The sequence below is a fragment of the Halomonas salinarum genome (assembly GCF_012062845.1).
Lineage (GTDB): Bacteria > Pseudomonadota > Gammaproteobacteria > Pseudomonadales > Halomonadaceae > Onishia > Onishia salinarum.
Map to the genome: position 1 here is coordinate 1 of NZ_WWNB01000021.1, position 57671 is coordinate 57671.

At 60.8% G+C, this 57671-nt stretch carries 49 protein-coding genes (1 of these 49 running past the window's edge); 17 read left to right on the forward strand and 32 right to left on the reverse strand.

Annotated elements, in window-relative coordinates; genetic code table 11:
- Positions 1 to 701: 701 nt before the first annotated feature.
- From prpD to HF027_RS13235, 6 genes are all read right to left on the reverse strand, one after another.
- Positions 702 to 2186, reverse strand: coding sequence for a 2-methylcitrate dehydratase (gene prpD / locus HF027_RS13210; protein WP_168016432.1), 1485 nt, complete (start codon positions 2184 to 2186; stop codon positions 702 to 704).
- A gap of 108 nt (positions 2187 to 2294) precedes the next feature.
- A complete protein-coding gene (gene prpF, locus HF027_RS13215) occupies positions 2295 to 3485 on the reverse strand; it encodes a 2-methylaconitate cis-trans isomerase PrpF (protein WP_168016434.1) in 1191 nt (396 codons plus the stop codon).
- A 9-nt stretch (positions 3486 to 3494) separates the two neighbouring features.
- A complete protein-coding gene (gene acnD, locus HF027_RS13220) occupies positions 3495 to 6107 on the reverse strand; it encodes a Fe/S-dependent 2-methylisocitrate dehydratase AcnD (RefSeq protein ID WP_168016436.1) in 2613 nt (870 codons plus the stop codon).
- 179 nt (positions 6108 to 6286) lie between these two features.
- Positions 6287 to 7414: a bifunctional 2-methylcitrate synthase/citrate synthase gene (gene prpC / locus HF027_RS13225; protein WP_168016439.1), complete on the reverse strand. Its 1128-nt coding sequence runs from the start codon at positions 7412 to 7414 to the stop codon at positions 6287 to 6289.
- Between the two features lie 75 nt (positions 7415 to 7489).
- A complete protein-coding gene (gene prpB, locus HF027_RS13230; protein ID WP_168016441.1) occupies positions 7490 to 8377 on the reverse strand; it encodes a methylisocitrate lyase in 888 nt (295 codons plus the stop codon).
- A gap of 40 nt (positions 8378 to 8417) precedes the next feature.
- The gene (locus HF027_RS13235) at positions 8418 to 9128 is read right to left on the reverse strand and encodes a GntR family transcriptional regulator (protein WP_168016443.1); all 711 of its coding nucleotides are present in this window, start codon (positions 9126 to 9128) and stop codon (positions 8418 to 8420) included.
- A 258-nt stretch (positions 9129 to 9386) separates the two neighbouring features.
- On the opposite strand from HF027_RS13235, the gene pabB reads away from it, so the two are divergent.
- Together pabB and HF027_RS13245 are read left to right on the forward strand one after the other, a co-directional pair.
- A complete protein-coding gene (gene pabB / locus HF027_RS13240; RefSeq protein WP_168016445.1) occupies positions 9387 to 10745 on the forward strand; it encodes an aminodeoxychorismate synthase component I in 1359 nt (452 codons plus the stop codon).
- A gap of 173 nt (positions 10746 to 10918) precedes the next feature.
- On the forward strand, positions 10919 to 11539 hold the full coding sequence (locus tag HF027_RS13245; protein ID WP_168016447.1) for a phosphoadenosine phosphosulfate reductase domain-containing protein: 621 nt from the start codon (positions 10919 to 10921) through the stop codon (positions 11537 to 11539).
- A gap of 106 nt (positions 11540 to 11645) precedes the next feature.
- On the opposite strand, the gene cysB is transcribed toward HF027_RS13245, so the two are convergent.
- Entirely contained in the window at positions 11646 to 12617 is a 972-nt protein-coding gene (gene cysB / locus HF027_RS13250; protein ID WP_168016450.1) for an HTH-type transcriptional regulator CysB, read from the reverse strand.
- A 275-nt stretch (positions 12618 to 12892) separates the two neighbouring features.
- Between cysB and trxA the strand changes: the two genes are divergently transcribed.
- On the forward strand, positions 12893 to 13216 hold the full coding sequence (trxA, locus tag HF027_RS13255; RefSeq protein WP_136252959.1) for a thioredoxin: 324 nt from the start codon (positions 12893 to 12895) through the stop codon (positions 13214 to 13216).
- Between the two features lie 160 nt (positions 13217 to 13376).
- On the opposite strand, the gene HF027_RS13260 is transcribed toward trxA, so the two are convergent.
- Complete coding sequence (locus HF027_RS13260) at positions 13377 to 14474, reverse strand: AI-2E family transporter (protein WP_168016451.1); 1098 nt, start codon at positions 14472 to 14474, stop codon at positions 13377 to 13379.
- A 110-nt stretch (positions 14475 to 14584) separates the two neighbouring features.
- On the opposite strand from HF027_RS13260, the gene HF027_RS13265 reads away from it, so the two are divergent.
- Positions 14585 to 15439 (forward strand): SIMPL domain-containing protein, encoded by an 855-nt coding sequence (locus HF027_RS13265; protein WP_245184800.1) that lies wholly within the window; start codon positions 14585 to 14587, stop codon positions 15437 to 15439.
- A 134-nt stretch (positions 15440 to 15573) separates the two neighbouring features.
- Here HF027_RS13265 and serS read toward each other — a convergent pair whose 3' ends face one another.
- Entirely contained in the window at positions 15574 to 16851 is a 1278-nt protein-coding gene (gene serS / locus HF027_RS13270) for a serine--tRNA ligase (protein ID WP_168016453.1), read from the reverse strand.
- Between the two features lie 211 nt (positions 16852 to 17062).
- On the opposite strand from serS, the gene HF027_RS13275 reads away from it, so the two are divergent.
- Positions 17063 to 20332: an FAD-binding and (Fe-S)-binding domain-containing protein gene (locus HF027_RS13275; protein WP_168016455.1), complete on the forward strand. Its 3270-nt coding sequence runs from the start codon at positions 17063 to 17065 to the stop codon at positions 20330 to 20332.
- A gap of 310 nt (positions 20333 to 20642) precedes the next feature.
- Positions 20643 to 22496 (forward strand): cation:proton antiporter, encoded by a 1854-nt coding sequence (locus HF027_RS13280; protein ID WP_168016457.1) that lies wholly within the window; start codon positions 20643 to 20645, stop codon positions 22494 to 22496.
- A 193-nt stretch (positions 22497 to 22689) separates the two neighbouring features.
- Here HF027_RS13280 and trpC read toward each other — a convergent pair whose 3' ends face one another.
- The 5 genes from trpC to HF027_RS13305 all read right to left on the reverse strand — a co-directional run bounded on the left by trpC (position 22690) and on the right by HF027_RS13305 (position 27824).
- Entirely contained in the window at positions 22690 to 23544 is an 855-nt protein-coding gene (gene trpC / locus HF027_RS13285) for an indole-3-glycerol phosphate synthase TrpC (RefSeq protein ID WP_168016459.1), read from the reverse strand.
- 63 nt (positions 23545 to 23607) lie between these two features.
- Positions 23608 to 24627: an anthranilate phosphoribosyltransferase gene (gene trpD / locus HF027_RS13290; RefSeq protein ID WP_168016461.1), complete on the reverse strand. Its 1020-nt coding sequence runs from the start codon at positions 24625 to 24627 to the stop codon at positions 23608 to 23610.
- Positions 24628 to 24670: 43 nt separating this feature from the next.
- Positions 24671 to 25255, reverse strand: a complete 585-nt coding sequence (locus tag HF027_RS13295; RefSeq protein WP_168016464.1) for an anthranilate synthase component II — start codon at positions 25253 to 25255, stop codon at positions 24671 to 24673.
- 149 nt (positions 25256 to 25404) lie between these two features.
- The gene (trpE, locus tag HF027_RS13300; RefSeq protein WP_168016513.1) at positions 25405 to 26892 is read right to left on the reverse strand and encodes an anthranilate synthase component I; all 1488 of its coding nucleotides are present in this window, start codon (positions 26890 to 26892) and stop codon (positions 25405 to 25407) included.
- Between the two features lie 266 nt (positions 26893 to 27158).
- Positions 27159 to 27824: a phosphoglycolate phosphatase gene (locus HF027_RS13305; protein ID WP_168016466.1), complete on the reverse strand. Its 666-nt coding sequence runs from the start codon at positions 27822 to 27824 to the stop codon at positions 27159 to 27161.
- A gap of 277 nt (positions 27825 to 28101) precedes the next feature.
- Here HF027_RS13305 and HF027_RS13310 point away from each other — a divergent pair, with 277 nt between their 5' ends.
- Complete coding sequence (locus HF027_RS13310; RefSeq protein WP_168016468.1) at positions 28102 to 29403, forward strand: NAD(P)/FAD-dependent oxidoreductase; 1302 nt, start codon at positions 28102 to 28104, stop codon at positions 29401 to 29403.
- 101 nt (positions 29404 to 29504) lie between these two features.
- Here HF027_RS13310 and HF027_RS13315 read toward each other — a convergent pair whose 3' ends face one another.
- From HF027_RS13315 to rpe, 3 genes are all read right to left on the reverse strand, one after another.
- The gene (locus HF027_RS13315) at positions 29505 to 30347 is read right to left on the reverse strand and encodes a mechanosensitive ion channel family protein (protein WP_168016470.1); all 843 of its coding nucleotides are present in this window, start codon (positions 30345 to 30347) and stop codon (positions 29505 to 29507) included.
- A gap of 133 nt (positions 30348 to 30480) precedes the next feature.
- Positions 30481 to 30780, reverse strand: a complete 300-nt coding sequence (locus tag HF027_RS13320; protein ID WP_168016473.1) for a GIY-YIG nuclease family protein — start codon at positions 30778 to 30780, stop codon at positions 30481 to 30483.
- Between the two features lie 5 nt (positions 30781 to 30785).
- Positions 30786 to 31484: a ribulose-phosphate 3-epimerase gene (rpe, locus tag HF027_RS13325; protein ID WP_168016475.1), complete on the reverse strand. Its 699-nt coding sequence runs from the start codon at positions 31482 to 31484 to the stop codon at positions 30786 to 30788.
- Positions 31485 to 31671: 187 nt separating this feature from the next.
- On the opposite strand from rpe, the gene ggt reads away from it, so the two are divergent.
- The 3 genes from ggt to HF027_RS13340 all read left to right on the forward strand — a co-directional run bounded on the left by ggt (position 31672) and on the right by HF027_RS13340 (position 35311).
- Complete coding sequence (gene ggt, locus HF027_RS13330) at positions 31672 to 33399, forward strand: gamma-glutamyltransferase (RefSeq protein ID WP_168016477.1); 1728 nt, start codon at positions 31672 to 31674, stop codon at positions 33397 to 33399.
- Positions 33400 to 33476: 77 nt separating this feature from the next.
- Positions 33477 to 34658, forward strand: a complete 1182-nt coding sequence (locus tag HF027_RS13335) for an MFS transporter (RefSeq protein WP_168016479.1) — start codon at positions 33477 to 33479, stop codon at positions 34656 to 34658.
- Positions 34659 to 34681: 23 nt separating this feature from the next.
- On the forward strand, positions 34682 to 35311 hold the full coding sequence (locus HF027_RS13340; protein WP_342448742.1) for a YajG family lipoprotein: 630 nt from the start codon (positions 34682 to 34684) through the stop codon (positions 35309 to 35311).
- A 175-nt stretch (positions 35312 to 35486) separates the two neighbouring features.
- Here the strand turns inward: HF027_RS13340 and HF027_RS13345 are convergent, their stop codons facing one another.
- Positions 35487 to 36128 carry a thiopurine S-methyltransferase gene (locus HF027_RS13345; RefSeq protein ID WP_168016481.1) on the reverse strand — a complete coding sequence of 214 codons (642 nt, stop codon included), beginning with the start codon at positions 36126 to 36128 and terminating at the stop codon, positions 35487 to 35489.
- A gap of 150 nt (positions 36129 to 36278) precedes the next feature.
- Positions 36279 to 36902, reverse strand: a complete 624-nt coding sequence (locus HF027_RS13350) for a TIGR04211 family SH3 domain-containing protein (protein ID WP_168016483.1) — start codon at positions 36900 to 36902, stop codon at positions 36279 to 36281.
- A gap of 408 nt (positions 36903 to 37310) precedes the next feature.
- On the opposite strand from HF027_RS13350, the gene miaB reads away from it, so the two are divergent.
- The 5 genes from miaB (at position 37311) to lnt (ending at position 42811) form a co-directional block, all read left to right on the forward strand.
- Complete coding sequence (gene miaB / locus HF027_RS13355; protein WP_168016484.1) at positions 37311 to 38660, forward strand: tRNA (N6-isopentenyl adenosine(37)-C2)-methylthiotransferase MiaB; 1350 nt, start codon at positions 37311 to 37313, stop codon at positions 38658 to 38660.
- 121 nt (positions 38661 to 38781) lie between these two features.
- Positions 38782 to 39879 (forward strand): PhoH family protein, encoded by a 1098-nt coding sequence (locus HF027_RS13360; protein ID WP_168016485.1) that lies wholly within the window; start codon positions 38782 to 38784, stop codon positions 39877 to 39879.
- Positions 39876 to 40403, forward strand: a complete 528-nt coding sequence (gene ybeY, locus HF027_RS13365) for an rRNA maturation RNase YbeY (protein ID WP_168016486.1) — start codon at positions 39876 to 39878, stop codon at positions 40401 to 40403. Before HF027_RS13360 ends, ybeY begins: the two co-directional genes overlap by 4 nt.
- Entirely contained in the window at positions 40400 to 41281 is an 882-nt protein-coding gene (locus HF027_RS13370; protein ID WP_168016487.1) for a CorC family transporter, read from the forward strand. Before ybeY ends, HF027_RS13370 begins: the two co-directional genes overlap by 4 nt.
- Positions 41282 to 41338: 57 nt before the next feature.
- Positions 41339 to 42811: an apolipoprotein N-acyltransferase gene (gene lnt, locus HF027_RS13375; protein WP_168016488.1), complete on the forward strand. Its 1473-nt coding sequence runs from the start codon at positions 41339 to 41341 to the stop codon at positions 42809 to 42811.
- A 159-nt stretch (positions 42812 to 42970) separates the two neighbouring features.
- Here the strand turns inward: lnt and phaC are convergent, their stop codons facing one another.
- From phaC to prmB, 5 genes are all read right to left on the reverse strand, one after another.
- Positions 42971 to 44812 (reverse strand): class I poly(R)-hydroxyalkanoic acid synthase, encoded by a 1842-nt coding sequence (gene phaC, locus HF027_RS13380; RefSeq protein WP_168016489.1) that lies wholly within the window; start codon positions 44810 to 44812, stop codon positions 42971 to 42973.
- A gap of 410 nt (positions 44813 to 45222) precedes the next feature.
- Positions 45223 to 45846: a phasin family protein gene (locus tag HF027_RS15815; RefSeq protein ID WP_168016490.1), complete on the reverse strand. Its 624-nt coding sequence runs from the start codon at positions 45844 to 45846 to the stop codon at positions 45223 to 45225.
- A gap of 97 nt (positions 45847 to 45943) precedes the next feature.
- Positions 45944 to 46342: a hypothetical protein gene (locus HF027_RS13390; protein WP_168016491.1), complete on the reverse strand. Its 399-nt coding sequence runs from the start codon at positions 46340 to 46342 to the stop codon at positions 45944 to 45946.
- Positions 46343 to 46413: 71 nt separating this feature from the next.
- The gene (aroC, locus tag HF027_RS13395; protein ID WP_168016492.1) at positions 46414 to 47499 is read right to left on the reverse strand and encodes a chorismate synthase; all 1086 of its coding nucleotides are present in this window, start codon (positions 47497 to 47499) and stop codon (positions 46414 to 46416) included.
- Positions 47500 to 47530: 31 nt separating this feature from the next.
- Positions 47531 to 48484: a 50S ribosomal protein L3 N(5)-glutamine methyltransferase gene (gene prmB / locus HF027_RS13400; RefSeq protein WP_168016493.1), complete on the reverse strand. Its 954-nt coding sequence runs from the start codon at positions 48482 to 48484 to the stop codon at positions 47531 to 47533.
- Positions 48485 to 48618: 134 nt separating this feature from the next.
- Here prmB and HF027_RS13405 point away from each other — a divergent pair, with 134 nt between their 5' ends.
- Complete coding sequence (locus HF027_RS13405; protein ID WP_168016494.1) at positions 48619 to 49203, forward strand: Smr/MutS family protein; 585 nt, start codon at positions 48619 to 48621, stop codon at positions 49201 to 49203.
- 32 nt (positions 49204 to 49235) lie between these two features.
- Here the strand turns inward: HF027_RS13405 and HF027_RS13410 are convergent, their stop codons facing one another.
- The 5 genes from HF027_RS13410 to HF027_RS13425 form a co-directional block, all read right to left on the reverse strand.
- Positions 49236 to 50327, reverse strand: a complete 1092-nt coding sequence (locus HF027_RS13410; RefSeq protein ID WP_168016495.1) for a patatin-like phospholipase family protein — start codon at positions 50325 to 50327, stop codon at positions 49236 to 49238.
- Between the two features lie 37 nt (positions 50328 to 50364).
- Positions 50365 to 51249, reverse strand: coding sequence for an alpha/beta fold hydrolase (locus HF027_RS13415; RefSeq protein WP_168016496.1), 885 nt, complete (start codon positions 51247 to 51249; stop codon positions 50365 to 50367).
- Complete coding sequence (locus HF027_RS15820; protein WP_342448743.1) at positions 51246 to 51623, reverse strand: hypothetical protein; 378 nt, start codon at positions 51621 to 51623, stop codon at positions 51246 to 51248. Before HF027_RS15820 ends, HF027_RS13415 begins: the two co-directional genes overlap by 4 nt.
- 61 nt (positions 51624 to 51684) lie before the next feature.
- On the reverse strand, positions 51685 to 52098 hold the full coding sequence (locus tag HF027_RS15825; RefSeq protein WP_342448744.1) for an alpha/beta fold hydrolase: 414 nt from the start codon (positions 52096 to 52098) through the stop codon (positions 51685 to 51687).
- 282 nt (positions 52099 to 52380) lie between these two features.
- Positions 52381 to 53115 (reverse strand): FadR/GntR family transcriptional regulator, encoded by a 735-nt coding sequence (locus HF027_RS13425; RefSeq protein WP_168016497.1) that lies wholly within the window; start codon positions 53113 to 53115, stop codon positions 52381 to 52383.
- A 299-nt stretch (positions 53116 to 53414) separates the two neighbouring features.
- Here HF027_RS13425 and HF027_RS13430 point away from each other — a divergent pair, with 299 nt between their 5' ends.
- Complete coding sequence (locus HF027_RS13430) at positions 53415 to 54356, forward strand: AEC family transporter (RefSeq protein WP_168016498.1); 942 nt, start codon at positions 53415 to 53417, stop codon at positions 54354 to 54356.
- A 211-nt stretch (positions 54357 to 54567) separates the two neighbouring features.
- Here the strand turns inward: HF027_RS13430 and HF027_RS13435 are convergent, their stop codons facing one another.
- The 3 genes from HF027_RS13435 to garD all read right to left on the reverse strand — a co-directional run.
- The gene (locus HF027_RS13435; RefSeq protein WP_168016499.1) at positions 54568 to 56145 is read right to left on the reverse strand and encodes an aldehyde dehydrogenase (NADP(+)); all 1578 of its coding nucleotides are present in this window, start codon (positions 56143 to 56145) and stop codon (positions 54568 to 54570) included.
- A 110-nt stretch (positions 56146 to 56255) separates the two neighbouring features.
- Complete coding sequence (locus tag HF027_RS13440) at positions 56256 to 57581, reverse strand: enolase C-terminal domain-like protein (protein WP_168016500.1); 1326 nt, start codon at positions 57579 to 57581, stop codon at positions 56256 to 56258.
- A 35-nt stretch (positions 57582 to 57616) separates the two neighbouring features.
- Positions 57617 to 57671: the 3' portion of a galactarate dehydratase gene (gene garD / locus HF027_RS13445; RefSeq protein WP_168016501.1), read on the reverse strand. 1511 nt of this gene lie beyond the right edge of the window; the window shows 55 of its 1566 coding nt (coding positions 1512-1566); its start codon lies off the right edge, out of view; its stop codon occupies positions 57617 to 57619.

Consider the following 57671-nt stretch of genomic DNA (forward strand, 5'->3'; position numbering starts at 1 on the left):
AAGAGCAGCTCCGGGCTCTATAAAGAGTGGAGCATCCCGCATCTGCCTGGCCGTTCGGCCGGCGCCCTGCGAGGAAGGCGTATTCTACTGAATCGGCAGTAAATGTCAACCCTTGCTGTTAGCGCTTGCCGTAGATGACCGGGCAAACCAGCGGCGAGTTGAACGCCGATCGAGTGGAGGGGCATTTTACCGTTTCCGGCTGTCTTGTCAATGCCGATCGATTCAAGCGAACCGAAAAACCTTAACGAAAACAAGTGCTTCCAACACCCTACACCGCTTCCGACGTTTGCTCGTCGGCGGCAGCGGATGCGTACTCTACGGACTATCGCGGAGCTACGCAAGGACTTTTCTACACCTCTATTCAGAGTCACCGAGCATCACGATGATCCACGTAACGCTGCTTCGGCCCCTAAGGGTAGCCAGAGCAAAAGACTCGTACCAGATGGATTATCTGCTAAGACATCAAGGTGACATTCTAATGCCTGTACACCGTACAACACCCAACCGATCGCGAAGATGGCGTTTTCCAGAAGGTCTCGGCCAGCGCTCGAGAGCATGAGGTTCGGCTAGCACCTGCGGCGTTCTTTACTACCGCCGGCGACGATAGGCCCTTGGCAAGCCATCAAGGTCGATCACTTCTCCTTCGCGATTCGCCTCGAATACCTGTAACAGGAGCTGAAAGCGCTGATCAATCAGCAGGCTTAGATCATGAATAGGTCGATGAAGCGATGAACCGGCGTGGCCTCCAGGCGTGCCTGTTCCTTGCACAGACGAAAGATGTCGTCGCAGCGACGCGGCGCGAATCGGGTCGCCAGGTTGGCTTTGAACTTCTCTTCAAGCAACGGTATCCCCTCTTCCCGGCGCCGACGATGCCCGACAGGATACTCGACGGCAACTTGCTCGGTCTTGCTGCCATCCTTGAAGAACACCTGAATGGCATTGGCGATAGAGCGCTTGTCCGCTTCGAGATACTCGCGGGTGTAACGTTCATCCTCGACGATTTCCATCTTGTCGCGCAGCTCATCTATGACCGGATGGTCACGATGAAAGGCATCTTCGTAATGCTCGGCACTTAGCCAGCCAAACGCCAAGGGGACGGCCGTCATATATTGCAGGCAGTGATCACGGTCCGCTGGATTAGCAAGAGCCCCTACCTTGGAGATGATACGAATCGCTGACTCATGAGTGGTAATCACTATCTTATCGATGTCGGCGAGCCGATTGCTGACCTGCGGATGCAGCGTAACAGCGGCTTCGCAGGCGGTTTGGGCGTGAAACTCCGCCGGGAAGGATATCTTGAACAGCACGTTTTCCATCACATAGGTGCCAAAATCCTGGCTGAAGGTGAGCTTTCGCTCGCCCTCGGGTTTAATCCGTTGCTCCTTGTTGGTCTTCGAAAACAGCACATCATAGAACCCCCACTGTGGTGCACTAAGCGCCCCGGGGATCCCCATTTCGCCACGCATGGCGATATCGACCAGCTGCACAGCCCTTGAAGTAGCATCCCCCGCGGCCCACGATTTGCGCGAACCGGCATTTGGGGCATGACGATAGGTGCGAAGGCTCTGACCATCGACAAAGGCATGCGATAGCGCAGAGAGCAGTTGCTCGCGGTCGGCGCCCATCAGCTTTGCCACCACGGCGGTGGAGGCCACCTTGACCAGCATGACATGATCGAGCCCCACTCTATTGAGGGAGCTCTCCAGCGCGATCACGCCCTGTATCTCATGGGCCATGATCATGGCCTCAAGGACAGCACGCATCGTCAGTGGCGTACGGCCATCGGCGACACGCTTCTGGGAGAGGTGATCGGCCACGGCCAGAATGCCCCCCAGATTGTCGGAGGGATGGCCCCACTCGGCAGCCAGCCAGGTATCGTTGTAGTCAAGCCAGCGAATGGTGGCCCCGATATCCCAGGCCGCCTTGACTGGATCCAGCCGGAAGGGAGTGCCGGGTACACGGGCCCCATGGGGCACCACAGTGCCTTCGACGACCGGCCCCAGGTGCTTTAAGCACTCTGGAAAACGCAGGGCCAGCAGGCCGCAGCCCAGGGTATCGATCAGGCAGTGACGAGCTGTCTGAAGTGCCTCATCGCTCTCGACCGTAAACCCGAGCACGTAGTCGGCGATCTTCTGCAGCTCGTCGTCGTAGTCCGGACGCACGTTGGTTTCCACGGTCGTCGTCATGCGCCTGCTCCTTTCTCGAACCTGTAGGTGTACCCCTCACTATAGAAAACGCCCCCCGGCCCTTGAGTTGAGAGCGGCGACCCGAGGCGTCCGTTCCCCCACCAGTGATCAGAAGCTGTCGCCGGGTACTCGCACCCAGCCTTCCATCAGCACCCGGGCACTTCGGCTCATCAGCGCCTGGTCAATGACCCAGCGACCCTCTACCAGGCTCGCCTGGGCGCCGACCCGCAGGCTACCGGAGGGGTGGCCAAAGGTGACGGCATTGCGCTTGCCGCCGCCGGCCGCCAGGTTGACCAGCGTGCCCTCGATGGCCGCCGCCGAGGCGATAGCGACTGCCGCGGTGCCCATCATGGCGTGGTGCAACTTGCCCATGGAGAGGGCCCGTACCAGAAGATCAATCTCGCTTGACTCGACCACCTTGCCACTGGATGACGTGTAGCTCGCCGGCGGCGCCACAAAGGCCACCTTGGGGGTGTGCTGCCGGTTGGCCGCCTCGCCCAGTTCCTTGATCAACCCCATGCGCAGGGCCCCATGGGCGCGGATAGACTCGAACATCTCTAGTGCCCGAGGATCGCCATTGATCGTTTCCTGAAGCTCGCTGCCGGTGTAACCGAGATCGGCGGCATTAACAAATACCGTGGGGATGCCGGCATTGATCATCGTCACCTTGATGACGCCACCCGCCACTACGTCGGCCGGCACTTCCAGGTCATCGACCAGCTGGCCGGTGGGAAAGATGGCGCCTTCGCCGTCGGCGGGATCCTTGAAGGCCACGGGCACCTCAGCGGCCGGGAAGGTCACGCCATCGAGCTCGAAGTCGCCCGTTTCCTGCACCTGGCCGTCAGTGATCGGCACCCGCGAGAGAATCGTCTTGCCGATGTTGGCCTGCCAGATACGCACCTCAACCACGCCATTTTCCGGGATGCGCGCGGGATCTATCAGGCCATTACTGATAGCGAAGGGGCCCACCGCCGCAGAGAGGTTGCCACAGTTGCCGCTCCAGTCGACAAAGGCCTTGTCGATGGAGACCTGGCCAAAGAGGTAGTCGACATCGTGGTCGGGGCTTTCGCTTCTGGAGAGAATCACGGTCTTGCTGGTGCTGGAGGTCGCCCCCCCCATACCGTCGATCTGTTTCTGGTAAGGGTCGGGACTGCCGATCACTCGCAACAGCAGCCGGTCGCGGGCTTCCCCGGGGACCTGGGCAGTGTCAGGCAGATCGGTGAGTTTAAAGAACACACCCTTGCTGGTGCCGCCTCGCATATAGGTGGCGGGCACCTTTATCTGCGGATGGTGGATCATGCAGCCTCCTCAGGCGACCTCGCTGGATTCAAGAAAGTCCTGAGCAAAGCGCTGCAACACGCCGCCAGCCGAGTAGATGGACACCTCTTCAGCGGTATCCAAGCGACAGATGACCGGTACCCGGTCGACCTCACCCGTCTGGCGGTGAATCACCAGCTCGAGGGTAGCGCGCGGTGCCGGCACTCCCTCCACATCATAGATCTCGGTGCCGTCCAGTTGCAGCGTGTGGCGGGTGGTGCCCTCCTCGAACTGCAACGGCATCACCCCCATGCCGACCAGGTTGGTGCGGTGAATACGCTCAAAGCCTTCGGCGACGATCGCTTCGACACCCGCAAGCGCCACGCCCTTGGCCGCCCAGTCACGTGACGATCCCTGGCCATAGTCGGCACCGGCGATAATAATCAACGGCTGCTTGCGTTCCATGTAGGTTTCGATGGCCTCCCACATGCGCGTGACCTGGCCTTCCGGCTCGATGCGTGCAAGCGAGCCTTGCCTCACCTTGCCGTCCTCGTCCCGCACCATCTCGTTGAAGAGCTTGGGGTTGGCAAAGGTGGCGCGCTGAGCGGTGAGGTGATCGCCGCGATGGGTCGCGTAGGAATTGAAGTCCTCCTCGGGCAGGCCCATCTTGTCCAGGTACTCGCCCGCCGCACTGTCCAGCATGATGGCGTTGGACGGGGATAGATGATCAGTGGTGATGTTGTCCGGCAGCACCGCCAACGGCCGCATGCCCTTGAGCATTTTCTCGCCGACCATACCGCCTTCCCAGTAAGGAGGACGGCGGATGTAGGTGCTCTGGGGACGCCATTCATAGAGCGGGCTGACCTCTGTGCTCGCGCCCTTGTCCACATCGAACATCGGAATATAGGTGGCCCGAAATTGCTCCGGCTTGACGCTCTGCTTGACGATGGCATCGATCTCCTCGTCGGCAGGCCAGATATCCTTCAGCGTGACCGGGTTGCCGTCCTGATCGTAGCCGAGGGCATCCTTTTCGATGTCGAAACGGATGGTGCCCGCAATGGCGTAAGCCACCACCAGCGGTGGCGAGGCCAGGAAAGCCTGCTTGGCATAGGGGTGGATGCGGCCATCGAAGTTACGATTACCGGAGAGCACCGCAGTGGCATAAAGATCGCGATCAATGATCTCCTGCTGGATTGTCGGATCCAGGGCACCGCTCATGCCATTGCAGGTGGTGCAGGCGAAAGCCACCACACCAAAGCCGAGATCCTCGAGCTCGGGCAGCAGCTCGGCTTCTTCCAGATACATCTTCACGGTCTTGGAACCCGGTGCCAGGGAGCTCTTCACCCAGGGCTTGCGTGTCAGCCCCAGCTGGTTGGCATTACGGGCGATCAGACCGGCCGCCACCATGTTGCGCGGGTTGCTGGTGTTGGTGCAGCTGGTGATGGCGGCGATGATTACCGCGCCATCGGGTAACTTGCCTGCCTTTTCTTCCTCTTGTGCCTTGTCCAGGTTCACGGCAATGCCGCGCTTGGCGAGCTCGGAGGTCGGCAGGTGGGCATGCGGATTGGAAGGACCCGCCAGGGTGCGAGTGACCGAGGACAGATCGAAAGTGAGCATGCGCTCGTACTCGGCATCCGTCAGGCTGTCGGCCCACAGGCCTGCGGTCTTGGCGTACTGCTCGACCAGCGCCACCTGATCGTCATCACGACCGGTGAGCTTCAGGTAATCGATGGTCTGGCCATCGATGTAAAACATCGCCGCCGTCGCCCCGTATTCGGGCGTCATATTGGAGATGGTGGCACGGTCGCCCACGGTCAGCGCTTCGGCACCCTCGTCGAAGAACTCCAGGTAGGCGCCGACCACGCGCTGCTGGCGCAGGAACTCGGTCAGCGCCAGCACCATGTCGGTGCTGGTGATACCGGGCTGCAGCCGGCCGGTAAGCTTCACGCCGACGATGTCGGGCAGGCGCATCATGGAGGCGCGACCCAGCATCACGCTCTCGGCCTCGAGGCCACCCACGCCGACGGAGATCACGCCCAGGGCGTCGACCATGGGGGTGTGGCTGTCGGTGCCCACACAGGTGTCCGGGAAGGCCACGCCATCACGCTTCTGCACCACCGGCGACATCTTCTCCAGATTGATCTGGTGCATGATGCCGTTGCCGGGCGGAATGACATCGACATTCTTGAACGCGGTCTTCGTCCAGTTGATGAAGTGGAAGCGGTCGTCGTTACGACGGTCCTCGATGGCGCGATTCTGCTCGAAGGCGTCCTTCTCGAAGCCGGCGTGTTCGACGGCCAGGGAGTGGTCGACAATCAGCTGGGTCGGCACCACCGGGTTGACCTTGGCCGGGTCACCGCCCTTCTCGGCGATGGCATCACGCAGGCCGGCAAGGTCGACGAGGGCCGTCTGACCAAGGATGTCATGACACACCACCCGCGCCGGGTACCAGGGAAAGTCCAGGTCGCGCCGACGCTCGATCAACTGCTCGAGAGCATCGGTCAGCATCGCCGGGTCACAGCGGCGCACCAGCTGCTCAGCCAGCACGCGCGAGGTGTAGGGAAGGGTATCGAAGGCACCGGGCTTTATGTCGTCGACGGCCGCACGGGTGTCGAAATAATCAAGCGATGTGCCGGGCAAGGGCTTGCGGTAATCCGTGTTCATGGCGTGCACCATCGGTTCAGGGACAGAAGAAAAGGCGATAGCAGCGGCTATCCAGTCAGGAACAAGCCTGCGCGGGTACTATGAACCCATCCCTGGGTGCTACCGACGCCTTTCCTGGCGTAGGGCCCTCGCTTCGACTTGTCCCCGCCCTTATCAAGACAGGGGCTCAGACAGGCACGTCAGTCACGCTCCTCGATGGGCACCCATTCGCTCTTCTCGGGGCCGACATAATCGGCGCTCGGGCGAATGATGCGATTGTTCTCACGCTGCTCGAATACATGGGCGCACCAACCGGTGACCCGCGAGCAGACGAAGATCGGCGTAAACAACTTGGTGGGAATGCCCATGAAGTAATAGGCGCTGGCATGGAAGAAGTCGGCGTTGCAGAAGAGTTTCTTCTCACGCCACATGACCGCCTCGACACGCTCGGAGACTGGATATAGAACGCTGTCGCCCACGTCCTCGGCAAGCTTCTGGGACCAGTGCTTGATGATGGCGTTGCGCGGATCGGACTCACGATAGATGGCATGGCCAAAGCCCATGATCTTGTCGCGGCGGGAGAGCATACCCATGACCTCACGCTCGGCCTCTTCAGGCGACTGCCAGTCCTCGATCATCGCCATGGCCGCCTCGTTGGCTCCGCCATGCAAGGGGCCACGCAGCGAACCAATGGCGCCGGTCACGCAGGAGTGCATGTCCGACAGCGTGGAGGCACAGACGCGGGCGGTGAAGGTCGAGGCGTTGAACTCATGCTCGGCGTAGAGAATCAGCGAGACATTCATCACCCGGGCGTGCAACTCGGAGGCTGGCTCATCGCGCAGCAGGTGCAGGAAGTGCCCGCCGACCGAGGCGTCATCGGTCTCGGTCTCGATGCGCACGCCATCGTGGGTGAAACGGTACCAGTAGCAGATAATCGACGGCAGGACGGCAAGCAGGCGGTCGGTAACGTCCTGCTGCTGATCAAAGCTCTCTTCCGTTTCCAGGTTGCCAAGCATCGAGGCGCCGGTGCGCATCACGTCCATGGGGTGAGCGTCGGCGGGAATCTGCTCAAGCACGCTCTTCAGCGCCTGTGGCAGGCCGCGCAATCCCTTGAGCTTGGCGACATAGGCATCCAGCTCAGCCTGATTCGGCAGCTTGCCCTTGAGCAGCAGATAAGCCACTTCCTCGAACTTCGCCTTTTCGGCCAGCTCTTCGATGTCGAAGCCGCGATAGGTCAGGCCGGATCCGGTATGACCAACGGTGCACAGTGCCGTGGCACCGGCACTCTGGCCTCTCAAGCCGGCACCACCGATGGGTTTATCTGCCATGTCGTGTCTCCTACTGACGTGTAATCGAGATTATGCTTATTGTTGTGATGCTGAAGGTCCTCAACCGTGGACGGCTCAGGTCTGCTCTTTATCGGCAAAGAGCGCATCCAGCTTCTGCTCAAAGCGGTGGTAGTCGAGAAAATCGTAGAGTTCATCGCGCGTCTGCATGATGTCGACCACGTCACGCTGATGCCCGTTGTCGTGGATACTCTGATAGACCTTGAGAGCCGCCGCATTCATGGCACGGAAGGCTGACAGCGGATACAACACCATCCGGCAGCCGACCTCACCAAGCTCCTGCTGGCTGAATAGCGGTGTTGCCCCAAATTCGGTGATATTGGCAAGAATCGGGGCCTTTACCCTGTCGCAGAAGGCACGATAGTCCTCGAGACTATGGACGGCTTCGGCGAAGATGGCATCGGCGCCGACCTCCACACAGGCATTGGCCCGGTCGATGGCAGCCTCGAGCCCTTCCTTCTGGAAAGCATCGGTTCGTGCAATAAGGTAGAAGTCTGGATCAATACGCGCGTCGGCAGCGGCCTTGATGCGGTCGACCATTTCCTCTTTTGAGACGATGGCCTTGTTGGGGCGATGCCCACAGCGCTTCTGTGCCACCTGATCCTCGAGGTGAACGGCTGCAACGCCGGCGCGCTGCATCTCCTTGACGGTACGTTCGATATTGAAAGCACCGCCCCAACCGGTATCGATGTCCACCAACAACGGGAGATCAGTGGCAGCGGTGATCCGTTTCGCGTCCTCGACCACATCGTTCATGGTGGTCATGCCAAGGTCAGGCAGCCCGAATGAGGCGTTGGCCACCCCTCCCCCAGACAAGTAGATCGCCTGATGACCGACCCGCTGCGCCATCAATGCGGTATAGGCATTGATGGTGCCCAGGATGGGTAGCGGACGCTGCGCCTCGAGAGCGGCACGAAAGCGGGCACCGGGGGTTAAGGTGGTCATGGTGATCTCCTGTCTGGATAAGTACCCCGGGCGACGTCCGTCATGGGGTAGAGGTGGGTTCCTGGTCGAGAATAGCCGCATAGCGTTCGGCGACATTCGCCCTCGATGCGCTGACGTGACGTCGCATCAGGAGCTCAGAAAGCTCGGCATCACCGGCCTCAATGGCATCGACAATGCGATGATGCTCGACAAAGGCTCGCTGCGGCCGACTGCCACTGGCACTGAACTGGGTGCGATAGAGCCGCACCAGGTAATAAAGATCGTCACAGAGAATCGTCATCAGCATGCGGTTGTGACTGCCCTGCACGATCATGTAATGAAAGTCGAGATCCCCTTCCCGCTGAAAGTAGGCTTCGCCGCGCCTCAGGTCCGCCTGGCGCTCGTGCACGGCCAGCAACTCGCGCAAGCCCGCGATCTCCTCCGCGGTCATATGTTCGGCAGCAAGCCGTGCGGCCATGCTTTCAAGCGCCTCGCGCACGTCGAACAGCTCGATCAGTTCCTTCATCGACAGCTTGACCACGCGAGCACCGACGTGGGGCACCCTCTCGATCAGGCGATGCGTCTCAAGCCTGCGCATCGCCTCGCGTAGTGGTCCGCGAGAAATGCCGTAGGCCTTGGACAGCCCGGGCTCTGTAATTTTGCTGCCGGGCGCCAGGTCTCCGCGCACAATGGCGCTCTGCAACTGATTGAAGACCCGCTCCGCCAAGGTACGCACTTCCGGGGTTTCGAGATCCACTGGGGTGGTTGTCATAGTAATTGTCGACAATTAGATGATGAGATGAACTTTAGCCAGCCGTCTCGTCGGGGTCAATACGCATGTACTCCGCATCGACTACACCTTTGGGCGTAAGGCTAAAGGCGAGCGCAAAAGCCGTTGTCGACAATGTTAGCAGAGTTGACAGGGTAGCGCCGAGCACTTCCCCCTTCGTCAACGCTGAAGTCGAGAGAGATGGGACAAACGGCCTCATGCGGCCTAGAATGTGCCGCTCGTTGAAGAAAAGCGCACCCCATGAGTTCACCGATGGAAATCACGCCACTGCCCTACCGGCAGGACCCGCTGGGCTACTTCGCTCCCTTGCGCGAGCGGCGCGGCGCTGTATTGCTGGACAGCGGGCGCCCTCAAGGCCCAGGTGGGCGCTATGACATCATTAGTGCGGAACCACTAGCCCTGATGAGCGTCAGCCCCACCGGCGAGGTAAGCAGCGATAGCGACACACCACTACCCAGGGATCCGGTCGCCGCCCAGAAATCACTGCTATCTCAGCTTGACGTCGAGGCACCAGAGAGCCATCTGCCCTTCCTCGGCGGCCTGATAGGCTATTGGAGTTACGACTTCGGCCGTTGCCTGGAGCCAATCCACGGCAAGGCCACGGATGTAGTGGAGCTACCATGGAGTCGCGTAGGCCTCTATGACTGGGCGATCATTCAGGATCATGTCCGGGGCGAAAGCTTCCTGGTCGCCGACAAGAAACGGCGTGCCCAGGTGGAAGCGTGGCTGGCTATCGAACCGCCGACCATTACCCCTTTTACTATCACGGCCCCTTTTGCGGGCGAGCAGGATCGGAAGGGCTACGGTGAGCGTTTTCGCGCCGTACAGCACTACATCCATGCCGGAGACTGCTACCAGATCAACCTGGCTCAGCGCTTCAGCGCCCCCTATCGGGGCGATTTATGGCAGGCCTACCTGAACCTCCGTGAGGCAACCCCCACGCCGTTCGCTGGCTACATGGCCTGGGAGGACAAGGCGGTACTATCACTATCGCCGGAGCGGTTCCTGCAATGTCACCAAGGACGTGTCGAGGCACGACCGATCAAGGGCACTCGCCCGCGTGGCGATACTCCCGAACAGGATGCCGCCCTGGCCAATGAGCTCAAGGCCAGCGCCAAGGATCGCGCCGAGAACGTGATGATCGTTGATTTGCTGCGCAACGACCTGGGACGGTCTTGCGCGCCGGGTAGTGTTAGAGTGCCGCAACTGTGCGGTTTGGAGAGCTACGCCAACGTGCACCACCTGGTCAGTGTGGTTGAGGGTCGCCTTGCCAATGACCAGACCCCTCTCGACATCCTGGCAGCCGCCTTTCCCGGCGGCTCGATCACTGGCGCGCCAAAGATTCGCGCCATGCAGATCATCGACGAACTCGAGCCCAGTCGACGCAGCGTCTACTGCGGCAGCCTTGGCTACATTGACCACCGCGGACACATGGACACCTCGATCGCCATTCGTACCGCGGTAGCCAGTGCCGGACAACTCCACCTCTGGGGCGGCGGCGGTCTGGTCGCAGACTCCGAGGAAAGCGCCGAATTCGCCGAGACGCTGGACAAGATCCGTCACCTGCTGACGGCACTGAGCGATATTGCCCCCCAGTGAGGCCATCGAGATCCCGGCTCTGGTTAGCACCAAGGATTCTAACCATCCTCCAGGGGCAATCATTTCGCTATATAAGAACCGAACCAATGGGTATTGGGGCTCCAGGCTGGCGATTTGCTAGGGTGACGCCATCATCGGAATTTGACCGGTTCCCCATCATTTCAGGAGGCCCCATGGACTTCGACATCGACGCTATCAACCGCGACCTCAGCCATGACCCCGAGGCGCTGACGCGCTGGGCGCTGAGTCTTAACAAACATGCTATCTGCACCACCAACTTCCGCCCCTTCGAGGCGGTCATCCTGCACATGGTGTCCCAGGTCCAGCCGGATATCCCTGTGGTGTGGATGGACTCGGGCTATAACACTGAAGCGACTTACCGCTTTGCCGATGACGTCATCAAGCGGCTGAATCTGAACCTGGTAAGTTACCTGCCCAAGCGTACCCGGGCCCACCGCGAAGCGCTGGAAGGCGCCATGCCAACCATCGACGACCCGCGTCATACCGCCTTCACCGAGGAGGTAAAACTGGAACCCTTCTCGCGTGCACTGAGCGAAATGGCCCCGCAGGTGTGGCTGACCGCCCTTCGCGCCGAAGACACGCCCGAGCGGGCCAAGATGCAGCCGGTATCGGTCAACGACGATGGCCTGATCAAGGTCGCCCCAGTGCTGAACTGGACCGCCAAGGACATGTATGAGTACCTGGTAAAGCACGACCTGCCCAACAACTTTGACTACTTCGACCCCACCAAGGTAGAAGACAAGCGCGAGTGCGGGCTGCACCTCCAGCACTGACCCGTCAAGCGCTCCAAGACGACAGACAGATCCAAGAAGGCCCCGGCAGCACAAGCTGTCGGGGCCTTTCTGTATTTAGCTGGCGAAGGTGATCGACGTCGGTAACTCAGCGTACCGGCAGGGTGATGTCAGAAAACAGCTCTTGGTCGTGGCGCGGCCCGGCTGCCAGTGCTGCCTCGACCAGATCGCGATCGAGATGCGGCGCGAATCCCTGAACGAAGTCGAACATAAAGCCGCGCATGAAAGTCCCGCGACGAATGCCGATCTTGGTGGTCGAACTCTCGAAGAGGTGACTGGCATCCAACGCCACCAGGTCTCCATCAGCCTCGGGGTCAACCGCCATGTGAGCGACGATGCCGACCCCAAGACCGAGGCGCACATAGGTCTTGATGACATCAGCATCCGCCGCGGTCAGCACCACGTTGGGCGTGAGATCCTGGGCACGGAAGGCATCGTCGAGTTGTGAGCGGCCGGTGAAGCCAAATACATAGGTGACCAGCGGATACTCGGCGAGCCCCTCGAGGGTCAGCTTGCCGGCCTCGGCCAGCGGATGCCCCTTGGGCACCAGCACACAGCGATTCCAGCGATAACAGGGCAACAGTACCAGATCGTTGAAAAGCTCAAGGGACTCTGTGCAGATAGCGAAATCGGCTTGGCCCTCGCTTACCATCTCGGCAATCTGTTTGGGTGTTCCTTGCTGCATGTGCAGCGCCACTTCGGGGTACTTGCGGGTAAACTCACCAATTACCGGCGGTAGCGCATAACGCGCCTGGGTATGCGTGGTAGCAATCGACAGGCTACCCCGGCGCTCGTTACTGTGCTCCTGAGCGACCTGCTTGATGTTGTCGGTAGTGCGCAACACCTGCCCCGCCAGGTCAATGATCGCCTGACCAGCGGGCGTCACGCGAGTGAGGTGTTTACCGCTACGGGCAAATATCTCAATACCAAGTTCGTCCTCCAGCAGACGAATCTGCTTGGAAATGCCTGGCTGCGAAGTAAAAAGGCTCTGCGCCGTGGCCGAGACATTGAGGTTATGGCGGGTGACCTCCCAGATATAACGCAGTTGCTGCAGCTTCATCCCCGAAACGCTCCTTATGCCCACGCATTGACCGAGCCAGCGGCTCACAGTTTTAATACCGCCAAGCAATAACATGCTGTAGCATGATTACTTTATGCTATAAGACTAGCATATAAAAAAGTTCCACGAGAGCCCGGTGACAAGGCCAGATTATTGCATCTGGCTATCAGGGTAATTGCGGATCAGGCATTTGCCAGCGGCCCTGGCGGCCGCTACCATCTGCCGACTACGCTTAAGAAGCGCGCGTTCAACGCGTAATGCAACGGGAGAATTACATGGCCAACAACGTCGATGTCACCACCGCCAATTTCGAGCAGGAAGTTCTCAAGTCCGACAAACCGGTACTGCTGAAGTTCTGGGCACCCTGGTGCGGCCCCTGCAAGATGATGGCACCGGTAGTGGACGAAGTCGCCGATGAGCGTGCCGACAATGTGAAGGTCGTGAGCGTGAACGTAGACGATGCGCCCGATATTGCCTCTGAGCACGGCGTGCGCGGTGTCCCCACCGTGATGCTGTTCAAGTCTGGCGCCAAGGTGGCCTCGCTGGTGGGAGCACAGTCCAAGTCTCAGCTAGCACAATTTCTCGATCAGAACGCCTGATCGCGAGCCAAGCCCTACCGCCTTATCCCCAACGCCCTGGCCATGCCGGGGCGTTGGCATTTGGGCACTTGGTTTCAATTTGGCTACCTGATTCAGGGTGCATTCACCAGATGCTTCCTTTTTCAGTCTCGCCTTTTGGGTCTACTCCCTGACGCAACACTCATGAGTCGGCTGATGAGGCCTTTTTTTCCGCTGGCGGCACCACCGGACGCTCGTAGCCCGGCCCTAACAGACGAGCCATCCAGCGCGTCTGAGGATGACTATCGAGCGCAATTTTCAGCGTCATCGTCAGCAGAACGGACAGCAACAACCCTGCCGTCCCTAGAATCCAGCCCCAGACCACCAGCGACAGGAAAGCCACAAAGGTCGAAAGCCCCAAAGCTCGCCCCATCACTCTTGGCTCGACAAGGTTGCCCATCACAAAATTGATGCCGAGAAAGCTTCCCGCCAATAGCGCCGCCGGAAATATCCCGCCCTGAGACGATACCAACAGCAGTAGCACCGGCGGAATCGCCGCCAATACTGAGCCGATATTGGGAATATAGTTGAACCCAAAGGCCAGCGTTGCCCATAGCAGCGGAAAATCGACACCGAGTATCTTGCAAGACAGCCATACCAGCACGCCCGTTACCAGACTGATAAGGGTCTTGACCGCCAGATACCGCTTGAGGGTCAGGCTGAACTCATTGAAACGTTGCAAGCTTGGCGCCGGATTCATCAACGCCTGGGACACTTTTTCCCGAAAGTTAAGGGTCTCAAAGAGCAGGAAAATGACCAGCAGCGCCACGATGACGCTTTGCATCAAGATATTGCCGACTTCACCCAGCAGCGCCGGAATCAACTGGGTGGCCTTGGTCGGGTCCAGCCACTCGGAGAAACGCTCGGGACGAATCGACACCCCCATCCCCGCCAGCCAGTTGAGGATGCCCAGATAATCATCATAGAGTTGTGACTCTAGCTCAGGCAGTGCCTCGATGAACGTATTGACGCTATTGACCAACAACAGGCCTAGAAGACTCAGCAGCAAGCCGATCACCATCAAGGTCAACCACACCGACAGCCGCAAACCGACCCCGAGGCGGTGCAGCCAGTGCACCGGCGATGTGCATATCACGGCGATGAAAAGCGACAGCAGAAGGGGGACCAACAGACTGGAGCCTAGCTTCATGCCACCGATGATGACCACCAGAGCAGCCAGCGCCAGCGTCAGGTTAAGCGGAATGGTACTTGCCGCCTCGTCGATATCCTTGTCGTTCATGGGCCCTTCTCTGGAATCGCTTATGCTGGATGATGAAGGAAGTTTAACGACTCGCCACTCCCTTTACACAATCGTTGGGCAAAATGACGCCCAGACTACACGGAGGTTGCATGTTTCCCCTATTAGCCAAGCAAACTCTGACAAGCCGCCAGTCACTGCACCAGCGCCTGTCTCAACATCGAAGCTCACATATGATGGCTGGCATAAGCCTGCTGGTGGCGGCCTGCCTATCAATCAGCGCCACCGCAGAAGCCCAGCAGCCGGCTGCACAGCAGTCACTTGAGCGACGACTCGAAGTATCAGCCCACCATACGCTCAACGTCGCACCAGACATGGCCACTCTGAACGCTCGGCTGTGGGAGCGTACTCCGGCGCGCGCCGCCGACGCGGCCCGCGAGGCAGACCCGGAGGCACTCAAGGAGGCCCGCACGCGGCTGGAGGAGCGCATGGGCAAACTGATTCGCGTCCTTGAACAACAAGGCCTAGCTCGCGAAGCCATTCAGGCAGGCTCACTGTCCGTGCAACCGAACTACGTACAAGGCCCCGTCAATGCTGAGGGTCAGTCTGAGCGACAAGTACGCACCCAACTGACGCGCCCCATCACCTTGACCCTTGATGATCTCGATGCCCTGCCCGACCTTCTCGATGCCTTGACCAGTGCAGGCGTCGACTCCCTGGACGGCGTCAGCTATGACCTCAAGGATCGCAGCGCGGCAAGCGATAAGGCGCTTGCGCTCGCCATCGACCGAGCCAAGGGCAAGGCGGCGCTGATGGCCGAGCGCCTGGATATCAACCTCGGGCGTGTACTGCTGGTCCAGGAAACGCAGATGCCGCGTTTCCAGCCACAGATGATGATGCGAAGCGCCGACGCTGCATCCAAGGAGATGAGCACGGAGTATCGCCCGGGCCAGATCGATATCGAGGCCGAGGTGGCCGTTCACTGGACCATCGCTGACACGCCATGACGTGACCGAACGCCCCAGCGCACAAGGCCCCGACGGATAACCGTCGGGGCCTTTGCAGTCAGATCACCGGTCAGGCAAACCGCACCTCAGGGGTAATCACTGGTGCAGAAGCGAACGCACGCCACCTAATGCATTCAGACGTTGATCACCTCGAGGCCACCCATATAGGGACGCAGCGCTTCCGGTACCAGAATCGAGCCATCGGCCTGCTGATTGTTCTCGAGCACCGCCAGCAGGCAGCGACCCACGGCCAGCCCCGAGCCGTTGAGCGTGTGCAGTAGCTGCGGTTTCTTCTGATCCGGGTGACGGAAACGTGCCTGCATGCGCCGCGCCTGGAAGTCCTCGCAGTTGGAGACCGAAGAAATTTCCCGGTAGGTGTCCTGGCTCGGCAGCCACACTTCCAGATCGTAGGTCTTGGTCGCCCCGAAGCCCATGTCGCCGGTGCACAGGGTCACAACACGATACGGCAGCTCCAGTGCCTGCAAGAGTGCCTCGGCATGACCGCGCATTTCCTCGAGCGTCTCGTAGCTCTTGCCCGGCTCGACCATCTGCACCATTTCGACCTTGTCGAACTGGTGCTGGCGAATCATGCCCCGGGTGTCGCGCCCATGAGAGCCGGCCTCACTGCGAAAACACGGTGTGTGTGCCGTCAGGCGAACCGGAAGCGCCTTGTAATCGAGAATCTCGTCCCTGGCAAAGTTGGTCAGCGGCACCTCGGCCGTGGGAATCAAGTAGTAGTCCTGCTCCCCTTCAAGGCGGAAGAGGTCTTCACCAAACTTGGGCAGCTGACCGGTGCCGGTGAGTGAGTCAGCATTGACCATGTAGGGCACATAACACTCTTCATAGCCATGTACCTCGGTCTGGGTATCGAGCATGAACTGAGCCAGCGCCCGATGCAGCCGGGCGACCGGGCCACGCATCACCGCAAAGCGTGAGCCGGTGAGCTTTGAGGCCATGTCGAAATCCAGATAGCCAAGCTTGGCTCCCAGATCGACGTGGTCCTTGACCTCGAAGTCAAACTCACGCGTCGAGCCCCACCGGTGCAGCTCGACGTTGTCGTCCTCACTTGCGCCTTCCGGCACGCTCTCGTGAGGCAGGTTCGGCAGGGACGCGACCATGGCGTCCCACTCTTCCTGCAAGCTCGCCAGGGCTTTCTTGGCCTGATCCAGGCGATCGCCCAGGTCACTTACCTCGGCCAGCAGCGGCTCTATGTCCTGACCCTCGGCCTTGGCCTTGCCAATCGCCTTGGAGCGTGTGTTGCGCTCACTCTGCAGCTGTTCGGTCTGCGTCTGCAGCTCACGGCGCCTGGACTCCAGGGACTCGAGCTGAGCGGTATCGAGGGTGAAGCCACGCTTGGCCAGTCGTTGGGCAACCTGATCGAGGTCACCACGCAGCAGTTTTGGATCGAGCATGGAATCCTGTCCGTCACAGTCAATGAAAGGGCAATGTCGCCAGCAGGCGCCCATTGTAGGGAAAAGCCGCTGCTTTCACCACGCCAGCGCCGGCGTGCACCGCCCGGCAGGCTCCGGTAAAGTGGGCATATTCCCTTTTTACTGCCCACGCCAGGACATCGATGGCGATGTCCGCCGGCCAGCGCAGCGATCCACGGTCTTATAGCGCCTCATGATTGCACAACTGGACAGCCTTGCCCGACTCGACGCCGACTACCTGCGCTTCCTAAAGGCCCTTCGGGCCGAGGGATTCGACGGCGAGATCGCCCCTGATTATGCCAACCGCACAGTGCTGGCGACCGACAATTCGATCTATCAGCGCCTGCCTCAGGCGGTGCTCTACCCCCGCCACGGTGAGGATCTCGTGCGCATTGCACGCCTTGCCGGCCAACGGGGCTACCGTCGCGTGGCACTCACGCCCCGTGGCGGCGGGACCGGCACCAATGGCCAGTCGCTGACAGATGGTCTGGTCGTCGATGTCTCCAAGCATATGAACGCCATCCTCGATATCGATGTCGAGCGTCGCCATGTACGCGTGCAGGCCGGCGTGGTCAAGGACCAGCTCAATGCCGCCCTGAAGCCACATGGGCTCTTCTTTGCCCCAGAGCTATCGACCTCCAACCGCGCGACCATCGGCGGCATGATCTCGACCGATGCCAGCGGCCAAGGCAGCTGCGAGTATGGCAAGACCCGTGATCACGTCCTCGAGCTCGACAGCATATTGATGGGCGGCGAGCGTCTCACCAGTCGACCCCTCGACGCCAAGGCGCTCGAGGGGGCGTGCGAGCGTGATGATCGGATCGGCGAGGTCCACCGCACGGCCCGCATGATCATCGACACCCAAGCCGGACTGATCGAAGCCAAGTTCCCCAAGCTCAATCGCTGCCTGACCGGCTATGACCTGGCGCATCTCTATAACGACGAGCAGCAGTTCGACCTCAACAGCGTCTTGTGCGGCTCGGAGGGCTCGCTTGGCTTCCTCAACGAGGCCGTCCTCAATGTCCTGCCGATCCCCAAGCACTCGACGCTGGTCAATGTGCGCTATTCGAGTTTCATGGATGCCCTGCGCGATGCCAAGGCGCTGATGGCAAGCGCTGCGGCACCCACTTCCATCGAGACGGTGGATGACAAGGTGCTCGGGCTTGCCATGCAGGACTTCGTCTGGGATAGCGTCGAGGAGTTCTTCCCGACCCCGGAAGCCGCAGCCTCGGTAGATGAGTCCGACACGGCGGTGGCGACCCGAACCGATACGGCGATCCGTGGCATCAACCTGATCGAATTCAACGCCGATGATGCCGAAGCACTCGAGGCACGCATTGCCGATTTCACTCACCACTTAGCGGCAGACGAAAGCGTAGAACGGCTCGGCTATACCCTGGCCCTTGGCCACGAGCAGATTCAGCGGATCTATGCGATGCGCAAGCGTGCAGTGGGGCTGCTCGGCAACGTCCAGGGCGAGAAACGCCCGATTCCCTTCGTCGAGGACACCGCGGTGCCCCCGGAGCACCTGGCCGACTATATCGCCGAATTCCGAGCCGCCCTGGATGCTCGTGGGCTCGACTATGGCATGTTCGGCCATGTCGATGCCGGCGTACTGCATGTGCGCCCGGCCATCGACATGAAGGATCCCGCCCAGGAGGCGCTGATTCGCGAGATATCGGATGAGGTCGCCGACCTGACCCACAAGTATCACGGTCTCTTGTGGGGCGAGCATGGCAAGGGAGTGCGCTCGGAGTATGCGCCCAAGTTCTTTGGCGAGCTCTACCCAAGCCTGCAGCGCCTGAAGGCCGCCTTCGATCCGTATAATCAGCTTAATCCGGGCAAGATCGCCACACCGCTCTGCTCCTCTATCCCGCCCGGAACCGCGGGAAGCGCGCCCGATGCTGCGGAACCCGCTATCCGGCCCGACGACGCGGATTCCTCAGACGGCCAAGCGGTAGCGTCTGAGGCGGCGAGCGTGGCGCCGCACGAGACCGCCGAACAGACGCTCAACTGGGTCGACCCTGGGCTCTTGACCATCGACGGCGTGCCGACCCGGGGCCAGCATGATCGCCAGATCGACGAACGGGTCTGGCAATCCCATGCCGCCGCGGTCTACTGCAACGGCAACGGCGCCTGCTACAACTACGACCCCGATGACGCCATGTGCCCGTCCTTCAAGGCGACCCGCGAGCGGGTCCACTCGCCCAAGGGCCGCGCCAGCCTGATGCGTGAATGGCTGCGCCTGCAGGGCCAGGCCGGCACCGACGTGCTCGAGGAGTCGCGCAAGAAGAGAGACGAAGGCCTCCGGGGCTTCTTGCGCCACCTCCCCGCCCGCACCCGCAACACCTGGGCCAGGCACCGCGGGCAGGAGGACTTCTCCCATGAGGTCTACGACGCCATGGCCGGCTGCCTGGCCTGCAAGTCCTGCGCGGGTCAGTGCCCGATCAAGGTCAATGTGCCGGAATTCCGCTCCCAGTTCCTCGAGATCTACCACGGCCGCTACCTGCGTGCGCCACGGGACTATGTGATCGGTAGCCTGGAATTTGTCGTGCCCTACCTCGCGCCGCTAGCACCGCTCTACAATGCGGCCCTCGACAACCGCCTGGTGGATCGTCTGTTATCTGGCCCCATCGGCATGGTCGACAGCCCCAAGCTGTCCCGAGCAAGCCTCAAGAAGCAACTCAGGGCCTGGGGCGTGGCGGAGGCCACCCCGACGGCGCTGGGGCTGCTCACCGACACGCAAAAGGCCAACAGCGTGATCCTGGTGCAGGATGCCTTTACCAGCTACTTCGAATCGAAGCTGGTGATGGACGTGGTCGAGCTGCTCTCGCGGCTCGATGTGAAGGTCTTCGTCGCGCCCTTCTCCCCCAATGGCAAGCCGCTCAACGTGCAGGGCTTCCTCGGCGCCTTCGAGCGCACCGCGCAGCGACAGGCCCAAAGGCTCAAGAGTCTGGCAAGCTTCGGCGTGCCGCTGGTCGGCATCGACCCGGCGATGACCCTCACCTACCGCCAGGAGTACGTGAAGTCACTGGGGCCAGACGCCGTGCCTGATGTGCTGATGCTTCAGGAGTGGCTGGTATCGATGGGCAACCGCCTCAAGCCGCGCGGCGTCACGCTACATGATCCCGGTTTCAAGCTACTCGCCCACTGCACCGAGAAGACCAATGCCCCAGGCTCACCCAAGGCCTGGCAGCAGGTCTTTGCCAGTTTCGGGCTGGAACTCGAGGTGCTGTCGAGCGGCTGCTGTGGCATGTCCGGCACTTACGGCCATGAGGCGCGAAACCTCGAGACCTCAAAAACCATCTATGCCCAGTCATGGCAGCCCAAGGTAGAAGATTCCACCAACGCCGGCCGCCTGCTGGCCACCGGCTATTCCTGCCGCAGCCAGGCCAAACGGCTGTCCGATACCGCGCTTGCTCACCCACTGCAAGGCCTCCTCGAAACACTGCGCAGCGCCTGATGGCGAGGCCTACTCTGGCAGCACGGATCGTCAGGGTAGGCCTATAGCAAGCCCCCATAAGGCCGGACAGCTCTGCAAGCTCAGACACGCGCATTCTCACAGCCCTGTAAGTCGTGAACACGACAGCCCCCGTATAACCTCATGCGTATCATTGGGTGCAACGCGAGCTATTTGATGCGGGATCATTTCTGTCTCCGAGTGAGGCGCTAGCGTCATTGTCACCAGAACACGTCGAACCCGATTAGGGTTTGCATGTGTCCTGCCACACAGATAGGCTTCGCGGCTTTCTGAAACTCACCGGAGCATCCCCATGGAGCATGCAGCCCTCCAACTGGCAGGCATCGGTCTCTTGGCGCTTATCTGCCAGTGGATCGCTTGGCAGTTACGCTTGCCGGCCATCCTTACGCTGCTCGTCGCGGGCATCGCCGCAGGTCCTATCACGGGTGTGCTCGCCCCGGATGCCCTGCTCGGCGACCTGCTGTTTCCCCTGGTCTCACTGGCCGTCGCGGTGATTCTCTTCGAGGGCGCCTTGACCCTGAGTTTCCGTGAACTGGGGGGGCATGGCCGGACCGTACGCCGGTTGGTGACCTGGGGCGTGCTGGTGACAGGACTGATCGGCACGGCGGCTGCCTACCTGTTGCTGGGGTTATCCTGGCAGATGGCCAGCGTGCTTGGCGCGTTACTGGTGGTCACCGGCCCGACCGTGGTGCTGCCACTGCTGCAGACCCTGCGCGCCAAGGAGAACCTGACCCAGATCCTGCGCTGGGAGGGCATCCTGATTGATCCGGTGGGCGCTATCGCCGCCGTCCTTGTCTACGAGTTCGTGGCGCTGGGGGGCTCTGTCGATGCCAGCAATGCCGCCGCGCATACCCTGTTGTTGTTCGGCAAGACGGCAATGATCGGCTTCGGACTGGGGATATCGGGTGGCTATCTGTGGGGGCTGGTACTCCGCCATAACTGGCTGCCGCGCAAGCTGCACAGCTTCGGCACCCTGATGATGATGCTGACCCTCTACTCGGTCTCCAACACCCTCTTCCACGAATCGGGGCTGCTGACGGTGACCGTGATGGGTGTGTGGCTGGCCAATATGCGTGGCGTACCCACCCAGCCCATCATCGAATTCAAGGAAACGCTCTCGGTACTGCTGATCTCGGGGCTATTCATCTTGCTTGCCGCGCGCCTGACGACCGATCAACTGTCGCTACTGACGTGGCCTGCCTGGGCCTTCCTGGCCGTGCTGCTGGGCGTTGCACGTCCCCTGACGGTCTGGCTATGCACCCTGGGCAGTGCACTCGATTGGCGCGAAAAGACGCTGCTGGCCTTTATATCGCCGCGCGGCATCGTCGCTGCCGCCGTCGCTTCACTCTTCTCACTACGCCTTGAGAGCATGGACATGCCCGGCGCCGAGATGCTGGTACCGGTGACGTTCCTGGTGATCATCAGCACAGTGGTCATGCAAAGCCTGATGGCTCGCCCCTTGGCCAACGCACTGAAACTGAGCCGCCCGACGCCGCGAGGTTTTCTGATCATCGGCGCCAACCCCGTGGCCCGGGCAATTGCGGGAGCGCTTCAGGCAAAAGGCTTCAAGGTACTGCTCACCGACTACAGTTGGGATGCCGTACAGGAAGCCAGAGCAGTAGGGCTGCCCGTCTATTATGGCGACCCTCTTTCGGAACACGCCGCACAGCATCTGGAATTGACCGGTATCGGTCACCTGCTGCCACTGTCGCCCTATCGCGAACTCAATAACCTGGCGGCCCTGCACTTCGAGCACCATGTTGGTGTAGGTAAGGTCTACCGCCTGGCGGTCAAAGCCGGCAAGAAACCGCAGCCTCGACATGACCAGGCCCTGGGGCATCTGCCCATCGCCTTTGGTGAGGATGTGACGTTTGCCCGTCTGTCGAGCCTGATCGCGCGCGGGGCCAACATCGAGTATATGCCGATCACCAGCAACATGAAGATCGAGGACTACCGCGCCAAGTACCGTGATCGACTACTGCCGCTATTTGCTTTCACTCCCGGGGGGCGTATCCGTCTTGCCACCTCTCATGAGACGTTCGTGCCGCGTAGCGGCGAGATCATGATCGGGCTTCCCTATGCAGACACCGGCAGTGAAGTCATGGAAGCCCAGCGCACTGAACGACGCCGGCGCCCCATCAACTGATACAGCAACCGCACCCGCTGTTCGATACCCCACAAATGCAACAGGGCTGCCAATTGGCAGCCCTGTTACGTTCAGGCGCTTCACTTCGTCCGATGGCGCGCGTCATTGCTGTGGATGACATGCGACGATGAGACGTAGCCATGTCCGCGGCACAGCAATGCATGACTGAAGCGATAATGCATGACTGAAGCGATCAGTAGAACATCGCTTGCAACGCCGCGCCGGGATCATCTACGCGCATAAAAGCCTCGCCGACCAGAAAGCCGTGTACCCCCTGCTCGCGCATTCTCGCCACATCCGCACGATCATGAATGCCGGACTCGGTGATCACCGTCACGCCCTCGGGAATTCGTTCGAGGAGCTCGAACGTCGTATCCAAACGCGTCTCGAAGGTATGCAGATCGCGGTTGTTGATCCCCACCAGCGCGAGATCCAGCGCCAGCGCACGCTCAAGCTCCTGCGCATCGTGTACTTCTACCAGCACATCCATGCCCAGTGCGACCGCTTGATCATGCAGCGCCTTGAGGCGGACATCATCCAAAGCGGCGACGATCAGCAGGATACAATCGGCACCGATGGCACGCGCCTCGACCACCTGGTAGCCATGGATAATGAAGTCCTTGCGGATCACAGGCAGCGCACAGGCATCCTGCGCCTCGATCAGATAATCCTCGTGCCCCTGAAAGAAATCGGCATCGGTCAGCACCGACAAACAGGCCGCACCGCCACTTTCGTAGGCGCGGGCGATGTCGGCGGGACGGAAGTCCTCGCGCATCACGCCTTTCGAGGGTGAGGCCTTCTTGACCTCGGCAATCACCGCCGGGTCACCGGCCGCAATGCGTGCATCCAGAGCAGCGACGAAGCCACGCGGCGGGGCCTGGCGAGCCGCAAGCTCGTGAAGCGCCTCCTCGCTGACCGCCTGACGCCGCTCGGCGACCTCCTCGTCCTTACGCTTAAGGATGCGCGCCAGAATGGTCGGCAGGCGACCCGTAGGCGGAGCGTCTTGAAACGGGCCACCTTGAGACTGCGTATCTTGAGCTTGAGTCATGTCAGAGGTTCCTACTTATTCAAAGGCCGTATCTACAAACGGCGGCCAGGTCACCAAGCCGCATCAGGCCGCAAAGACCCGCGTGAAATCGGCAAGCTCCTTGAACTTCTCAGAAGGAAGCTTCGAAGCCTGTGCATCCTGAGCCATCAGCACACCTTCTTTCAGGGTGTCAGCGATACCCGAAGCATAAAGGGCCGCACCGGCATTCAGGGCAACGATATCCGCCGCCGGCCCTTCGCCAAGCAATGACTGCTTGACCAGCGACAGACTCTCTTCGGCCGTCGACACCTTGAGTGAATCCAGCGACTGACGCTGTATGCCGAAGTCCTCGGGGGCAATGGTGTACTCGGTGATCTCGCCGTCCTTCAACTCGGCGACATGGGTCGCGGACGCCAGGGAAATCTCGTCGAGACCATCCTCCGCATGGACCACCAGTACATGCTTGCTGCCCAGTCGCTTGAGCACCTCGGCCATCAACGGCAGAAGATGGGCCGCATAGACACCTAGCAGCTGATTGGGAACACCGGCCGGATTGGTCAGCGGCCCAAGGATATTGAACAGCGTGCGCACCCCCATCTCACGGCGCGGCCCCACCGCATAGCGCATGGCGGTGTGATGGTTCGGGGCGAACATGAAGCCCACCCCGACCTGGTCGATACAGCGCGCCACCTGATCGGCGTCCAGATCGATATTGATACCGGCGGCGCCAAAGAGGTCAGCACTGCCAGATGAAGAGGACACACCACGGTTGCCATGCTTGGCAACATGCCCACCCGCCGCGGCGACCACGAAGCTCGCCGCCGTCGAAATGTTGAAGAGGTTGGCGCCGTCTCCCCCTGTGCCGACGATGTCGACGAGATTCTCGCCATGGACACTCACGGGAATCATCAGCTCGCGCATCACCTGGGCAGCGGCGCTGATCTCAGCAGGGGTCTCCCCTTTCACGGAAAGTCCAACCAGGAAACCGCCGATCTGGGCGTCGGTGGCTTCGCCGGTCATGATGGCGTGCATCACATCATGCGTCTGTTCATAGCTCAGGCTCTGGCCGCGCATCACGGCGTCGATCGCCTCTCGCATCTGCATTTTTTTCTCCTCGCGATCCATGTCGTGGTGTGGCGATCAACGTTCAACCACGTTGCAGAAAGGTGGCCAGCAGTTCGTGGCCCTGACGGGTAAGAATGGACTCAGGGTGGAACTGTACCCCTTCAATATCCAGCGTCTTGTGACGCAGGCCCATGACCAGGCCCGGCGTGACGTCATCGTCGTCGACCCAAGCGGTGATCTCCAGGCAGTCCGGCACGCTCTCTTCAGCCACTACCAGTGAATGATAGCGGGTCACCTCGAGAGGGTTCTCGAGTCCGGTGAACACGCCAGTATTCAGGTGGCGCACCTTGGAGGTCTTGCCATGCATCACCTGAGGGGCGCGCACTACCTGGCCGCCGAACACCTGCCCAATGGCTTGATGGCCAAGGCAAATGCCGAGAATCGGCACGCGGCCGGCGAAATGACGAATCACTTCAAGTGAAATACCGGCCTCGGTGGGCGTGCAAGGCCCCGGCGAAATCACGATATGGCTGGGCGCCATGGCCTCGATCTCTTCGATCGTGATCGCATCGTTGCGGTGGGTATCGACCTTCGCCCCAAGCTCAGCGAGGTACTGCACCACGTTATAGGTAAAGCTGTCGTAGTTGTCGATCATCAGCACGGACATGGATCAATCTCCAGCATTCGCCCGGACACTCCGGGCGATGGCAATCAGGCAAGCACGGTTCTCAGAAGACGTTCTTGCAGACAAAGCTCTGGCCACCAGTGGCTTCAAGCCTCAAGGGCGAGGCTGCAACGCCAACGCCTATCGCGTACTTATTCGAGGTTATCCAGGCCGCGCTCGGCCATGGCCACCGCGCGGAACAGGGCACGCCCCTTGTTGAGGGTCTCCTGCCACTCGAGTTCGGGTATCGAGTCGGCGACGACCCCGGCACCTGCCTGAACGTGCAACTGACCGTCCTTGATGACGGCGGTGCGGATGGCGATGGCGGTATCCATGTTGCCGTGCCAGGAAAGATAGCCCACGGCACCGGAATAAATGCCTCGCTTGACCGGCTCTAGCTCGTCGATGATTTCCATGGCTCGGATCTTCGGCGCCCCGGAAAGCGTGCCGGCAGGAAAGGTAGCGCGCAGCACGTCCATCGCCGAGAAGCCAGGCTTCAACTGACCGGTGACATTGGACACGATATGCATGACGTGGGAATAGCGCTCTACGGCCATCTGGTCCGTGACCTTGACCGTTCCCGTCTCGCTAATCCGGCCGACATCGTTACGACCCAGGTCGATCAGCATCAGGTGCTCGGCGATCTCCTTGGGATCGGCCATCAGATCAGCTTCCAGCGCCTGGTCTTCGGCTTCGGTGGCACCCCGCACCCGAGTCCCCGCAATCGGGCGCACGGTGACCTCGCCATCCTCCAGACGTGTCAGGATTTCAGGCGACGACCCCACGACATGATGATCATCAAGATTGAAGAAGAACATGTAGGGAGAAGGATTGAGGCTGCGCAGCGCACGATACAGATCAAGCGGTGGCGCCTGATAAGGAATCGACATCCGCTGCGAGGGCACGCACTGCATGACGTCGCCGGCCAGCACGTACTCCTTGATCTTCTCAACGGCGGCCTTGAATCCATCCTCAGTGAAGCCCGAGTTGAAATGGCCTTCTTCAACCGCGCGTCCGCCCGTTCCAGGGCTCTGGGTAGTGATGGTGTTGCTGCGCAGCCGAATCTCGAGACTTTCGAGCCGCTCGCAGGCCCTGGGGTATGCGCCTTCGATGGCCGGGTCGGCATGAGTCCAGAGCGTCAGACGACCGGAAAGGTTGTCAAAGACCACCAGTTCATCGCAGACCATCAGCAAGATATCCGGCACCCCTAGAGGGTCGGGCTTATCGACACCGGCGAGACGCGGCTCGGCGTAGCGCACGGTGTCGTAGCCGAAGTAGCCGACCAGGCCGCCGTCGAAGCGAGGCTGATCATCCAGACGCGGCACTTTGAAGCGCTGCTGGAATTGCTCGATCCAGGCAAGTGGATCCTCGACCCGGCTCGCGCCCAGTACCTCGTCATCCTTGAGGTGGCGCACCTCATAGCCGCGTACTTCGATACGCTCACGGCTGGGCAGCCCAATGATCGAATAGCGCCCCCACTTCTCGCCGCCCTGCACCGACTCGAGCAGGAAGGTCCAGGGCATATTGGCCAGCTTCAGGTAGGTAGAAAGCGGGGTGTCGAGATCGGCAAGCACCTCGCGGGTCACCGGAATTCGGTTGTAGCCGGCAGAGGCCAGCTCATCGAAACGTTCGAGGGTCATCATGCCCGGCATTTCCTTCAAGAATGAATCACTTAAGCGTGGAGTCTTACATAGAGGCGCAGATACCGCACTAACCAGTGGTCAGCGGTGTGCGCCGGACCAGGCCGGCATCACCATCGCCAACGCTTGACGTCACGCATCAGGCCAGCAAGGCCTGGAAAAAGTGCATCTTGAAGTGAAGGACGGGTGTCCGGCGTCATGAGGGAATCCGTAATAGCAGGACTTTATCGATCAGGCGATTTTTATAGTGCAATGACAAAATCACACTAAACGAGTTCAGTAAGCGATTCAACTACCGCATCCGGCGCGCTATCGCTTACCGATTCGCCATGATTATACCCGTAAGGCACCGCAAGCGTGCGAAATCCGGCGCGTTTGCCCGCCTCGATATCATGGCGAGAATCACCGACCATCAAACAGGCCGTTGGCGACACGCCAAAATGGGCCGCGGCATGTAAAAGAGGCGCGGGATCTGGCTTCTTCTCGTCCAGGGAATCGCCACCAAGGCACAAGCCGAAACACTCCGTGAGCGCAAAGTGCGCAAGGATCGGCGCAATAAAGGCTTCAGGCTTGTTCGTGATCAGCGTCAGTGACACTCCCTGAACGATGAGGCCATCAAGCGCTTCTCGGACACCGGGATACAGCTTGGTACGCGCCACAGGTGAAGCCCGATAATGGAGAAGGAAACGTTCATGGCACGCCTCGACCTCACGCTCCTCGGGCCACCGGTTCAATGCTTCGCCAAGCGCTCGTTCGACCAAAAGGCGTGAGCCGTTGCCAACCCAGTCGCGCACCCTTGCCTCCCCAACAGGCGCCAGCCCCTGATCCTCGAGCGCAGCATCCACCGCCACGGCCAAATCAGGCACGGAATCAATCAGGGTGCCATCCAGGTCGAAAGCCACCATTTCAATGTCCCGAACCAGGTCATGCATAACGCTTCCTTCCCATCAAGGTGTTTGTAGGGCAATGTCGCTCGACATCCAGTTTATGCATGTAATATTACGACAAAACATGACCAAAACTCTCCCTGGGCCGTAGGCAGGCGACGAGCAGAGGCATATCCTAGGCGTCAGCCATCGCCGCAACAGGTGGATAGCCTTGGAACTATCGCGTGAGCGTTATCTCGCGTTTTCCATGATGGGGCTTACCTGGCCAGGGCGATCATTACGCTTCTCAATCTTTCCATTCATCAACGCAACGGAGTTTTTCATGTCTCTACCGCGCATCGTGGTGGTCGGCGGTGGCGCCGGCGGGCTCGAACTGGTGACCCGACTGGGTCACAAACTGGGCAAGCGCCGGCGCGCCGAAATCGTACTTGTCGACCGTAACTCTACCCATATCTGGAAACCGCTGCTGCATGAAGTCGCCACCGGGGTCCTCGATTCCGGCCTCGACGAAGTCTCCTATCAGGGCCACTCGAAAGCGCATGGTTACCGCTTCCAACGTGGCACCGTGAGCGCCCTGGACCGGGGTGAGAAAAAGCTGACGCTGGCGCCGATTATCGATGACGACGGCGAGACGGTGGTCCTGCCCTCCCGTGAGCTGGACTACGATTATCTGGTGATGTCACTGGGTAGTGTCTCCAATGATTTCGGGACGCCAGGCGTCGCCGAGCATGCCCACTTCCTCGATAGCCCGCACCAGGCAGAAGCCTTTCGTCACGACATGCTGAATACCTTCCTGCGCTACAGCGATCCGGAACGGCGAATTCATCCCAAACTGTCAGTCGGGATTGTCGGCGCCGGCGCGACCGGCGTGGAATTGGCCGCCGAGCTATACGGCGCTTCGAAGATGCTCAACAGTTACGGCTTCACCTCGCTTGAAAGCACGCAGCTCGAAGTCCACCTCATCGAGGCGGCTCCACGGATCCTGCCAGCCCTGCCGGAGCGTATCAGCCAGGCCGTTAGAAGCGAACTCGAGCGTCTTGGTGTCAATATCCACGTGGACACCAAGGTGACCTGCGCCGACGAAGAAGGCTTCATGACCTCCGATGGCACGCGAATCGAGACCGACCTCAATGTCTGGGCGGCCGGCATCAAGGCTCCCGCGTTTCTCTCGGAACTGGGGCTCGCCACGCAAAATAACCATCAGCTCAAGGTCGAACGCACCCTGCGGAGCCTCGATGATCCGCACATCTTCGCCTTCGGCGACTGCGCCAGCTGCCCCCAGGAAGACGGCAGTACGGTACCGCCGCGGGCTCAGGCCGCCCATCAGCAGGCCGGCACCCTCTATCGCAATCTATTGGCCACCCTTGAGGGCAAGCCACTCAAGAATTTCACCTACCGTGATCGCGGATCGTTGATCTCACTTGCTCACTTCGACGCCGTGGGCTCGCTGATGCGAGGCGCCTCTGCCCGCTCGCTCTTCATCGAGGGGCGCCTTGCCAAGGTCTTCTATGCCTCGCTCTATCGCATGCACCAGCTCGCCATCCACGGCACCGTCAAGACAGGCATGACCGTGGTTGTCGACGGCATCAATCGCTTTCTGAAGCCAAAAATGAAGCTGCACTAGGTCACAAGCGCCAGGCCGCCAAGCGGCAACAAGACGACAAGGCCGCCGATGATCTCGGCGGCCTTGTCGTTATCGCGCTAACACAGCCATCGTCGCGAGTCTTACAGGCGGCCCTGCCCGCTCTGCTGCTCTTCATGGTGAAAGACGTGTACGTCGCGCTGCGGGAAAGGAATGCTGATGCCTTCGGCATCGAAGCGCCGCTTGATCTCTTCCGTCATTTCCCAGTACACATCCCAGTAATCGCTGGCCTTGACCCAGGGCCGCACGATCCAGTTGACACTGGAATCCATCATCGCATTCATACGGATATTGGGCGCCGGCGCTTCAAGCACTCGGGTATCGTTCGCGACCACGTCTTCCAGCACCCGGCGCACAGTATCGATATTGGCGTCGTAACCGACGCTCGCCACCAGGTCGACCCGGCGAGTGTCATGCGAAGAGTAGTTGGTGATCGCACCGTTCATCATCTGACCGTTGGGCACGATGATCTTGCGGTTATCGCCGGTCTTGAGCTCGGTAGTAAAGATCTGTACATCATCGATCACCCCGGCAACCCCTCCGGCCTCGACGTAATCACCGATCTTGTACGGCCGGAAGATAATCACCAGCACCCCGGCAGCGAAGTTGGCAAGCGAGCCCTGTAGCGCCAGACCAACGGCCAGGCCAGCAGCACCCAGTACCGCAATCAACGAAGTGGTCTGAATACCCAACTGATTGATGGCCGCCAGCACCACCACGATCAGCAGCAACGTCCGCAGGATATTACCCAGGAACTTGATCAACAGCGGCTCGATTCTGGCCCGCTCCATGGCCTTGATACTCAACCGGTGCAGCAGCGACACCGCCCAGCGCCCCAGGACAAAAATGGCCAAGGCCGCCACCAGATCGATCGCAAGACCAGTACCGATATTTTGCAAGTAGGCCAATAGGGCATCCATTTCCATGACGACTCCTTGAAGAGAGAACGATGCACGATCACCGCTGCATTGAGCGGTCATCGATAGTAATTGCATTAACGACACATCTCCCCTTTTGGAAGATCGCGACCAAAGGGGCTTGATGGATATGCCGCCGGACTTATGGCAGTTTTTGCGGCCCCTGGCCAGTCACATCCTGTTGACGAGACATGAGCCAGGCACGCTTGCCCGCTGCCGAGAGGCGCTTGACCTGCGCTTCGAGGCGTAACGCATCGCCGCGCTCGCCGACGGCCTCGTGGTGAAGAAGCGTCAATGGCCCCTTGCCACGCAGCGCCTTGGCACCACGGACACCCTCACTATGTTCGGCGAAGCGCCTCACCACATCGGTAGTAATGCCGGTATAAAGGTGCCCGGCCGCCGTCTTGAGCATATAGAGATGCCAGCAGGGAGAGGCCGTCATGCTGCTCAGGCCTTCGCCAACTCATCACGGAAGGCCTGCATCACACTGTCATAGCGGTTTGGGTCTTCGTCGTTGCGTCCCTTGAACACGGCAGAACCGGCGACGAAGGTGTCGGCCCCGGCTCGGGCAATCTCGGCGATATTATCGATCTTCACGCCCCCATCAATTTCCAGACGAATCGGGCGGCCGCTGGCATCGATACGCCGGCGCACGTCACGCAGCTTGTCGAGAGTCCCCGGAATGAACGACTGCCCGCCAAATCCTGGATTGACACTCATCAATAGAATCATGTCGACCTTGTCCATCACGTAATCGAGGTAGGACAAGGGTGTTGCCGGATTGAATACCAGCCCTGCCTGGCATCCTCCATCGCGGATCATCGCCAGCGACCGGTCGATATGATCGGACGCTTCCGGGTGGAAGGTGATATAGCTGGCACCGGCATCGATGAAGTCGCCGATCAACTGGTCGACCGGCCGCACCATCAGATGGGCGTCAATCGGAGCGGTAACGCCATGCTTGCGCAGCGCCTCACAGACCATGGGGCCAATGGTCAGGTTGGGCACGTAGTGATTGTCCATGACGTCGAAATGCACGATGTCGGCGCCGGAGGCCAATACATTGTCGACCTCTTCGCCGAGACGGGCGAAGTCGGCTGAAAGGATCGAGGGTGCGATCTTGAAGTCAGGCATTGCGTCGCTCATGGGCAGGGCAGGCTCCTGTTAGGAAAAGGGATGACAGGGGAACAGGGCGCCATTCTAGCAGAACGCGAAGCGCCAGCATCCCGGTGTGCCACTCATGGAAGGACCGACCAACCCTTTCTATGGCTTTTCCTTGCAGCCCTTTCACGAAGCAACAATAGTGAAATAGCCCATCAATCAGGAGAAGGTCATGCCCCTACATTTTCGACGCTCGCTAGTCCTTGGCCTGCTGGCCGGCAGCCTGTCGTTTACCTCTAGCATCTTCGCGCAGGAAGCGATTCTCGAGGGCGCACGGTTCCACCCGCAAGTCGGTACTCAAGGGATGGTGGCCACCAGCCACTTCCTGGCGTCTCAGGTTTCCCATGACGTACTGGCAGCGGGCGGTAATGCCGTGGATGCTGCCGTCAGCGCCGGCTTCGCCCTGGCCGTCACCCAGCCACGCTCAGGCAATATTGGCGGCGGCGGCTTCATGCTGATCTCGGATGAATCGAGCGGCGAGGTCATCGCCATTGATTATCGTGAGATGGCGCCGTCTGCGGCCACCGAGACCATGTTTCAGGACGCTGATGGTGACCCGGTCAGCGAACGCTCGCGCTTCACTCATCTGGCAGCCGGGGTTCCCGGTACCGTTGCAGGCCTGGCCATGGCATTGGAACAATACGGCACCATGAGCCTTGCCGAGGCATTGGCGCCCGCCATCGAACTGGCCAACAATGGCTTCCCGCTTCCTCAGCGCTTTGTCGACGGCATCCATGATGCGCGTATGACCTTCGAACCCTGGGCCGCATCAAGAGCGAAATTCTTCAAGGCGGATGGCAGTCCTTATCAAGTCGGCGAGATCTTCCGCCAACCTGACCTGGCCGCCACGCTAGAACGCATCGCCACTGAAGGGGCACGGGAATTCTATGAAGGCGAGACCGCCAGACTGATCGTCGCCGAAATGGAGGCCCATAACGGCCTGATCACCATGGACGATCTGGCCAACTATCAGCCGGTCATTCGCGAACCAAGCCACGGCACCTATCGCGGCCACGACATCTACGCCATGAGCCCACCCTCCTCCGGTGGCGCCCATATCGTGCAGATGCTCAATATCCTTGAGGACTACGACATCGGCGCCATGGGCTTCAATTCAGCCGATACCATTCACGTGATGGCAGAGGCCATGAAACGTGCCTACGCGGACCGCTCCGAGTATCTGGGCGATACCGACTTCGTCGAGGTGCCCCTCGAGGGCATCACCTCACCGGCCTACGCTGATGAGTTGCGCAAAGGCATCAGCATGGACAAGGCGACGCCCAGTGACAGCCTGGCGCCGGGTAACCCGCTACCCTATGAATCCAACGAGACGACCCACTTCTCGATTGCCGACGGCAATGGCCTGGCGGTGTCCAACACCTACACCATCAATTTCAGCTACGGCTCGGGAATCGTCGTCGATGGCGCCGGCTTCCTGCTCAATAACGAGATGGACGACTTCTCGGCCAAGCCCGGCGTGCCCAATGCCTATGGCCTGATCGGCGGCGAGGCCAACAAGGTCGAGCCCGGTAAGCGCATGCTCTCCTCGATGACGCCGACGATCGTCAAGAAGGATGGCAAGAACTTCTTGATCACTGGCAGCCCCGGTGGCTCGCGGATCATCACCACCACCCTCCAGGTGCTGATGAACGTCATCGATCACGACATGAACATCCAGACGGCGGTCAGCGTGCCGCGCATCCACCACCAATGGTTGCCCGACGAGATTCGCATCGAGGATGGCATCAGCCCGGATACGATCGCGCTGCTTGAAGCCAAGGGCCATGTCATCAGCCAGCAGGACGCCATGGGCGCGGCCCAGTCGATCCTGATTCGCGATGGGGGCTACTTCGGGGGCGCCGACCCGCGGCGCTCGACGTCTTCTGCCATGGGGCTCTAATATTTCGCACAGCATTGCCCCTATACACGGCCCGGCCTTGCCGGGCCGTTTCATTTCTCCGTTGCGCTCAGGTGCTCATGCCCACCCTGATTCTCGCCATCGCCGAGCTGTTTGGTACCGCATTGTGGTTCACTCCCAACGCCGTCCTGCCAGACCTGATGGCGCTATGGACACTGACACCGGCCGATCTCGGCTGGTTGACCGGCGCCGTTCAGGGCGGTTTTCTGCTTGGCACCCTGATCATCGGCCTCAGCGGGCTTGCCGACCGCGTCGATGCCAGCCGGCTGTTCGCCGCCTGCTGCCTGCTCGGCGCCCTCTCCAATGCCCTGCTGCCGCTGGCCGGGGGGCTCCATGGCGCGGTAACGCTCAGGGTCATCACCGGTATGTGTCTGGCGGGCATCTATCCGGTAGGCATGAAGCTGATGGTCGGCTGGACACCAGGGCGTGGCGGCGTCGGCCTGGCCTGGCTGGTCGGCATGCTGGTCCTGGGTACCGCCCTGCCCCACGGGCTGCGCGCCCTGGCCGCCCTTGATGAGTTAAGCCTGTCCTGGAGAGGCGGCATCTGGAGCGCCTCGCTGCTGGCCGTGCTGGGCGGCATCATGGTCTGGCGGCTGGGTGAGGCGCCGCGACATACCAGCGCCACCCCCGGCCAAGGCTTACGTTTGGCAGGCCTTGCAGCCTTCCGGATCAGCCACTTCCGTCATGCTGCCGGTGCTTACTTCGGCCATATGTGGGAGCTCTATACCCTCTGGGCCTTGATTCCCCTGCTTCTCGCGGCCCGCTTCCCATCACTGAGTACCGCCGAGCTCGGCTTCGGGGCCTTCGCGTTGATCGCTATCGGCGGGCCCTGCTGCTGGATCGGCGGCGCCTTCAGTGCACGTTTGGGCAGTCGGCGAGTGGCACAGTTCGCTCTGGCGGGCTCAGGCCTGTGCTGTGCGCTCTATCCACTGCTGAGCGGGCTGCCCGCGGCGGGCCTGATCGCGTTCCTGGCGCTGTGGAGTGCGCTGGCAGTAGTCGACTCACCGCAGTTCTCGGCGCTCTCGGCCCATGCCTGTCCCGCCAGTATCGTCGGCAGCGCCCTGACCATGCAGAACGCCATCGGCTTTGCGATTTCCATGTTGTCGCTACTGATCCTGATCCCACTCTGGCAGACCACCGGCCCCTGGCTTGCCTGGCTGATGCTGCCGGGGCCGATCATCGGCTTGTGGTGTCTACGTGGGTATACTCGGCGGCAAGACACCGCACCCTCCCCAACATAAGGCTCCTTATCATGAGACCCCAATTGAGCGATGAGACACGCCACCACGTTTCCCGAGCGCCCCGGTTAGCTCTCTTGCTGCACAGCCTGATGCTGGGCCTACTCCTGCTGGCGATGACCGGCTGCGCCAGTAGCCCGCATTATGTTCAGGCCACCCCTAAGGTCAGCGGTAACCTGCCCGAGAGCGGCAGTGGCCAGGCAGTGACACTGACCGTGGTCGATGGTCGTGAAAGTGCCCTCCTGGGGAGTCGCAGTGGCGCCACCATGAGCACGGACACCATCACCCTCGAGAGCGGCGATGTACTTCCCGAGCTCCAGGCGCAGGCGGCTTATGCCCTGCGTCAGATGGGGTTCACGCCGACCGATGAAGCAAACGCCCAGCGCCCGAGCCTGACACTGACACTCAAGCGCCTTGACTATGCGCGGGGCCAGCGTCAACCACTGCTCGGCGAAGCGGAGCTCGAGGCGGTGTTCGAGGCCGAGGCCCACAATGGCGGCGAAAGCTATGTTGGCCGCTATACCTCGCGGCGCAACCAGTCCTATGCGCTGCGTCCAAGCCTTGAAGAAAATACCCAGATGATCAACGAACTGCTGAGCGACGGCCTCGATCGGTCATTCAGTGACCCGGCCCTTGGCCAGTTGCTGGCCCGCTGAGACACCACGTCCTGTCCGTCATGCTGCATAGATCCGTCACTTGAAATAAAGAACGCCAGGCCTATTGAGTGGCCCGGCGTTCTGTTAAGCGTTGGCGATGCATGGCACACCAAGCTCTTCGTTAATGGCTAATATTAATGACTACCGCTAATGACTACCTTTATTAGCACTAGGCTTATTCCGGGCTTGCGCGAGGTCCGCGGCGCTTAAGTGACCAGACACTCTCCTGCCAGCCATTGGCTTCAGGCTCACCATCCTCAAGATGGCTCACTTCGAAATTGGCACCGAACAGCTCGTGTACTTCATCGGCAGGCACACTGAAGGGCGGACCCGCATGATCACCGGGGGCTCGCGTCAAGCTGATCAAGATCCCCCGAGCGCCAGGTGGCAATAGCTGAGCCAGATGGAAGGCATAACGCTGGCGGGTCGCCTCCGGCAGCGCGATCAGAGCCGCACGGTCGTAGAAGGCACCCAGGTCGGCGGCCTGCTGGGTATGGAAATGAAAGAAATCACCACACCACAACTCGATGTTGCCCTGCCGCCATACCTCGAAGTCACCCTGGTGATAACGAGAGGACTCTCCACCCTCGGCAACGAATTGCTCAATGGCCTGCGAAGCCAGCTCTATCCCCAGCACCGGGTGACTGCGGGCCGCCAGCCATCGCATATCCAGACTCTTGCCACATAGCGGCACCAGCACCGTGGCCTCTGCTTCGACGCACAGATCCGGCCAATGTCGCACTAGTGCCGGATGCTCGGCCTCGCGGTGAAACCCGATCCGGCCCTCGCGCCAGCGCGATATCCATTCATTGCTCATGCATACTCCTGTTGCACCGGCCCCTTTCCATCACTCCCCATCAGCCAACACCCGGCCCGATGGAGGCGGCTCACGCACACTGTCTGTACATCGCGGCCAGGCTCACCACATCTTACGTCCAAGCGCGCCAGGGCATCCGGGCGGATCATTTTAGAACCAGCGATCGCTTTTCTTGCGACGTCTCGGCAGGTGAGGAACGATCAGGCCCACCAGCAAGCCGCCACCGGCCACGCCACCGCCGTACATGAAATAGCGCAACAGCAGGTCTTCTTCCTGAGTATCCAGCCGAGCCTGCAGTCCGCGTACTTTCTCCTGGGCATCGCTGAACTGCTGCTGCAGCGCTTGATTACGGCTCTCGAGATCCTCGATCCGCGCCTCGCGCTGTTCAAGGGCAGCGGTCGTGGCCGCCAGCCGTCCCTCCCACTGCTCGTTGATTCCCTCAAGCTCGTCGCTCAAGGTCTCGACGCGCTCCTGGAGCGCCGGCAACTGTGCGGTGGCGCTTTTCTCGTCCTGCAGATTGGACGAGAGAATCCACACCTGATCGCCACCCGGTCCCTGAACCAGCGAATAATCCCCATTGGTTTCGAGCAGTTCGACGGGGTCACCAGCTGTCAGTGTCCCAACGATACGATAGCCGTCGGTTGGCCCACTGCGTACAAAAGTGGTGAGATCATCCGATACCCAGTAATCAGGGTCGGTGGACTCCTGGGCCACGGCCCCAAGTGTCAGCGTCGCCAAGGATATCCCCAGCATCAAAGAGTTGAATGTTCGCATAAATCTGCCGTCTATCAGGGCGATGGAGGCTCGTTGACGCCTGCCCACGCGGATTAGCTCAGGCCACCGCACGTCCTGTGACGATGGCACTGCGATAAGACCTTTCCCCATCCACACTTTCTGTGGATAAGTCTTGGGAAAACCGTCAGCTATCGCGTGGCAGTCGGCGCAAGGCCTGGAACTGCCACGGATTGTTTAAATTTTAACCTTGCTGTCATCCAAGGATGGCAGACGATTTCCCCGACGGCGGCCAGAATAGCACAGCCTTTGGACGCTGGCCGCGCCGCCACTGGATACGTATAATATCTCCATATTCCTGATCGGGTCGCCCTATCTGGGCCATGCCCATCTTCATTCCCCATTTCGGTGACGGACACGCCGAGGCCCCTGCGGTCTCGGCCTATTGTTATGACGAAGAAACTCTTCATCAAGACCCATGGCTGCCAGATGAACGAGTATGATTCCGACCGCATGGCGGATCTGCTCGGCGAATCTCACCAGCTTGAAATGACCGACGACGAGCGCGATGCCGACGTTCTTCTGCTCAATACCTGCTCGATCCGCGAGAAGGCGCAGGAGAAGGTGTTCCACCAGTTGGGTCGCTGGAAAAAGCTCAAGGAAAAGAACCCGGACCTAGTAATCGGCGTTGGTGGTTGCGTGGCCAGCCAGGAAGGCGAAGCCCTGCGCAAGCGTGCGCCTTACGTCGATATGGTCTTTGGCCCCCAGACGCTGCATCGCTTACCCACCATGCTCGACACACGCAACAAGAGCGCGGACCCCATTTCCGTGGTAGACGTGACCTTCCCGGAAATCGAGAAGTTCGACCACCTGCCCAAGCCGAGCTCCGATGGTGCCACCGCGTTCGTATCGATCATGGAAGGCTGCTCCAAGTACTGCACCTTCTGCGTGGTGCCCTATACCCGCGGCGAGGAGATCTCCCGCCCCTTCGAATCGGTGATGGAAGAAGTCATTCATCTCGCCGATCAGGGCGTGCGGGAAATCAACCTCTTGGGTCAGAACGTCAATGCCTATCGGGGTGAAAATCAGCTCGGCGACGAGATCGACCTGGCCGAGCTTATCGCCTGCGTGGCTGCTGTCGAAGGCATCGATCGCGTTCGCTTCACCACCTCACACCCGGTGGAGTTCTCGGATTCGTTGATCGAAGCCTATGGCGAAATTCCGGAACTGGTCAGCCACCTGCACCTGCCCGTACAGGCCGGCTCGGATCGCATCCTGGCCGCCATGAAGCGTGGTCATACGGTCGAGGAGTACGTCGACAAACTTGAACGCATCCGTGCGCTGCGTCCAGAAATCAGTTTTTCATCGGACTTCATCATCGGTTTCCCCGGCGAGACCGAAGCCGACTTCGAGGCGACCATGGATCTGATCCACCGCATCGGCTTCGACCACTCCTTCAGCTTCGTCTATTCGGCGCGGCCGGGCACACCCGCCACCGAACTCGATGACGAAACGCCGGAGTCGGTCAAGAAAGAGCGTCTGGCTATCCTGCAGGAGCGCCTCAATCAGAATGTGATGCAAATCAGTCGACGCATGGTCGGCAACATCGAGCGCATCCTGATCACCGGTTTCTCTCCCAGGGACCCCGGCCAGCTATCCGGCCGCACGGAGAATAATCGGGTGGTCAACTTCCGCGCCCCGAATCCGGCCGAGCTGATCGGTCACTTTGTCGATGTGGAAATCACCGAGGCGCTACCCAACTCACTGCGCGGCGAGCTGGCTTCTTCCGCCTGCTACTAAGCTCGGTCTTTTCCTCAGGCGACGCATGGTCCTGGCCGTGCGTCGCCGCAGGCATTGCCCCCGGCACACCCCGGGCAGTAAGCTGCCGACATCCTTCTTCAACGCATGGGACCCTCACGACTTGACCCAGACTACTTCTCAGGCCAATCGCATCATCACCCTGACCCTCGAGCCCAATGATCCGAGGCGCCTGGCCAACTTAAGCGGTCAGCGTGATGAACACTTAAAGCTGATCGAAGAGCGCCTGGGCGTGACCCTGCGCAACCGCGGCAACACCTTTCAGCTGGCAGGCCCCGGCGCCCGGACCAAGGCAGCGGCCAATGTCCTTGAGCGCCTGTACCGCGAAACTGAAGCAAGCGACCTCACGCCTGACATGGTGCATCTTTTCCTGCAGGAATCCGGCCTCGAGGCCATTGAGGAAGACGAGGACGCCATCGGCGATGGCGACCTGCTGATGCGCACGCCCAAGGCGCTGATCAAGCCGCGCGGGCAGAACCAGCAGAGCTACGTCGCCAGCATCCGGGCTCACGATATCAATTTCGGTATCGGCCCGGCGGGTACGGGCAAGACCTATCTGGCCGTGGCCGCCGCGGTAGAGGCCCTCAACCGCCAGGAAGTCCGCCGTATCCTGCTGGTGCGTCCCGCCGTTGAAGCCGGTGAGAAACTGGGCTTCCTGCCCGGCGATCTGGCTCAGAAGATCGATCCCTATCTACGTCCGCTGTATGACGCCCTCTACGAGATGATCGGTTTCGAGCAGGTCAACAAGTTGATTGAGCGCCAGGTCATTGAGATCGCGCCACTTGCCTACATGCGCGGCCGCACCCTGAACAACGCCTATATCATTCTCGATGAGAGTCAGAACACCACTCGCGAGCAGATGAAGATGTTCCTGACTCGCATCGGCTTCGGCTCGACGGCCGTGGTCACTGGTGACGTGACCCAGGTCGACCTGCCCAAGGGGCAGAGCTCGGGCCTGATTCAGGTCCTCGACGTCCTCAAGGACACCCAGGGCATCGGCGTCACCCATTTCGCCGCCAAGGATGTGGTGCGCCACCCGCTCGTCCAGCGGATCATCGAAGCCTACGATCACTTCGAGGCCGAGCAGGAAGCCGCCGAGCGAGACCGTCGTGAACAGCGTGAGGCACGTCGCGAAGCCCAGGCCGAGGAGCGCCAGGCACGCCTGAATCAGGCCCCTGGCAACACGGGAGAGTCATCATGATAAGTGAACCTCCGCCAGTCACTGTCGATCGCCAGGTCGCCCTTGAGGACAGCGACGCTCTCACGGCGCTGCCCACGCAGGACGAACTGGAACGCTGGATCGGTGCGGTGCTTCAGCATGCAGATGAAACGCACCAGGAACTGACGGTGCGTTTTGTCGAGTCCGATGAGAGCCAGACGCTCAATCGGGACTATCGCGACCGTGACCGTCCGACCAATGTCCTGTCCTTTCCCTTCGAGTCGCCACCAGGTGTATCACTGCCGCTGCTCGGCGACCTGGTCATCTGTCATGCCGTGGTGGTCCGCGAGGCTCTCGAGCAGGACAAGTCACTGGCGGCTCACTACGCTCATATGGTGATACATGGCACCTTGCATCTGCTAGGCCATGATCACATCGAGGATGACGAAGCCGAGCAGATGGAGGCTCTTGAACGGGTGATCCTTTCGGGCTTCGACATCCAGGACCCCTATGCGGCCGACCATCATCTCGACCTTGGTTCCGAGGAAAAGAGACCCCACGCATGAGCGAAGATCGATCGAGTAGTCAGGGCAACAAGTCCTGGTTCGAAAAACTGTTCAGCGCCTTCAGTTCTGACTCCGAAGAGCCCAGTTCGCGTGACGAGCTGAGGGAATTCCTGCGCGAGGCTGGTCCACGGATGCGCCTTGATCAGGATGCACTGACCATCATCGAGGGCGCCCTTCAGATCAGCGACAAGCAGGTTCGGGAAGTCCTCATCCCACGCTCGCAGGTCACGGCGATTACCGCCGATCAGCCGCCGGAGGATTATCTGTCGGTCATTCTCGAGACCGGACACTCGCGCTACCCGGTCATCGGCGAAAACCTGGATGAGGTCAAAGGGATCTTGCTGGCAAAGGATTTGCTGCCGCTGATCAGCAAGAGCCAGGAAAATCGTGACAGCTTCGATCTCACCAGCATTCTGCGTCCGGCCATGTTCGTGCCCGAGTCCAAGCGCCTGAACAGCCTGCTCAAGGAATTCCGCGAGACGCACAATCACATGGCGGTGGTGGTCGACGAATATGGCGGTACGGCCGGCATCGTGACCATCGAAGACATCCTTGAACAGATCGTCGGCGATATAGAAGACGAACACGATACCGACGAGGAAGAGGATATCCGCGAGCTGGGGGATAGCAGCTATGCGATTCGCGCCCTGACACCGATCGAAGACTTCAACGAGCGCTTCGATACCGACTTCTCCGACGAAGAATTCGACACCCTCGGCGGCTTGGTGATGCAGAGCTTCGGCCACCTTCCCCGCCGTGGTGAATTTGCCGAACTCGGCGGCTGGCGTTTCACGGTACTCAACGCCGATAACCGGCGTATTCGCCTATTACAGGCCGAACAGGCTGACACCCCGCATCCCGAGGAGAGCCGCGCCTGATGGCGATCGACTAGACGATCCTCAGGTGCGACGCATGGACGCCACAAGAGACCGATGATGAAAGAACGACGCCTGAGCCTGGTGATCGGCTGCCTGGTCGCGCTGATTGCTGGCGGACTCACGACCCTGTCCGCCGCCCCTTTCACCCTATGGTGGCTAGGCCCGGTCGCCATCGGCCTGATGTATCTCGGCATACAGACCCTGAGCCCTCGCCAGGCGGCTCTCAAGGGCTGGTGCTATGGCCTTGGCCTCTTTGGTAGTGGCGCCTCATGGGTGTATGTCTCGATCCATGATTACGGCTACACCAGCATGCCGCTGGCACTGGTGCTTACCGCACTCTTCGTGGCGTCCATGGCGCTCTTCCCTGCCGTCACCCTATGGCTGTACCGGCGCCTGACCGGCCAAAGGCTTGCCGCCCTCAGTTTTGCCGGCGCCTGGGTGCTTGGCGAGGTACTGCGCACCTATCTGTTTACCGGCTTTCCCTGGCTGCTGATCGGCACCTCACAGGTCGATTCCCCACTGGCTGCCTGGGCACCGGTGGGCGGCGTCTATCTGCTGTCGCTGATCACGGCCCTGACCGGCACCCTCGGCGTCGAGGCCCTGCGTAAGCGTTGGCTGCCGGCGGCCATCATCGCCGGTATGTGGCTGGTACCTCAGGCGCTTCCAGACCAGTGGACTCGCCCCGACGAGACCCAGACCCAGGTGGCACTGCTGCAGGGCAACCTGCCCCAACTAAGCAAGTGGAGCCCTCAGGGACAGCGAGACGCCTGGAACACCTACAGCACCCTGACAGGCAACCTCGAGGACGATGCCGACCTGATCGTCTGGCCCGAGGCCGCCCTGCCGATGTTCGAGGACCAGGCCCGGCCGCTACTCGAGCGCATTCAGACCAATCTCGCCCCTGATACCGCCTTGCTCACTGGCATCCTGCAGCGTGATGAGGATGGCTATTTCAACAGCATCATCGGCCTTGGCAATGCCAGCGGCCAATACCGCAAGGCTCATCTGGTGCCCTTTGGCGAGTATCTGCCCCTCGAGAGTCTGTTGAGCGGCCTGATTGCCTTCTTCGACCTGCCTGCCCCGGCGATGACGCCGGCTCAAGGAACGCAGGCGCCAATCAAGGCCGCTGGCCTCACCATCGGCAGTGCTATCTGCTATGAAATCGTCTATGCCGATCTGGTGGCCGAACGCGCTCGGGACGCCGGAATATTGCTGACGGTGTCCAACGACACCTGGTTCGGGGATTCCCTGGGTCCCAAGCAGCATCTGCAAATGGCAAGGCTCAGGGCTCTGGAGAACGGCCGCTATGTGATGCGTGCCACCAGCAATGGCATCACCGCTATCATCGACGACCAGGGGCGCATCACCGCACAAGCCCCCCAGTTCACCGCCACCGCCCTGACCGGCCAGGTGCATGCCATGCAAGGCAGCACGCTCTTCACGCAAACGGGGAGCTGGCCTGCATGGCTCGCCGCCACCCTCCTGGTGCTGCCGGGACTTCGCTTATCAGGACGCCGACTCACGAGCTAATGCGCCAGTGATGATGTTATCCCGGATCAAGGCAGTTACCGCTGACGCGCTGACACCGATCCATCCTGATCAACCATCGGCTTCTGCTACAACCTAGGGCTAGAAAACAATGAGGCCCGCCATTGGCGGGCCTCATTGCATCAGGGATTGGCGAAAGACTCAGGATGCTTCCTTCGACGCCACCTGCCCGAGCACCTCCGGGATAGTCTGGCGCACATAGCGCCCTGGAGCAGGCTCCAGGATCGCAAGATCACCCTCGCCGGGCTGACGCGCCGGGACCATCTTGTCGGCATCCGCATAGCCGTTGTCGGTCATCCAGGCCTGCCAGTGCGGCCACCAGGAACCTTCATTGAAGGTCGCGCCTTCAAGCCAAGCCTCCGGCTCGGCGGGCAACTCGTCATTGGTCCAGAAACCGTACTTGTTCTTGTGCGGCGGATTGACGATCCCGGCGATGTGGCCGGAACCACCGAGCACAAAGGTCACCGGTCCCTTGGGCAGTTGAGTACCGCCATAGGTGCTGTTCCACTTGGCGATATGGTCTTCGCGGGTGGAAACGAAATAGCTTGGCGTGGAAATCTTGCGCAGGTCGATCTTGACGCCGTCCAGCTCAATGCCACCGGGCTCGATCAGACGGTTCTCCAGGTACATGTTGCGCAGGTACCATCCATGGGTAGCGGCCGTCAGGTTGGTGCCATCGGTGTTCCAGTACAGCAGATCGAAAGGCGCCGGCTGTTCGCCTTTCAGGTAATTGTTGATATAGAACGACCAGAACAAGTCTTTTTCACGTAACAGGTTGAACGAGAAGGCGATCACCCGACCATCGAGATAGCCGTCTTCCTCCATCTGACGCTCGAGCCCCTTAAGCACCGGCTCGTTGAGGAAGACACCAATCTCACCGGGGTCGCTGAAATCTTGCAAGGTGGCCATATAGGTCACCGAACGAACCTTGCGACCGCGGCGAGTGCTGGTCAAATAGGCCACCGTCGAGGCAGCCAAGGTGCCCCCGACGCAGTAGCTCAGAAGATTCACCGATTTCTCGCCGCATGCCTGCTCGATGGCACTCATGGCATCGATCGGGCCAAGCTGCATGTAATCGGCCCAGGTCAGATCACGCTGCTCAGGACCCGGGTTGCGCCAGGAAATCAGGAAGACGGTGTGGCCCTGATCGACCAGCCACCTCACCAGTGAATTGTCCTGGCGCAGGTCAAGAATGTAGTACTTGTTGATCCAGGGCGGCACGATCAGAAGCGGCGTCTTGAACGTCTTCTCGGTGGTCGGCGCGTATTGGATCAGCTGCATGAGCTCATTTTCGTAAACCACCGAGCCCGGCGTTACCGCCACGTTCTCGCCGACCGTGAAGGCGCTGCGATCGGTCATCTTGACGTTGATGCCCTCCGCCGAGTTGGACAGATCCTCGCGAAGTTGGGCAAGCCCTTCGATGAGGTTCTGTCCCTTGGTCTCCATGGTCAGGCGCATCACCTCCGGATTGGTAGAGGCGAAGTTCGAGGGTGAAATGGCGCTCACATACTGACGCGCATAGAACTCGAGATTGCGCTTCTGAGCGGGAGGCAAGTTATCGAGATTGCCGACCATTTCCTCGACAAGCCGCGAGAACAAGAGATATTGCTCCAAAAGAGCGCGATAGAAAGGTTCCTTGCGCCAAGCCTCGTCCTTGAAACGGCGGTCGTCACGGGCAGGCTCGATCAAAAGCTCTGTCTCTTCACCACTCAAGTCTCGCAGGCTCTGCTGGAAGAGCTGCATCTGATCCTGGGCAAGCCGAAGCTGAGCATTCATGAGTGTCTCAGGATCGCTGACCAACGCTTCAGCACCGGCACGGAAACTCTCGCGCATATCTTCATAGATCGTCTTGCCGGCTTCCCCGGGCAACATCCGCGCCAGCATATCCTGCATCAGCACCTGATATTCCTGACCCATCACTTCCAGCTGCTTGTTCCATTCCTGAAGCTCGGACGCCGATGGCGCATGAAAACCTGACTGCATTGCCCACTCCTGTGATCGAAGCCCTGCGTAATCTAGAAACTACTGATCCAATCCTGCTGCCACCGCACTGATGACACTATCCCTTGTCCCACTTTCTGGTGGTCAAAGGATCTGTTGATCTTCGGCCTGACAAACCAGGCCTGACAATACAAGCCTTGCCATCCTGATACCGTATTGTCATGACAAGCGTAATGCTCGGATACCCGGGGAAACGCACATGGCAATGATGGCTAAGGTCGCTGCGTTCCGATCATGCTCGATCAAAGGGGTCTCACGACGCCCTTCCCCTCTTAGCCTGTATACCACACTCGCCATATCTGTCACGGCCTATATAGACGCGCCCATGGCCGAAAGATGCGCTCATCTTTCGGCCATGGGTGACATGTCCTACCAGGCGATGCAATCCGGCATCAGGAACTCTTGTTACCACCCGTACTGCCGGCACCACCAGATTTGCTGGATGCTGAGCTTTTAGCGCTTGAGGTACTACGACGGCTCGTTGCGCTAGAAGACGGCTTAGCCGTCGCCTGCTGGCTGGATTGCGCCGCTTGCTGCGTGGCTTCTGCCGCTTGCTTGGTCGCCTGCGTGGCCTGCTGGCTGGCCTGCTCGGCGAATTGCTGCGTAGACGCTAACGCCTGCTCAGTGGCGGTCGTCATCTGCTCGGTGGCGGACTGTGTCGCCGAGGACGCCTGCTTGGTCGCAGTATCCGAAACTTCCGTGAGCACCTTTTCCATTTCGCGTTTGAACTCAAGGCTGAGCTCGGTCATCGCCTCGGCGTCCTTGAGTAGCTGGGTAGAGAGCTCGTTCATCATTTCCGTCTGACGCGTGCCGAAGTCTCGCATCGCCTCGGGGTCCTTGGCCTCGCTGGCATCACGAAGCCGCTCGGTGCCCAACTGGCTGTAACGCTTCATGGACTCAAGCTGGAACTGTGTCAGCTTTTCCATGTTGTCGAGCATCAAGCCATTTAGCTTGCGCATCGGCGCGAAGAAACTTTCAGCCTGTTCCGTAAACTCGGTAAACGTCTTGTCCTTCATGGCGCTAACCTCCATGGGTCATCGATGTGGGCGCGAGCCCTGATTGCTGCACTGCACAAAGCGTAGTACCGGACTCATGATCATGCAACAGTCAGCGTTACTTCCGGTGAGACCGAGAACTGGCACTGGCTGGTTCATCGGCTGACTTGCTCTTGTCAGCCGTCGAGCTCTCTTCCTCTTCCTTGGGCTGGCTGGAAGCGGCCTGGGCCTTTCGAAGCATATCAAGCATCATCTGCTGATAATTGCCGAAACTGCTCATTCCCTGGTTGAGGTTGTCCTGGAAGTTGCCCTTGAGGGAGTCCTGGAAAGCCGGCGGCATGAAGGGACTCTTGAGGAAGGGCTGCAGAAGACTCATGGGGTCATAGCCTTCCGCTCCGGCATCCATTTGCTGCTGGATACGTGACATCAGCTCATTGTGAAATGCCTCGACATCAGGCAAGCCAAGCGACTGACGAAATTCAGCGGGTGTGAGGTCAAACTCGAGGTTAATCTTCATGGGCATCGCCAAACTGATGGATTGGGTTTCAGTCTAGCAGCCAGGGGGCCGCCATGCGGCCCCCCGTGAACTCAACGCAGGCGTGGTGTATCAACACTGACGTCGAGATTTTGCGCCCGGTTACGCAGCAGATGGTCAATCAGGGTAAGCGCCATCATGGCCTCGGCGATCGGCGTGGCGCGGATGCCCACACAGGGGTCGTGCCGCCCCTTGGTGACCACCTCTACCGGCTCGCCGTGCACATCGATGGAACGGCCCGGCAGGGTAATGCTGGAGGTCGGTTTGAGCGCCAGATGAGCGATCAGCGGCTGGCCCGAGGAAATCCCGCCAATCACCCCGCCCGCGTGATTGGACAGAAAACCCTCTGGCGTCATCTCGTCACGATGCTCGCTGCCCCGCTGGGCAACAGCGGCAAAGCCGTCACCGATCTCCACCCCCTTGACCGCATTGATGCTCATCAGGCCATGGGCAAGCTCGGCATCCAGGCGGTCGAAGACCGGCTCGCCCAAACCCACCGGGACGCCATCGGCCACCACGGTAATCTTGGCGCCCACCGAATCCTGATCACGACGCAACTGATCCATATAGTCCTCGAGTTCCGGCACACGATCAGGGTCTGGACAGAAGAAGGCGTTTTCCTCGACCGAAGTCCAGCTCTTGAACTCCATGGCCATCGGACCGAGCTGGCTCATGTAACCGCGCACGCGAATGCCCTGAGCCGCCAGGTAGGCCTTGGCGATGGCGCCGGCCGCCACGCGCATGGCGGTCTCCCGGGCACTGGAACGCCCGCCGCCCCGATAGTCCCGCTGACCGTACTTGTGATGGTAGGTGTAGTCCGCATGGGCCGGGCGGAACTGATCCTTGATCTTCGAGTAGTCATTGGAGCGCTGATCGGTATTCTCGATCATCAAGCCGATCGAGGTGCCGGTGGTGACGCCTTCGAAGACACCGGAAAGAATGCGTACCTGATCGGCCTCGCGACGCTGGGTGGTGTGGCGCGAGGTACCGGGACGACGGCGATCGAGGTCGCGCTGCAGGTCGGCCTCGCTGAGCGGAATCCCCGGCGGGCAGCCATCGACGATGGCGCCCAGTGCCGGGCCGTGGCTCTCGCCGAAAGTGGTAACAGTAAACAGCTTACCGAAGGTATTACCGGACATTGACGTTCCTCAAGGCTCAGGTATCAGCGGTTCAGGCGAAGGATGCGGCGTAGGCATCGAGTTCATCGGCGGTCAGCACGAAGACGCCCTGCCCGCCACGTTCGAACTCGAGCCACATGAAGGGAACCTCGGGGAAGGCCGCTTCCAGGTGATGATCGGAGTTGCCGACTTCAACGATCAGTACGCCGTCATCGGTCAGCAGGCTCCGCGCCTCACGCAGTATGCGCCGCACGATATCCAGGCCGTCATCTCCCGCCCCCAGCGCCAGAGCCGGCTCGTGACCGAATTCCGCTGGCATGGTGGCGAGGTCGCGGACATCCACGTAAGGGGGGTTGGAGACAATCAGGTCATAGCGCTGACCGCCAAGGCCATCGAAGACATCAGAGGCCACGGCCCGCACCCGCGCCCCGACGTCATGACGCGTGATGTTGCTCTTGGCAACCTCCAGGGCATCGGTGCTGATATCGGCCAGGTCGACCTCGGCGGTAGGCAAATGCAGCGCGGTGGCGATGCCGATGCAGCCAGAACCACAGCACAGATCCAGCACACGAGCCGGCGGCTCGGCGGGGAACCAGGCGGCGAACCCATCCTCGATCAACTCGGCAATCGGTGAGCGGGGAATCAGTACACGCTCATCGACGTTAAACGCGACTCCTGCGAAAAAGGCCTCTCCGAGCAAGTAAGGCAAGGGCCGACGCGTTTCGATGCGCGCGCGAACCAGCCCGACGATCCGTGTCCGTTCCATGGGCAGGAGTCGCGCCTCTAGCACGGAAGGATCAATATCCCAGGGCAGATGCAAGGCCCCCAGCGTCAACGCAACCGCTTCGTCCCAGGGAGAGGCAGTGCCGTGACCGAAAAACAGGCCATGCGCGTAAAATTCACTGGTCGTCCAACGCAGGCAATCGCGCAGCGTATGTAGGTGCTCGGCGATCTCGCGATCATCGAGAACGAGGGTCGAATCGGCATCGGGTCGGGAAGCGGCCACGCGTCATCCTGTGATTTATCGAATTGAGTGTCAGACTTCAGATTGTACCCGGCCCATCGCACGGTTCACAGTCACGGCCAAGCCGCTATACTGGCCCGTCATTTACCCATGCAACGTAATCCACGGGGAGCAACATGAGCCAGCGCCGCGGACACCCGGACGAGGACGAGGTTTCGCTGTTTCGCCAGGCCCTGGCCGAGGCAGGGGTCAAGCCCATGCGCTCTAATCGGGCCGACCCGGGCAAACCCAAGGAGCGGCGCCAGGAGGCGCTGGCCGAACGCCGTGCCGCCGCCCTCGAAAACGATAGCTATCAGTTGAGCAGCCGCACCAGCGATGGACGGGTCGAGCCGGTACGCCCCTCCGAGTGGCTCGAGTTTACCGTCCCCGACCTGCCCCAACGCACCCGCAGCCAATTGAAGCGCGGCAGCATCGCCTGGGAGGCCGGCCTCGACCTGCACGGGTATACCATCGATGAAGCGCGTTCAGAGCTTGAGAGCTTCATTCGCGAGGCCCGCGAACGACGCGCCCGCTGCGTACTGGTAGTTCACGGCAAGTCACGCAGCGCCACGGGGCCGGATGCCTACCCGGTCATCAAAAGTCATGTCAACGCCTGGCTTCGCGAGTGGCCAAGCGTGCTGGCGTTCTGCTCGGCTCGCGAAATGGATGGCGGCAGCGGTGCGGTCTATATATTACTGCGGCGCCGAGGCGAGAACCTCTAGTCAAGAGCCACTGGTCAGACGCAAGCAAGGATCTAGGGTGCAGCAGGCTCTCTGGCCGCGGGCGTCGTCTGCTCAGACGAGGGCTCGACCGTGGGAGCCTGGATAAGCGTTGCCCGGCTGGTCCCGATCCGGCCGGCCGCAGACCCTTCGAGCCGCTCGATCGCCTGGGAGGCCAAATGATGGCCCAGCTTGATCAGCGCTTCTGCGCGATGAAACTCATACGCCCCGCAGACCGTCTTGGGTATCTCGATCAGCACGTCCGGCGGGTAACCCGCCAGCTTGTACTTGGCAAGGGCCGCCTGGGTGATATCAAAAGAGGCCAACATCATGTCGAGCTTGCCCCAGGCACGCTGGCTTTCCCCCTGAGCGCTCGGCGTCTCTTCGCCCTCATCAGACCCGCCGCTACTGCCACTGTTGAACAGACGCTGCGCGCGGCCGCGAACCCCGGCCACCCAGCCGGAAAAACCGCGCCCCTCGGCCTCGAGAGCTTCCTCGCGAGCCAGCTCTTCAGCCACCTCTTCTTCCGGTAAAAGCTCTTCCAGACTGATCGGCCGTGGGCTGTGAGCCGTGGCATTGACGGCTACCACCAGATCGGCTTGCGCCGAGACAGTGGGAATGATCGGCAAGGGGTTCATGAGACCGCCATCGACCAGTACCTGGTCGCCGACATGGACCGGCGTGATAATGCCAGGTACGGCAATGGATGCCCGAATGGCCTGCAACAAGGAGCCGCTCTGGAACCAGACCTCACGCTGTCGTACCAGATCGGTTGCCACGGTGGTCACCGGTATCGCCAAATCCTCGAGGCGGGTCTCGCCGATCAGGCTGGCCAGCTTGCCCATTACCTTGTTGGCGCGCATGGCACCCATCGGGCTCCAGGTGACATCCACCAACTTGAGCACATCAAAATAATCCAGTTGGCACACCCAGTCACGGTAGGCTGGCAACTGGCCTGCCGCATAGATACCACCCACCAGCGCCCCCATCGAGCACCCTGAGATAGCCACGATTTCATAGCCCCGTGCCTCGAGCTCCTCGATCACACCGATGTGTGCGTAGCCGCGCGCGCCACCACTGCCAAGCACCAGAGCGACCCGTTTCCCCTCTTTCGCCTTGCTGTTCATGATTTCCCCTCCGCGCCAGATAGTCGTCCGGCCCGCTTCACTCTTCGACCACACCCAAGGAGGCCGTTTGCCACCATTGTGCGATGTTCACGGCTACCTCAGCCAGCACCTCGCGTTCGAGATGCAAATGATGCCCTCCTGACAACACCCGTCGCTCGAGCCCTGCCATCGCGGCCCTTGCCTGCTTCGCGCTCTCCCGCTCGCCAAGGATACCGCTCTCACCTTCTATCAGCAGCGAAGGTGCTTTAATCGCACCAAGCAGGCCTATCACCTGTTCGGGACAAAAACGCACCAGCGAGGGACGCAGCAGCCGGCCATCAGTGCGCAGCCGAAAATGACCATCGTCCAAAGGCTCCAGGTTGCGCTCGACCAGTGGCCACGCCGTATCAGCATCAATGGGTGTCACTCCCCCTGCGACGCGTGCTGCAACAGCACTCTCTGTATCAGTATAGCGCGGCGACAACGAACGGCGGCGGCGATGCCCAAGCAGACCACGACGCAATTGTTGAGCGGTATCCTTGCCTTCCGTCGTGAGCGTGCCAAGGCCATCGATCAGCATCAGCTGCTCAACCCGCTCGGGTAGCGCCGCGGCAAGGAGACAGGCCACACCCGCCCCCATCGAATGCGCCAGCAAAGGTGCAGCCTCAAGCTCGAGCGTCGACATGGCATCCAACACGTCGTGGCAATAGTCCCAAATAGCATAGTCGCCCCCTGGTGGATGGCGCCGCGAGTGGCCATGACCTGAGAAATCCAGCGCCACAACGCGAATGCCGAGTCGCTCGGCCAAAAGGGGGGCCAGCCGAGAAAAACTTGCCGCGTTATCGAGCCAGCCGTGCAGCGCAAGCCAGGTGGGTGCATCGGGCTCACCCCAGGCCAGAGCGGCCAGGCGGCCCTCGTCCAGGTGCAATTCAGTCGGGGTCATGGGGACGGCTCCAGCAGGCGATCGAGGGTCATGCATAGCGCCCGACGACAGGCTTCTGGATGCTCCATGGGAAACATGTGACCACCGGGCACCAGTTCGAGCGGCACGTCGTGGCGCCTGAATCGGCGAAGACGACGCCTGGTTAACAAATCCGACTCGCGACCGGCCAGAAGCGCCAGCGGCACCGAGAGTCGCGACGGCAGATGGCGTAGATGATCGGGAAGATGACGAAAGATCTCGACTTCGGTATCCGGCGAGAAGGCAAGCGAGACCCCGCCGCTGCCGTGGTGCTTTACAGCCCCCGCCAGATAGTCATCGAACGCCTCAGTGGTGAAGCCACGAAAGAGCCCCTTGCGCCTCAGGTCTTCGCTCATCGCCTGACGATCCGGCCAATGTGCCCGACGTCCAAGGCTACGTCCCGCCGGCGTGACCCGATCAACCATACCGGTGCGTTTGGCCAGTTTGATGCCCAGTGCATCGAATCAGTGGCGGATCCATCGCAACAACGCAACGGAAGCGTTCAGGTGCCTTCTCGGCGGCCATTGCCATCAAGACGCCGCCCATCGAATGGCCGACGCCGATCACCGGGCCGACATCCTCCGGTAGGCGCGACAACAACTCATCGCGCAGCGCCAGCCAATTACGCCCTACGGGAAAGCGTGGGTGGTGGCCGAGTTGTTCCAGCGGATGGATGGCAAACCGCTCGCTCAGCGGCGCCAGTAGGCTTTGGTAGCTACGCCCGGTGAAGCCGTTGGCATGGGCGAAGACCAGCGGGGGCTTCTGCTGGGAGGCAACAGGTGCACCGACTGATGCGGTGTCCACCCGGGTGGATTCATGGCGCTGAAGCATGGGGCGTCCTGAAAGTGGCAACAAGCAAGCTAACGGCTTACCCTCACAATCTAGCCGTTCCGGCCCCAAAATAAAACGACTGTTTGATTTTCGGTGGCCCATGCTGCCATCCAGGCAAGCGGTTTCGCCTATTACTTTTCTTTTTCGGAGTCCGCCGTGTCAAAGCCGCGCCCGCCCCGCGACACCCGACTACGTAATGCCCTCTTCTTCGCTACCGTCGCCGCTGCCATAGTCGTCGGGTGGTGGCTGGGCCGCTAAGACAATCACTCCGGGACTAGACACCTAGGCATCGAGGTAGCGAGCATACATATCGCGAGAGCGCTCCAGGTGCTGCTGCATCGCTTCTCGCGCCGACGGGCCATCTCGCTCGAGAATGGCCTTCAGAATGCGGGAATGCTCGTCATGGACCAGCTCGAGATAACGTGCCGTACCCCGGGGATCTATATCGGCACTGAGTAGCTTGGCGCGCGGGATCACGCTGGCGCTCAAGGATTCGTAGAGGCGGTCGAAGCAGACGTTGTGCGTTGCCTTGATGATCGCGTAGTGGAAGGCGAAGTCCTCGCGTCGAGCCTGTGACTTCGCCGCCTGCGCCTGGACAAACTCGGCATGTCGCGTCTCCAGTAACTTGCGGTCTTCGTCATCGTGACGCAGCGCGGCAAGCTCGGCGGCCACGGGTTCCAGTGTCAGTCGCAGCTCCAGTACCTGAAGGATATCCTCAATGGTCTGGGGGCTTATGTGCACGGCCGGCCGTGGTTCCGCCGTATCGTTGCGGATCACCGTCGTTCCGACACCGCGCCGAGTTTCGACCAGCCCCAGCGATTTGAGGTAGGTAATGGCCTCGCGCACCACCGTGCGGCTAACGCCAAAGGCCTCGCACAGCTCACTCTCGGTCGGCAACTTGCTACCCACCGGCGTATTGCCTGATGTTATGCGACGCTCGAGTTGCTCCACGACGGCTTGAGACAGACTCCCTTCGCGGTTGACGCGCTTGACATCCCATGAACTCGATTTCGCCATTTCCGAACCCTTTACCCTAAATTCAGTTCCAGCACGTCACGTCGCGAAGAATGCCTGCGAACCTGTCGGTATCGACAACCACATCACGGCCAATATTGACCGCACGTTGATAGCCTCTTCCAGATCCGACTCTGGCGTGGTGAAGGACGTATACAAACGTTCACTTCACCACCTATCATACATCATACTACCCATCACCGCAGGGCATCCCCTGCCCACCGGCTTAACCTTGTGCCATGTAAGGCTTCTGCTTAGCACCAACGATACCATGTGCATGCTGGATAAAGGACGACAACTCGATGGTCGATGTCTTTCTCGCAACACTGGAAGTCAGTCTCCCCGTCTTCGCCATGGTCTTTGTCGGCGCCTTGCTCAAGCGGCTGGGCTGGATCAATCAAGACTTCGTCAATACCGCCTCCCAGCTCGTGTTCAGGGCTACTATGCCCACACTGCTGTTCATGAGCATCCTGCGCGCCGACCCCAACACGGCTCTCAACGTCAAACTGGTCGGCGTATACATGGTTGTCTCGACGCTGGCCTTCGTGCTGATCTGGTTATGGGCACTGCCACGCTGTCCACACGAAGACCGAGGCGTCTTCGTGCAGGGGGCTTTCCGCGGCAACTGCGGCATCGTCGGCCTGGCTCTCTCGGCCAACATGTACGGCGATATCGGCTTGTCACTGGGCAGTATCATGGCCGGTGCCATCATCGTCCTCAACCTCGTGCTGTCAGCGATCGTGCTGGCGGTCTATAGCCCATCGGTCAGCGCGCGCCCGCTGGCAATTCTTGGCGATGTCACCCGTAATCCGCTGATCATAGGCATCGTAGCCGCCCTCCCCCTCAACTACCTCGAGGTGCAACTGCCCACCTGGCTAATGACCTCAGGCGATTACCTGGCATCGCTGTCATTGCCGCTGGCACTGATCTGCATCGGCGGCAGCCTAAGCGTCTCTGCTGCCAGGCAAAGCAGCGCGCTTGCCCTGGAAGCCAGCCTCTGGAAGCTCGCCCTGATGCCGGTCCTTGGTGTGCTGATAGCAGTACCGCCAGGCTTTCGCGATGCAGAGCTTGGCATCCTGTTCCTGTTCCTTGGCAGCCCCAGTGCGGCGGTCGCCTACGTCATGGCAAGGGCCGCCGGAGGCAACGAGCAGCTCGCCGCCAGCATCATCGTGGTCAGCACGCTACTAAGCCTTCTATCCATCAGCGCAGGGCTCTTCGTGCTAAAGCTACTGGCATTGATCTAGCCACTAGCCAAACGAAGGGCCGCCCCACATTGATAGGGCCGCCCCACATTGATAACGACGTGGGGCAATTGTCTCCTGCTCAAGACCCGACCCGCCCACTTTCCAACTGCCTGCCGACACAAAACCGACACAAAAAAGCCCCGCTTTCGCGGGGCTCTTCGTGTCGAGGCAGTCGTGTTGACTCAGCTGTATAGGCTCGGACGCGGCCTACTCAGGCCTCACGCTTGCCATCGACCAGGCGGCTGACGCCCTCCGGGTTACCGTCACGCAGCGCTTCGGGCAACAGGCCCTGGGGCAGGTTCTGGTAGCACACCGGACGCAGGAAGCGATGGATCGCGGCACTGCCCACCGAGGTGGTGCGCGAGTCAGAGGTGGCAGGATAAGGCCCACCATGGACCATGGCGTGGCAGACCTCGACGCCGGTCGGCCAGCCGTTGGCCATCACGCGGCCGGCGCGACGCTCAAGGATCGGCAACAGGCCGCGAGCGGCGTCCAGATCACCATCATCCATCTGCAGGGTAGCGGTCAGCTGGCCTTCCAGATGCTCGGCCACGCGTTCCACTTCGGCCTGATCGGCGCATTCGATCACCAGCGAGGTGGCACCGAAAACCTCGGCCTGCAGGGCTTCGTCCTTCAGGAAATCGGCCGCCTTGGCGACGAACAGGCCAACCTGGCAGGTGTTGGGTCCGTCGCCGACCGGGCCACGCGCCACTTCGCGGGCATGGCTGCTTTGCGTCAGGCCCTCGACACCCTGGGTGTAGGCGTCATGGATGCCCGGGGTCAGCATGGTATGGGCGGCAGCTCCCTTGACCGCTTCGCCGGCGGCGTTCAGGAACGCCTCCAGACCGTCGCTCTGCTGGGCAATCACCAGCCCCGGGTTGGTGCAGAACTGGCCGGCGCCCATGTTGAGCGAGCCGACGAAGGCTTCGCCCAGTTCCTTGGCGCGGCTCTTCAGGGCCTCGGGCAGCAGGAACACCGGGTTGATCGAGCTCATCTCGGCATAGACCGGGATCGGCTCGGGACGCTCCTGGGCGGCTTGCATCAGTGCCGTGCCGCCGCTGCGCGAGCCGGTGAAGCCAACAGCCTTGATGCGCGCATCGCGGACCAGGCCCTGACCCACTTCACGGCCGGAGCCGTACACCAGCGAGAACACGCCTTCGGGCAGGTTGCACTTGGCGACGGCGCGCTGCACGGCGCGGCCGACCAGCTCAGAGGTGCCGGGGTGCGCGGAGTGCGCCTTGACGACCACCGGGCAACCAGCGGCCAGTGCCGAGGCGGTATCGCCGCCGGCCACAGAGAAGGCCAGCGGGAAGTTGGAGGCACCGAACACGGCGACCGGGCCCAGGCCGATGTGGCGCTGACGCAGGTCGACACGCGGCATCGGTTCGCGCTCGGGCAGCGCCGGGTCGATACGCACGTCGAGCCATTCGCCGGCACGCACCACGGAGGCGAACAGACGCAGCTGGCCGCAGGTACGGCCGCGCTCGCCCTGCAGGCGAGCTTGCGGCAGGCCGGATTCGGCCACGCCACGCTCGATCAGCGCATCACCGATGGCCTCGATCTCGTCGGCGATGGTCTCGAGGAAGCGTGCCCGCGCCTCGAGGCCGGTTTCGCGATACGTGCCGAAGGCCGCCCAAGCGAGCTCACAGGCCTTGTCGACCTCGGCCTTGCCGCCGGCAGCATAGGCCGGCGACAGGGTCTCGCCGGTAGCGGGATTGATGGCGTTGATCGCCGCGCCATTGGCGGTCACGGCGCGTTGGCCAATCAGTTGCGTTCCTTCCAGAGTCATACGATTTCTCCTGTCATGGGACGCCGCCATACGGCGCCGTTCAGGTCAGATGAGACGGCACTCGCCGTCTCATCAGGTAAGAAGTGTTCAGAGGTGTCAGACCACCACTATCAGCGAACCAGGGCGGGACGCTTGGGATCGAACTCCCAGCCCGGGATCAGGTACTGCATCGCCATCGCATCGTTACGCTGGGTCACATCCAGTCGCTTGTACTTCTCATGGGCTTCCATCAGCTTGGCATCATCAAGCTCGACTCCCAGGCCCGGCGTCTTGGGCACCTTGAGCTTACCGTCACGAATCGCGAACGGTTCCTTGGTGATGCGCTGGCCGTCCTGCCAGATCCAGTGGGTATCAATGGCGGTGATCTCACCCGGGCAGGCAGCGGCCACGTGGGTCATCATCGCCAGGGAAATGTCGAAATGGTTATTGCTGTGTGAGCCCCAGGTCATGCCCCACTCATTGCACAACTCGCCCACGGCCACGGCGCCCTGCATGGTCCAGAAGTGACAGTCGGCCAGCGGAATATCCACGGCGTTGAGCTGTACCGCGAGTTGCAGCTGTTTGTAGTCGGTGGCGATCATGTTGGTGGCGGTCGGCATGCCGGTACGCTTCTTTAACTCGGCCATGGTCTCGCGACCGGAGAAACCGCCTTCCTGGCCACAAGGGTCCTCGGCATAGCTCAGCAGATGCTTGATCGGGTCGAGCACTCGCACCGCTTCGTCGAGCTTCCAGGCCCCATTGGGATCCAGGGTCAAGCGTGCCTCGGGGAATGCCTCGTGCAGCGCGCGGATGCAGTCGGCCTCTTCCTCGCCGCGCAGCACGCCGCCCTTGAGCTTGAAGTCCTTGAAGCCATAGCGGTCATAGGCGGCCTTGGCCAGGTTGGCTACCGCATCAGGCGTCATGGCCTCGCGATAACGCACCTCGTCCCAGGCATCCACAGGATTGGTGGCTTTCGGGTAGGGAAGATCGGTCTTGTTCGGGTCGCCGAGCAGGAACAGATAGCCCAGCGCCTCGACCTCATCACGCTGGCGACCGTACTGGCCCAGCAAGTCGGCAACCGGCATGCCCAAGGCCTGGCCGAACAGGTCGTAAAGCGCCGACTCGATGGCGGTGACCACGTGCACGGCCACGCGCAGATCGAATGTCTGCCGACCACGTTCCTCGGGGCCACCCTGGGCCAGCAGATCACGGGCCCGGCTCAATACCTGCTTGACCTCGTTGACCCGGGCGCCTTCTACCAGCGGACGGCACTTTTCCAACCCCTTGAGGATGCCTTCACTGGAGGGGATCTCGCCCACCCCGCGGTTGCCGGATGCATCTTCCAGCACCAACACGCAACGGATGAACCAGGGCGCATGACCGCCACTGAGATTGAGCAGGAAACCGTCTTCGCCGGCCACCGGCACAATGTTCATCTTGGTAATCTTGGGAAACATGGGGCTATTGCCTCCTGTAGAAATCGCTAAGGGACTCAGGTAACCGGCGCCGGGTTGAACAGCACCAGGTCGTTGTAAAGACCAAGCCGG

What these genes read in the sequence shown, in the direction of transcription:
- prpD (WP_168016432.1), bottom strand. Translation starts at nt 2,186, where the DNA reads ATGACGACGACCGTGGAAACCAACGTGCGTCCGGACTACGACGACGAG.
- prpF (WP_168016434.1), bottom strand. Translation starts at nt 3,485, where the DNA reads ATGATCCACCATCCGCAGATAAAGGTGCCCGCCACCTATATGCGAGGC.
- acnD (WP_168016436.1), bottom strand. Translation starts at nt 6,107, where the DNA reads ATGAACACGGATTACCGCAAGCCCTTGCCCGGCACATCGCTTGATTAT.
- prpC (WP_168016439.1), bottom strand. Translation starts at nt 7,414, where the DNA reads ATGGCAGATAAACCCATCGGTGGTGCCGGCTTGAGAGGCCAGAGTGCC.
- prpB (WP_168016441.1), bottom strand. Translation starts at nt 8,377, where the DNA reads ATGACCACCTTAACCCCCGGTGCCCGCTTTCGTGCCGCTCTCGAGGCG.
- HF027_RS13235 (WP_168016443.1), bottom strand. Translation starts at nt 9,128, where the DNA reads ATGACAACCACCCCAGTGGATCTCGAAACCCCGGAAGTGCGTACCTTG.
- pabB (WP_168016445.1), top strand. Translation starts at nt 9,387, where the DNA reads ATGAGTTCACCGATGGAAATCACGCCACTGCCCTACCGGCAGGACCCG.
- HF027_RS13245 (WP_168016447.1), top strand. Translation starts at nt 10,919, where the DNA reads ATGGACTTCGACATCGACGCTATCAACCGCGACCTCAGCCATGACCCC.
- cysB (WP_168016450.1), bottom strand. Translation starts at nt 12,617, where the DNA reads ATGAAGCTGCAGCAACTGCGTTATATCTGGGAGGTCACCCGCCATAAC.
- trxA (WP_136252959.1), top strand. Translation starts at nt 12,893, where the DNA reads ATGGCCAACAACGTCGATGTCACCACCGCCAATTTCGAGCAGGAAGTT.
- HF027_RS13260 (WP_168016451.1), bottom strand. Translation starts at nt 14,474, where the DNA reads ATGAACGACAAGGATATCGACGAGGCGGCAAGTACCATTCCGCTTAAC.
- HF027_RS13265 (WP_245184800.1), top strand. Translation starts at nt 14,585, where the DNA reads ATGTTTCCCCTATTAGCCAAGCAAACTCTGACAAGCCGCCAGTCACTG.
- serS (WP_168016453.1), bottom strand. Translation starts at nt 16,851, where the DNA reads ATGCTCGATCCAAAACTGCTGCGTGGTGACCTCGATCAGGTTGCCCAA.
- HF027_RS13275 (WP_168016455.1), top strand. Translation starts at nt 17,063, where the DNA reads ATGATTGCACAACTGGACAGCCTTGCCCGACTCGACGCCGACTACCTG.
- HF027_RS13280 (WP_168016457.1), top strand. Translation starts at nt 20,643, where the DNA reads ATGGAGCATGCAGCCCTCCAACTGGCAGGCATCGGTCTCTTGGCGCTT.
- trpC (WP_168016459.1), bottom strand. Translation starts at nt 23,544, where the DNA reads ATGACTCAAGCTCAAGATACGCAGTCTCAAGGTGGCCCGTTTCAAGAC.
- trpD (WP_168016461.1), bottom strand. Translation starts at nt 24,627, where the DNA reads ATGCAGATGCGAGAGGCGATCGACGCCGTGATGCGCGGCCAGAGCCTG.
- HF027_RS13295 (WP_168016464.1), bottom strand. Translation starts at nt 25,255, where the DNA reads ATGTCCGTGCTGATGATCGACAACTACGACAGCTTTACCTATAACGTG.
- trpE (WP_168016513.1), bottom strand. Translation starts at nt 26,892, where the DNA reads ATGACCCTCGAACGTTTCGATGAGCTGGCCTCTGCCGGCTACAACCGA.
- HF027_RS13305 (WP_168016466.1), bottom strand. Translation starts at nt 27,824, where the DNA reads ATGCATGACCTGGTTCGGGACATTGAAATGGTGGCTTTCGACCTGGAT.
- HF027_RS13310 (WP_168016468.1), top strand. Translation starts at nt 28,102, where the DNA reads ATGTCTCTACCGCGCATCGTGGTGGTCGGCGGTGGCGCCGGCGGGCTC.
- HF027_RS13315 (WP_168016470.1), bottom strand. Translation starts at nt 30,347, where the DNA reads ATGGAAATGGATGCCCTATTGGCCTACTTGCAAAATATCGGTACTGGT.
- HF027_RS13320 (WP_168016473.1), bottom strand. Translation starts at nt 30,780, where the DNA reads ATGACGGCCTCTCCCTGCTGGCATCTCTATATGCTCAAGACGGCGGCC.
- rpe (WP_168016475.1), bottom strand. Translation starts at nt 31,484, where the DNA reads ATGAGCGACGCAATGCCTGACTTCAAGATCGCACCCTCGATCCTTTCA.
- ggt (WP_168016477.1), top strand. Translation starts at nt 31,672, where the DNA reads ATGCCCCTACATTTTCGACGCTCGCTAGTCCTTGGCCTGCTGGCCGGC.
- HF027_RS13335 (WP_168016479.1), top strand. Translation starts at nt 33,477, where the DNA reads ATGCCCACCCTGATTCTCGCCATCGCCGAGCTGTTTGGTACCGCATTG.
- HF027_RS13345 (WP_168016481.1), bottom strand. Translation starts at nt 36,128, where the DNA reads ATGAGCAATGAATGGATATCGCGCTGGCGCGAGGGCCGGATCGGGTTT.
- HF027_RS13350 (WP_168016483.1), bottom strand. Translation starts at nt 36,902, where the DNA reads ATGCGAACATTCAACTCTTTGATGCTGGGGATATCCTTGGCGACGCTG.
- miaB (WP_168016484.1), top strand. Translation starts at nt 37,311, where the DNA reads ATGACGAAGAAACTCTTCATCAAGACCCATGGCTGCCAGATGAACGAG.
- ybeY (WP_168016486.1), top strand. Translation starts at nt 39,876, where the DNA reads ATGATAAGTGAACCTCCGCCAGTCACTGTCGATCGCCAGGTCGCCCTT.
- HF027_RS13370 (WP_168016487.1), top strand. Translation starts at nt 40,400, where the DNA reads ATGAGCGAAGATCGATCGAGTAGTCAGGGCAACAAGTCCTGGTTCGAA.
- lnt (WP_168016488.1), top strand. Translation starts at nt 41,339, where the DNA reads ATGAAAGAACGACGCCTGAGCCTGGTGATCGGCTGCCTGGTCGCGCTG.
- phaC (WP_168016489.1), bottom strand. Translation starts at nt 44,812, where the DNA reads ATGCAGTCAGGTTTTCATGCGCCATCGGCGTCCGAGCTTCAGGAATGG.
- HF027_RS15815 (WP_168016490.1), bottom strand. Translation starts at nt 45,846, where the DNA reads ATGAAGGACAAGACGTTTACCGAGTTTACGGAACAGGCTGAAAGTTTC.
- HF027_RS13390 (WP_168016491.1), bottom strand. Translation starts at nt 46,342, where the DNA reads ATGAAGATTAACCTCGAGTTTGACCTCACACCCGCTGAATTTCGTCAG.
- aroC (WP_168016492.1), bottom strand. Translation starts at nt 47,499, where the DNA reads ATGTCCGGTAATACCTTCGGTAAGCTGTTTACTGTTACCACTTTCGGC.
- HF027_RS13405 (WP_168016494.1), top strand. Translation starts at nt 48,619, where the DNA reads ATGAGCCAGCGCCGCGGACACCCGGACGAGGACGAGGTTTCGCTGTTT.
- HF027_RS13410 (WP_168016495.1), bottom strand. Translation starts at nt 50,327, where the DNA reads ATGAACAGCAAGGCGAAAGAGGGGAAACGGGTCGCTCTGGTGCTTGGC.
- HF027_RS13415 (WP_168016496.1), bottom strand. Translation starts at nt 51,249, where the DNA reads ATGACCCCGACTGAATTGCACCTGGACGAGGGCCGCCTGGCCGCTCTG.
- HF027_RS15820 (WP_342448743.1), bottom strand. Translation starts at nt 51,623, where the DNA reads ATGAGCGAAGACCTGAGGCGCAAGGGGCTCTTTCGTGGCTTCACCACT.
- HF027_RS15825 (WP_342448744.1), bottom strand. Translation starts at nt 52,098, where the DNA reads ATGCTTCAGCGCCATGAATCCACCCGGGTGGACACCGCATCAGTCGGT.
- HF027_RS13425 (WP_168016497.1), bottom strand. Translation starts at nt 53,115, where the DNA reads ATGGCGAAATCGAGTTCATGGGATGTCAAGCGCGTCAACCGCGAAGGG.
- HF027_RS13430 (WP_168016498.1), top strand. Translation starts at nt 53,415, where the DNA reads ATGGTCGATGTCTTTCTCGCAACACTGGAAGTCAGTCTCCCCGTCTTC.
- HF027_RS13435 (WP_168016499.1), bottom strand. Translation starts at nt 56,145, where the DNA reads ATGACTCTGGAAGGAACGCAACTGATTGGCCAACGCGCCGTGACCGCC.
- HF027_RS13440 (WP_168016500.1), bottom strand. Translation starts at nt 57,581, where the DNA reads ATGTTTCCCAAGATTACCAAGATGAACATTGTGCCGGTGGCCGGCGAA.